Origin of the sequence: Mycobacterium gordonae (assembly GCF_002101675.1) — a bacterium.
Classification (GTDB): domain Bacteria; phylum Actinomycetota; class Actinomycetes; order Mycobacteriales; family Mycobacteriaceae; genus Mycobacterium; species Mycobacterium gordonae.
Map to the genome: position 1 here is coordinate 1 of NZ_LQOY01000055.1, position 51,006 is coordinate 51,006.

Annotated in this window: 53 protein-coding genes; 30 read left to right on the top strand and 23 right to left on the bottom strand. The window is 66.1% G+C overall.

The window, feature by feature from the left end; translation table 11 throughout:
* Positions 1 to 111 precede the first annotated feature (111 nt).
* Together AWC08_RS09395 and AWC08_RS09400 are read right to left on the bottom strand one after the other, a co-directional pair.
* Positions 112 to 1,215: a DUF1214 domain-containing protein gene (locus AWC08_RS09395; protein ID WP_069435200.1), complete on the bottom strand. Its 1,104-nt coding sequence runs from the start codon at positions 1,213 to 1,215 to the stop codon at positions 112 to 114.
* On the bottom strand, positions 1,212 to 1,787 hold the full coding sequence (locus AWC08_RS09400) for a TetR/AcrR family transcriptional regulator (RefSeq protein ID WP_069435199.1): 576 nt from the start codon (positions 1,785 to 1,787) through the stop codon (positions 1,212 to 1,214). The genes AWC08_RS09395 and AWC08_RS09400 overlap by 4 nt, the downstream gene beginning before the upstream one ends.
* A 100-nt stretch (positions 1,788 to 1,887) precedes the next feature.
* Here AWC08_RS09400 and AWC08_RS09405 point away from each other — a divergent pair, with 100 nt between their 5' ends.
* From AWC08_RS09405 to AWC08_RS09415, 3 genes are all read left to right on the top strand, one after another.
* Positions 1,888 to 3,051: a sulfotransferase family protein gene (locus tag AWC08_RS09405; protein WP_142283493.1), complete on the top strand. Its 1,164-nt coding sequence runs from the start codon at positions 1,888 to 1,890 to the stop codon at positions 3,049 to 3,051.
* 11 nt (positions 3,052 to 3,062) lie between these two features.
* The gene (locus AWC08_RS09410; RefSeq protein ID WP_065136737.1) at positions 3,063 to 3,950 is read left to right on the top strand and encodes an alpha/beta fold hydrolase; all 888 of its coding nucleotides are present in this window, start codon (positions 3,063 to 3,065) and stop codon (positions 3,948 to 3,950) included.
* A gap of 189 nt (positions 3,951 to 4,139) precedes the next feature.
* Complete coding sequence (locus AWC08_RS09415; RefSeq protein WP_159459977.1) at positions 4,140 to 4,613, top strand: 3-keto-alpha-glucoside-1,2-lyase-like domain-containing protein; 474 nt, start codon at positions 4,140 to 4,142, stop codon at positions 4,611 to 4,613.
* Positions 4,614 to 4,687: 74 nt separating this feature from the next.
* Here AWC08_RS09415 and AWC08_RS09420 read toward each other — a convergent pair whose 3' ends face one another.
* From AWC08_RS09420 to AWC08_RS09430, 3 genes are all read right to left on the bottom strand, one after another.
* Positions 4,688 to 5,737 (bottom strand): zinc-binding dehydrogenase, encoded by a 1,050-nt coding sequence (locus AWC08_RS09420; protein ID WP_065136735.1) that lies wholly within the window; start codon positions 5,735 to 5,737, stop codon positions 4,688 to 4,690.
* Positions 5,734 to 5,946 (bottom strand): TOBE domain-containing protein, encoded by a 213-nt coding sequence (locus tag AWC08_RS09425; protein ID WP_069435201.1) that lies wholly within the window; start codon positions 5,944 to 5,946, stop codon positions 5,734 to 5,736. Before AWC08_RS09425 ends, AWC08_RS09420 begins: the two co-directional genes overlap by 4 nt.
* Before the next feature lie 124 nt (positions 5,947 to 6,070).
* A complete protein-coding gene (locus AWC08_RS09430) occupies positions 6,071 to 6,676 on the bottom strand; it encodes a TetR/AcrR family transcriptional regulator (protein WP_069435196.1) in 606 nt (201 codons plus the stop codon).
* Between the two features lie 117 nt (positions 6,677 to 6,793).
* Between AWC08_RS09430 and AWC08_RS09435 the strand changes: the two genes are divergently transcribed.
* A complete protein-coding gene (locus AWC08_RS09435; protein WP_069435195.1) occupies positions 6,794 to 8,137 on the top strand; it encodes a cytochrome P450 in 1,344 nt (447 codons plus the stop codon).
* Here the strand turns inward: AWC08_RS09435 and msrA are convergent.
* Positions 8,127 to 8,642 carry a peptide-methionine (S)-S-oxide reductase MsrA gene (gene msrA, locus AWC08_RS09440; protein ID WP_069435194.1) on the bottom strand — a complete coding sequence of 172 codons (516 nt, stop codon included), beginning with the start codon at positions 8,640 to 8,642 and terminating at the stop codon, positions 8,127 to 8,129. The genes AWC08_RS09435 and msrA overlap by 11 nt on opposite strands.
* Before the next feature lie 72 nt (positions 8,643 to 8,714).
* Here msrA and AWC08_RS09445 point away from each other — a divergent pair, with 72 nt between their 5' ends.
* Genes AWC08_RS09445 through AWC08_RS09460 form a run of 4 tightly spaced genes read left to right on the top strand, consistent with a single transcriptional unit; the run spans position 8,715 to position 11,435 of the window.
* A complete protein-coding gene (locus tag AWC08_RS09445) occupies positions 8,715 to 9,221 on the top strand; it encodes a nuclear transport factor 2 family protein (protein WP_065136731.1) in 507 nt (168 codons plus the stop codon).
* Positions 9,218 to 10,228: an NAD-dependent epimerase/dehydratase family protein gene (locus AWC08_RS09450; RefSeq protein WP_069435193.1), complete on the top strand. Its 1,011-nt coding sequence runs from the start codon at positions 9,218 to 9,220 to the stop codon at positions 10,226 to 10,228. The genes AWC08_RS09445 and AWC08_RS09450 overlap by 4 nt, the downstream gene beginning before the upstream one ends.
* A 22-nt stretch (positions 10,229 to 10,250) precedes the next feature.
* Complete coding sequence (locus AWC08_RS09455) at positions 10,251 to 11,024, top strand: class I SAM-dependent methyltransferase (RefSeq protein WP_065136729.1); 774 nt, start codon at positions 10,251 to 10,253, stop codon at positions 11,022 to 11,024.
* 36 nt (positions 11,025 to 11,060) lie between these two features.
* Positions 11,061 to 11,435, top strand: coding sequence for a DUF427 domain-containing protein (locus tag AWC08_RS09460; RefSeq protein WP_065136728.1), 375 nt, complete (start codon positions 11,061 to 11,063; stop codon positions 11,433 to 11,435).
* A 56-nt stretch (positions 11,436 to 11,491) separates the two neighbouring features.
* On the opposite strand, the gene AWC08_RS09465 is transcribed toward AWC08_RS09460, so the two are convergent.
* Complete coding sequence (locus tag AWC08_RS09465) at positions 11,492 to 11,875, bottom strand: nuclear transport factor 2 family protein (RefSeq protein ID WP_065136727.1); 384 nt, start codon at positions 11,873 to 11,875, stop codon at positions 11,492 to 11,494.
* Between the two features lie 88 nt (positions 11,876 to 11,963).
* Here AWC08_RS09465 and AWC08_RS09470 point away from each other — a divergent pair, with 88 nt between their 5' ends.
* Both AWC08_RS09470 and dps read left to right on the top strand, forming a co-directional pair.
* Entirely contained in the window at positions 11,964 to 12,884 is a 921-nt protein-coding gene (locus AWC08_RS09470) for a DNA-3-methyladenine glycosylase family protein (protein ID WP_065136758.1), read from the top strand.
* Positions 12,885 to 12,953: 69 nt separating this feature from the next.
* Entirely contained in the window at positions 12,954 to 13,493 is a 540-nt protein-coding gene (gene dps, locus AWC08_RS09475; protein WP_065136726.1) for a DNA starvation/stationary phase protection protein Dps, read from the top strand.
* On the opposite strand, the gene AWC08_RS09480 is transcribed toward dps, so the two are convergent.
* Entirely contained in the window at positions 13,490 to 14,905 is a 1,416-nt protein-coding gene (locus tag AWC08_RS09480) for a chloride channel protein (protein ID WP_065136725.1), read from the bottom strand. The genes dps and AWC08_RS09480 overlap by 4 nt on opposite strands.
* 85 nt (positions 14,906 to 14,990) lie before the next feature.
* Between AWC08_RS09480 and AWC08_RS09485 the strand changes: the two genes are divergently transcribed.
* The 11 genes from AWC08_RS09485 to AWC08_RS09535 all read left to right on the top strand — a co-directional run bounded on the left by AWC08_RS09485 (position 14,991) and on the right by AWC08_RS09535 (position 24,150).
* A complete protein-coding gene (locus tag AWC08_RS09485) occupies positions 14,991 to 15,962 on the top strand; it encodes a pirin family protein (RefSeq protein ID WP_065136724.1) in 972 nt (323 codons plus the stop codon).
* Between the two features lie 2 nt (positions 15,963 to 15,964).
* A complete protein-coding gene (locus tag AWC08_RS09490; protein WP_082986702.1) occupies positions 15,965 to 16,609 on the top strand; it encodes a TetR/AcrR family transcriptional regulator in 645 nt (214 codons plus the stop codon).
* A gap of 54 nt (positions 16,610 to 16,663) precedes the next feature.
* Positions 16,664 to 17,584 (top strand): class I SAM-dependent methyltransferase, encoded by a 921-nt coding sequence (locus tag AWC08_RS09495; RefSeq protein WP_065136722.1) that lies wholly within the window; start codon positions 16,664 to 16,666, stop codon positions 17,582 to 17,584.
* 5 nt (positions 17,585 to 17,589) lie between these two features.
* A complete protein-coding gene (locus AWC08_RS09500; protein ID WP_142283494.1) occupies positions 17,590 to 18,522 on the top strand; it encodes a class I SAM-dependent methyltransferase in 933 nt (310 codons plus the stop codon).
* Positions 18,522 to 19,442 carry an SAM-dependent methyltransferase gene (locus AWC08_RS09505; protein WP_065136720.1) on the top strand — a complete coding sequence of 307 codons (921 nt, stop codon included), beginning with the start codon at positions 18,522 to 18,524 and terminating at the stop codon, positions 19,440 to 19,442. The genes AWC08_RS09500 and AWC08_RS09505 overlap by 1 nt, the downstream gene beginning before the upstream one ends.
* A gap of 119 nt (positions 19,443 to 19,561) precedes the next feature.
* Positions 19,562 to 21,001 carry an aldehyde dehydrogenase family protein gene (locus AWC08_RS09510; protein ID WP_085087719.1) on the top strand — a complete coding sequence of 480 codons (1,440 nt, stop codon included), beginning with the start codon at positions 19,562 to 19,564 and terminating at the stop codon, positions 20,999 to 21,001.
* Positions 21,002 to 21,075: 74 nt separating this feature from the next.
* Entirely contained in the window at positions 21,076 to 21,936 is an 861-nt protein-coding gene (locus AWC08_RS09515) for an SDR family NAD(P)-dependent oxidoreductase (RefSeq protein WP_065136718.1), read from the top strand.
* Between the two features lie 6 nt (positions 21,937 to 21,942).
* Entirely contained in the window at positions 21,943 to 22,911 is a 969-nt protein-coding gene (locus tag AWC08_RS09520) for an NADPH:quinone oxidoreductase family protein (RefSeq protein WP_065136717.1), read from the top strand.
* A gap of 52 nt (positions 22,912 to 22,963) precedes the next feature.
* Positions 22,964 to 23,380, top strand: a complete 417-nt coding sequence (locus tag AWC08_RS09525; protein WP_197522065.1) for a (R)-mandelonitrile lyase — start codon at positions 22,964 to 22,966, stop codon at positions 23,378 to 23,380.
* 79 nt (positions 23,381 to 23,459) lie between these two features.
* Entirely contained in the window at positions 23,460 to 23,840 is a 381-nt protein-coding gene (locus AWC08_RS09530; protein WP_069435252.1) for a PPOX class F420-dependent oxidoreductase, read from the top strand.
* Between the two features lie 16 nt (positions 23,841 to 23,856).
* Positions 23,857 to 24,150, top strand: a complete 294-nt coding sequence (locus AWC08_RS09535) for a DUF427 domain-containing protein (protein ID WP_065136715.1) — start codon at positions 23,857 to 23,859, stop codon at positions 24,148 to 24,150.
* Between the two features lie 17 nt (positions 24,151 to 24,167).
* On the opposite strand, the gene AWC08_RS09540 is transcribed toward AWC08_RS09535, so the two are convergent.
* The 8 genes from AWC08_RS09540 to AWC08_RS09575 form a co-directional block, all read right to left on the bottom strand.
* Positions 24,168 to 26,018 carry a PE-PPE domain-containing protein gene (locus AWC08_RS09540; RefSeq protein ID WP_069435251.1) on the bottom strand — a complete coding sequence of 617 codons (1,851 nt, stop codon included), beginning with the start codon at positions 26,016 to 26,018 and terminating at the stop codon, positions 24,168 to 24,170.
* Positions 26,019 to 26,124: 106 nt separating this feature from the next.
* A complete protein-coding gene (locus tag AWC08_RS09545; RefSeq protein ID WP_069435250.1) occupies positions 26,125 to 27,777 on the bottom strand; it encodes a PE family protein in 1,653 nt (550 codons plus the stop codon).
* 95 nt (positions 27,778 to 27,872) lie between these two features.
* Positions 27,873 to 29,474 carry a PE family protein gene (locus AWC08_RS09550; protein WP_069435249.1) on the bottom strand — a complete coding sequence of 534 codons (1,602 nt, stop codon included), beginning with the start codon at positions 29,472 to 29,474 and terminating at the stop codon, positions 27,873 to 27,875.
* A 110-nt stretch (positions 29,475 to 29,584) separates the two neighbouring features.
* Complete coding sequence (locus AWC08_RS09555) at positions 29,585 to 31,258, bottom strand: PE family protein (RefSeq protein ID WP_085087721.1); 1,674 nt, start codon at positions 31,256 to 31,258, stop codon at positions 29,585 to 29,587.
* A 136-nt stretch (positions 31,259 to 31,394) separates the two neighbouring features.
* Entirely contained in the window at positions 31,395 to 33,047 is a 1,653-nt protein-coding gene (locus AWC08_RS09560) for a PE family protein (RefSeq protein ID WP_069434653.1), read from the bottom strand.
* Positions 33,048 to 33,056: 9 nt separating this feature from the next.
* Positions 33,057 to 34,709, bottom strand: coding sequence for a PE family protein (locus tag AWC08_RS09565; RefSeq protein WP_065136709.1), 1,653 nt, complete (start codon positions 34,707 to 34,709; stop codon positions 33,057 to 33,059).
* A 70-nt stretch (positions 34,710 to 34,779) separates the two neighbouring features.
* Positions 34,780 to 35,622 (bottom strand): tyrosine-protein phosphatase, encoded by an 843-nt coding sequence (locus tag AWC08_RS09570; RefSeq protein ID WP_069434652.1) that lies wholly within the window; start codon positions 35,620 to 35,622, stop codon positions 34,780 to 34,782.
* Entirely contained in the window at positions 35,615 to 36,835 is a 1,221-nt protein-coding gene (locus tag AWC08_RS09575; RefSeq protein ID WP_142283495.1) for an acyl-CoA dehydrogenase family protein, read from the bottom strand. Before AWC08_RS09575 ends, AWC08_RS09570 begins: the two co-directional genes overlap by 8 nt.
* A gap of 36 nt (positions 36,836 to 36,871) precedes the next feature.
* On the opposite strand from AWC08_RS09575, the gene AWC08_RS09580 reads away from it, so the two are divergent.
* Positions 36,872 to 37,333, top strand: coding sequence for a nuclear transport factor 2 family protein (locus AWC08_RS09580; RefSeq protein WP_065136706.1), 462 nt, complete (start codon positions 36,872 to 36,874; stop codon positions 37,331 to 37,333).
* Between the two features lie 7 nt (positions 37,334 to 37,340).
* Here the strand turns inward: AWC08_RS09580 and AWC08_RS35075 are convergent, their stop codons facing one another.
* Positions 37,341 to 37,469, bottom strand: a complete 129-nt coding sequence (locus AWC08_RS35075) for a hypothetical protein (RefSeq protein ID WP_172835254.1) — start codon at positions 37,467 to 37,469, stop codon at positions 37,341 to 37,343.
* A gap of 173 nt (positions 37,470 to 37,642) precedes the next feature.
* Here AWC08_RS35075 and AWC08_RS09585 point away from each other — a divergent pair, with 173 nt between their 5' ends.
* Positions 37,643 to 38,266: a TetR/AcrR family transcriptional regulator gene (locus AWC08_RS09585; protein WP_065136705.1), complete on the top strand. Its 624-nt coding sequence runs from the start codon at positions 37,643 to 37,645 to the stop codon at positions 38,264 to 38,266.
* Positions 38,267 to 38,273: 7 nt separating this feature from the next.
* Here the strand turns inward: AWC08_RS09585 and AWC08_RS09590 are convergent, their stop codons facing one another.
* Together AWC08_RS09590 and AWC08_RS09595 are read right to left on the bottom strand one after the other, a co-directional pair.
* Positions 38,274 to 39,719: a PE family protein gene (locus AWC08_RS09590; protein ID WP_069434651.1), complete on the bottom strand. Its 1,446-nt coding sequence runs from the start codon at positions 39,717 to 39,719 to the stop codon at positions 38,274 to 38,276.
* 121 nt (positions 39,720 to 39,840) lie between these two features.
* Entirely contained in the window at positions 39,841 to 40,749 is a 909-nt protein-coding gene (locus AWC08_RS09595) for an alpha/beta hydrolase (RefSeq protein ID WP_065136703.1), read from the bottom strand.
* Between the two features lie 88 nt (positions 40,750 to 40,837).
* Between AWC08_RS09595 and AWC08_RS09600 the strand changes: the two genes are divergently transcribed.
* The 3 genes from AWC08_RS09600 to AWC08_RS09610 are packed head-to-tail and all read left to right on the top strand — an operon-like array spanning position 40,838 to position 44,060.
* Complete coding sequence (locus tag AWC08_RS09600) at positions 40,838 to 41,938, top strand: NAD(P)H-dependent amine dehydrogenase family protein (RefSeq protein ID WP_069434650.1); 1,101 nt, start codon at positions 40,838 to 40,840, stop codon at positions 41,936 to 41,938.
* 20 nt (positions 41,939 to 41,958) lie between these two features.
* Positions 41,959 to 42,708, top strand: a complete 750-nt coding sequence (locus tag AWC08_RS09605; protein ID WP_065136701.1) for a glucose 1-dehydrogenase — start codon at positions 41,959 to 41,961, stop codon at positions 42,706 to 42,708.
* Positions 42,709 to 42,710: 2 nt separating this feature from the next.
* Positions 42,711 to 44,060, top strand: coding sequence for an FAD-binding oxidoreductase (locus AWC08_RS09610; protein ID WP_069434649.1), 1,350 nt, complete (start codon positions 42,711 to 42,713; stop codon positions 44,058 to 44,060).
* Here AWC08_RS09610 and AWC08_RS09615 read toward each other — a convergent pair.
* From AWC08_RS09615 to AWC08_RS09625, 3 genes are read right to left on the bottom strand one after another with little or no spacing between them, the layout of a single operon-like run.
* On the bottom strand, positions 44,050 to 44,601 hold the full coding sequence (locus tag AWC08_RS09615) for a TetR/AcrR family transcriptional regulator (protein ID WP_065136699.1): 552 nt from the start codon (positions 44,599 to 44,601) through the stop codon (positions 44,050 to 44,052). The two genes, AWC08_RS09610 and AWC08_RS09615, sit on opposite strands and share 11 nt — an antisense overlap.
* Positions 44,598 to 45,449, bottom strand: a complete 852-nt coding sequence (locus AWC08_RS09620; protein ID WP_065136756.1) for a thioesterase family protein — start codon at positions 45,447 to 45,449, stop codon at positions 44,598 to 44,600. The genes AWC08_RS09615 and AWC08_RS09620 overlap by 4 nt, the downstream gene beginning before the upstream one ends.
* 13 nt (positions 45,450 to 45,462) lie before the next feature.
* Positions 45,463 to 46,326: an SMP-30/gluconolactonase/LRE family protein gene (locus tag AWC08_RS09625; protein ID WP_065136698.1), complete on the bottom strand. Its 864-nt coding sequence runs from the start codon at positions 46,324 to 46,326 to the stop codon at positions 45,463 to 45,465.
* 95 nt (positions 46,327 to 46,421) lie between these two features.
* Between AWC08_RS09625 and AWC08_RS09630 the strand changes: the two genes are divergently transcribed.
* From AWC08_RS09630 to AWC08_RS09645, 4 genes are read left to right on the top strand one after another with little or no spacing between them, the layout of a single operon-like run.
* Complete coding sequence (locus AWC08_RS09630; RefSeq protein ID WP_069434655.1) at positions 46,422 to 47,303, top strand: acyl-CoA thioesterase; 882 nt, start codon at positions 46,422 to 46,424, stop codon at positions 47,301 to 47,303.
* 4 nt (positions 47,304 to 47,307) lie between these two features.
* Positions 47,308 to 48,228 carry an LLM class F420-dependent oxidoreductase gene (locus AWC08_RS09635; RefSeq protein ID WP_065136697.1) on the top strand — a complete coding sequence of 307 codons (921 nt, stop codon included), beginning with the start codon at positions 47,308 to 47,310 and terminating at the stop codon, positions 48,226 to 48,228.
* Entirely contained in the window at positions 48,229 to 49,374 is a 1,146-nt protein-coding gene (locus AWC08_RS09640; RefSeq protein ID WP_069434648.1) for an acyl-CoA dehydrogenase family protein, read from the top strand.
* Positions 49,375 to 49,402: 28 nt separating this feature from the next.
* Positions 49,403 to 50,221, top strand: coding sequence for a formate/nitrite transporter family protein (locus AWC08_RS09645; protein ID WP_069434647.1), 819 nt, complete (start codon positions 49,403 to 49,405; stop codon positions 50,219 to 50,221).
* On the opposite strand, the gene AWC08_RS09650 is transcribed toward AWC08_RS09645, so the two are convergent.
* Positions 50,208 to 50,891 (bottom strand): DUF427 domain-containing protein, encoded by a 684-nt coding sequence (locus AWC08_RS09650; protein WP_069434654.1) that lies wholly within the window; start codon positions 50,889 to 50,891, stop codon positions 50,208 to 50,210. The two genes, AWC08_RS09645 and AWC08_RS09650, sit on opposite strands and share 14 nt — an antisense overlap.
* Positions 50,892 to 51,006: the final 115 nt, after the last annotated feature.

The following is a 51,006-nucleotide window of genomic DNA, read 5'->3' on the forward strand; positions in this document are numbered from 1 at the left end:
CGGCGGATGCGGGTAACCACTTGGCATTGCAACTCCTAAGATCCATGTTGTTGCAATGACCGTATGAATTTGCCGCGACTTTACCGCCCTGGTTACACGTTCGCCGAGGGGCTAAGCAGGCGAAGTGGGCGCCTCGGACACCTTGACCAACCGCACCTCCGGCCGTGTCGGCACCCGGTCGGCGAGGAACCATCGGAAGGCCAGGTTGCCACGCGGATAACCCAGTGTGGTCAGCGAATTCGGGTGAGCGGTGCCGCCGGCGGACAACACGATCGTCACCGACCCGTCGCCGTTGGGGACCGCGCTGCGTCCGTTGACCGAACAGCGCGCGTCGGCGGGCCCGTAGGTGGCCATGAACTGATTCCACACCACCATGTTCCAGAACCGGCACGACGGCGGACGGTGCGTGATGACCAGCGCCTCGTTCTCGTCGAGCACGAAGCTGCCGTAGGCGTAGCAGGCGTCGCGCGCCGACCAGCCGAAGTTGGCGTCCGGCACCTGGTAGGGGTCGGCGAATTCATTTGCGGCATGGGCGACTTCGTGTCCGAGCGCATGAGCGTCGTCGGCCCGGGTGCCGACCGGCAGTGGCACAATGGCGAACATCGTGCGCAACCACGTGGTGGCCGCGCGCAATCTGGCCGCGGTTTCGGCGTCGCCGTGCCGGATCGGCTCCGGCTCGTCGAGCGCCTCGATCTGCCAGACGACAGGACGGCCGGTCAGCGGGTCGGCCTGGTAGTCGCGGGTCATCAGTGCGGCCGCGTCGGGCGTCGGCGGGAATTCGAAGGAGAAGTTGCCGTCGGCGTCGATCTCGAGGTCGGTGTCGCGGACTATCGCGACCACGCGGTCCGACCAGGCGCCGGGTGACGGCTCGTTGTAGGCCGTCACCGAAAAGTACACGCTGTCACCTCTATTGCCGCTGATGCGGTAGCGGCGATCCGCCTCGACCGGACACATGTAGTAGTAGGCGTCGGTGTTGTCGCCGCCCCACCGCCGGTCCCGCCGGAACGGCGTGTTCACCGCGACGAACTGGGGGCGACCGGGTTCGGGGAACAGATAGCTGTCCAGTGCTACCCCGAGCGTGGAGCCGAGCATGCGGTAGCCGTCGGCGAGGTGCCGGTCGTCGGATACCGCGCGATCGCCTTCGAGGAAGCAGTGGTCGAGTTCGGCGAGGGCGCTGAGCAATTCACGCCAGGCTGCCGTCGATTCGTGCGTCATGTGCTGATTCCTCTCAGGAGCAGGGTCGTCGTGCGGTCGATCCAGGCATCGTCGAGGGCGCCGGGACGGGTGATCAGGCCCAGCAGCGTGACCCCTGCGACCGCTTCGGCGAGTTCGGGTGCGCTCACCTCGGGCCGGACCTCACCGCGTGCCGCGGCCTTCTCGAGTAGGTCGGCCAGGCCGCCGCCGATGAGGCCGGCGAAGCGTTCCGACAGCGCCGAATGCAGCGTGGGGTCGGCGGCCATTTCGCCGATCAGCCCGGGCAGCGCCGCCTTGGCGGCCGGAGTGCTGAGGACCGCCGTTGTGCGACAGACCATTTCGCGCAAGTCTTGAGCCAGCGAGCCGGTGTCGGGGATCTCGGTCGCGGCGCTGATGGGAAACACCGCCTCGTGCACGAGGTGTGCCTTGCTCGGCCAACGCCGATAGATCGCCGGCTTGCTGGTGCCCGCGCGCCGGGCGATCGCCGAGACCAGCAGCCCGGGGTAACCGGTCTCGGCCAGCAATTCCACGGTCGCGCTGAGCACCGCCGCGTCGATGCGCGGATCGCGGGGCCGGCCAGGCTCTTCTACCATTACGAAACTCAGAGTAACATAACTTGCCGTGACCGAACCCGTGGTGCTCGACGACCTGGCCCAGCCCCGTTTCAGCGCCGAAGCACAGCCGATTTTGGACATGATGGCCGCGCTGGCACCGGAATGTCCGCTGGACGCTGACGCGTTGTGCGCCAGAGCAAGTGCCGATACCGGCCTGAGCGATTTCGGTCCCGGTGACTACCGGGAACGCCTCGACGTCTACCTGGCGGCGCTGCGTGACATCGAGGGTCTGCACCCGGCCGGGGTGGTCAATTTCTACGGGCAGTTGTTGCAACTGCTCAAGAACCGCCTGTTGCTGGCCGACCTGCTACACCGGCACCCCGAGATCAACGACATCGAACTGCGCTCGCCGGTGGTGATCGCCGGACTGCCCCGCACCGGCACCACCCACCTGCACAACCTGCTGGCGTCCGCCCCCACCTTCCGCACCATGCCGTACTGGGAGAGCAATGAGCCGTTTCCGCTGCCGGCCGAAGCTGGAGTCCAGCCGGACCCGCGGCGTGCCCGGATGGACGTCGCGGTCAGCGTGATCAACCTGGTGATGCCGCATTTCGCGCTGATGCACGAAATGACCACCGACCACGTCCACGAAGAAATCCAACTGCTGGCCAACGACTTCTCAACGATGCTGTTCGAGACGCTGGCGCACGTGCCGGGCTGGCGCGACTACTACCAGGCCCACGATCAGACGCCGCACTACCGGTACCTCGCCACCCAACTCCGGGCGATGCAGTTCCTGCGCGGCGGACGGCGCTGGCTGCTCAAGTCGCCTCAGCATCTCGAGCAGGTGCCGGTGCTGGATCGGGTATTTCCGGACAGCATCGTCGTTTTCACCCACCGCGACCCGGTGCCGGTCGCGCTGTCAATGGTCGCGATGATCACCTATTCCGCGCGCATGCATCGCTCAGCGGTACCGGTGGAGGAGATCGCCGGATACTGGATCGACCGCCTCGAGCGGATGCTCAACGCTCTGGTCCGCGATCGCGACGTGATCGGCCCCGACCGTTCGGTCGACATTCGCTTCGACGACTTCATGGCCGGCGAACTCGGCGTAGCCGAGCGCGTCTACGCCCTGGCCGGAGAACCGTTCAGTGACGCGGCACGCGCGGCTATCACCGGCTACCTGGCCGGTCATCAGCGCGGCCGGCTGGGCACGGTCGCCACGTCGGCTGAGATGTTCGGACTGGCCGAAGACGATCTGCGCGACCGCTTCGCGCCCTACGTCGAACGCTTCCTCAAGTAGGTTCTGAAGACATGACCATCTCAATGCCTGCACTGGACGGCGTCGAACACCGCTATATCGATGTGGGCGGGGGAGTCACCATCCACGTCGCCGATGCCGGACCGGCGGACGGCCCGGCCATCATGCTCGTGCACGGTTTTCCGGAGAACTGGTGGGAGTGGCACGCGCTGATCGGCCCGCTGGCCGCCGACGGCTACCGGGTGCTGTGCCCCGACCTACGTGGGGCGGGCTGGAGCTCAGCGCCGCGCTCCAGCTACACCAAGGACGAGATGGCGGGTGACCTGTTGGTGGTGCTGGACAAGCTGAATGTGGCCTCGGTCAAACTCGCCGCGCACGACTGGGGTGGACCGGTGGCCTTCATTCTGATGCTGCGCCACCCCGAGCGGGTGACCGGCTTCTTCGGCATGAACACCGTCGCGCCCTGGGTGAAGCGTGATCTGTCGTCGGTCCGCAACATCTGGCGGCTCTGGTATCAAATTCCGATCTCACTGCCCGTGATCGGGCCGCGCTTGCTCAGCGACCCGAAGGCCCGGTTCGCGCGTGCGCTGGGTGGGTGGGTCGGCGGCGGTTTCAACATCCCCGACGAGGACATCCGCCTCTACATCGACTGCATGCGGCAACCCGGTCACGCCGAGGCCGGCTCCCGCTGGTACCGGTCTTTTCAGACTGGAGAGATGTACCGCTGGATGCGTGGCGAGTTCGCGGACGCGCGGGTCGAGGTTCCCGTTCGCTGGATCTCCGGCGTCGAAGACCCCGTGATCACCCCGGACCTGATCGACGGGTACGCCGAGCACATCACCGATTTCGAGGTGGAACTGGTCGAGGGAGTGGGACATTGGATCGTCAGCCAGCGCCCCGATCTGGTGCTCGACAGATTGCGCGCGTTTCTGCGCCTCTGATGCCGGTGAGGCCGGCCGGCAAGGTGCGGTAAGGTCGTGGTGCTCGGGGGCCCCTACCCGAGGAGTGCGTACCTAGTGCGAAATCGAATTCTGGTCATCGCGTGTGTGACGTTGTCGGCCATCTTTTCCAGCAGCTGCGGCAATGACTCCCATGGGTCCATGCGGCCACAGACTTTGAACTTCGCCGGCATGACTTGGCAAGTGCACGACGGGAAATGGCAAGTAGAAGGAGATACTCTCAGCGGCAGCGGCGGCCACCTCGCAACCATCCAGGAGTTCGCCGACGGCTTCATCGACATGGATGTCGATACTCCGGCCATGGGAGACCGTACGGTCGGAATCGGCTTCCACATCACGGGTCCCGACCTCGGAAACGGCTATGCGTTCAATTTCACAGCCAGCCAGACCTTCAATGTTTTTGAGGGAACTGATAATAACTGGCAGCCGGTCAATCCTGCGATGACGACCTTTCAGCAAACCGGCAGTCTCCAACCTAACCACAATCAGTTTCACATCGAAATGGCCGGCGATCGGTATCGAGTCTGGGCGAATGGACAGCAACTCGCCGACTTCACCGACACCAGCCGAAAAAAGGGGTCATTGATGCTGTGGGTGGAATCTTCAGGCTGGACGGTCACGTTCTCACACGTGCGCGTCAAGTAGTTCCCAGCTCGGCGCCGTGCTGCGATGCGCACCGCTGCGGCCGTCGGCAACCTTGCCGAGTGCGCGTGGCCTAGTTATCGGCCGGGCTGGACCAGGATCCGGATCGGGTTGCCTTCCTGGCGCTCCAGCATCTCGATACCGGCCTCAATGTCTTGTAACGGGACGACCTGGCTGATGGACCGCGAAAGATCAAGGCGCCCATACGAAACCAGCTTGGCCAGGGTTTCGATGTCGACGTTCTGGTAGCCAAGATGGCCGAGCGCCTGCTTGCGGCTCAATCCGAACATGGCGGTGGGGCCCACCGTCGGTGACTCCGCGCTCATGCCCACGCCCACCAGCCGGCCACCGGCGGTCAAGGAGTCCAGCGCCTGTTCGAAGGTCACCTTGAGTCCGACGGCGTCGAATGCGACGTCCAGCTTCCGGCCGCCGGTAACCTCGGCGATCTTGTCCTGCAATTGCTCGTCGCGGGTGTCGAACGCGAAGTCGGCGCCGATCTCGAGCGCGCGTTCCAGCACCGCCGGATTGATGTCGAGGGCGATCACCGGAACCGCACCGACCAGCCTGGCGAGCTGGACGATATGGGTGCCGACCCCGCCGACGCCCCACACCCCGACCGATTCCCCGATCGCGACCTTGCCCGTACGCACGACGGCGCCGAACGGCGTGGAGACCGCGTCGGCCAGGATCGCCGCCTGTTCGAGGGGGACATTGTCGGGAACCCGGGTCAGACCTACTGCCTGCGCCACTGTGTATTCGGCCCACGCGCCGTCATAAGCGAACGCCATCAGCTGGATTCGCAGGCAGTTCGACAGGTCGCCACGCCGGCAGTTCGGGCAGGTCTGGCAGGGGCGGCCGGCGGCGACCACCACCCGGTCGCCCTCTGCCCAGCCGGTCACGTCGGGACCGAGTTTCGCGATGGTGCCCGAAGCTTCGTGGCCCTGCGTCACCACCGGCGCCTGGGCCGGGAACGTGCCGTTGATCAGGCTCAGGTCCGAGTGACAGATCCCGCAGAAAGCCACCTTGACCAGAACTTCGCCCGGTCCCGGCTCGGGAATCGGAACCTCTTCCAGCACCACCCTTTTCGGGTCCGCATAAAAGCGCTCGGCGAGCATGGTGGCCATCAGTCGACGCCGATCGTGACTTCGGTGGACTTGATGAACACCGTCGCGGGCCGGCCGACTTCCAGCCCGAGATCGAGCGCGGCGTCCTTGGTGATGGATGAGGTGACGATCTGGTCGCCGCCGTCGAGTCGAATCTTGACGATCGCCATCACGGTGCCGATGTTGACCTCGGTGATGGTGCCCTGAAGCTGGTTGCGGGTTGATAGTCGCATCATTGGAGCCTATCCCCGCCCGGCGATCGAGTGTGCGGGCACGGCTTCAGGTGTGCGTCCATGGCGAGATCTCGGTGGTTCTAGCGCCGTAGGGCACACTCAAATGCATTGGCATCGCGGCAATTCAGTGCCGCGGCCCGAGCAGGGCCACCGACGCGTCCACGGCCGGTTCGACGATGCTGCGCACCGGCCTGCCGTCTTCCACGGCGAGTGCCACCAGTTCCCGCAAGCCGCCCACCAGGATCACCGCCAGCGGGACGGTCAGCGGCGGCAGGTTGGCGCGCCGAAAACCCGGACTGCCACTCAAATCGACCAGCAGGCCGGTGAGCAACTCCAATCCCTGGCGCTGCACCGGGCGAGCGAAATCGCCCAGCGAGGGAAGCTCGCGGATCCAGCTCAGCGTGATGGCCGGCCGGGACTCGATGTTACCGACGTACCCTTCGACGGCCTGACGGATCTGCTGATGCCAGTCCGCATCGGGTTCGACGGCCGCCCGGATGTCTTCGGCCATGATCTCGATCTCGGACCGCAGCAGCTCCAGAAAACACTGTTCCTTGCTGGCGAACTGGTCGTAGAAGGTGCGCTTGGAGGTGCGGGCGTGGCGGACGATGTCGGCGACCGTCGTAGCCCGGTACCCACGCTCGCCGATCGACGCGGCCAGGCCGTCGAGCAGTCGCAGCCGAAACGGATCCGGTTGCGCCGCAACCGTGCCGTCAGCCACTGCCGTCACAACGGAGCCCTTCGCTTGTCAGGTTTGGTACCACAGAGTACCGTACTGGGAAAGCCTTTGGTACACCGCAGTACCAACCCCTGACCAAGGGGGCAGAACGTAGGGAGTCGTACCTCCGTGAGCCAAGCAATCGACGCGCCCGCCTCCTCGGTAGTCAAGCTGCCGCCGGCGACCCGCATTCCAAAACTGCTGCAGGGCATGATCTTCGCGTTCTCGCGCAAGGGGATGCTGCGCCGCCTGACCGATCGCTACGGCGCCGCCGTCACCATGCACATCCCCATGTACGGCCACCTCGTGATGGTGTCGGACCCGCAACTGGCCAAACAGGTCTTCACCACCAGCCCTGATGAGCTCGGCAACATTCAGCCCAACCTGAGCCGGATGTTCGGATCGGGGTCGGTCTTCGGTCTCGAGGGCAACGACCATCGCCGTCGGCGCCGGTTGCTGGCGCCGCCATTTCACGGCAAGAGCATGAAGAACTACGAGACGATCATCGAAGAAGAGACCCTGCGCGAGAGTGCCAACTGGCCCGAGGGGCAGCCGTTCGCGACCTTGCCGTCGATGATGCACATCACCCTCAACGCCATCCTGCGCGCGGTCTTCGGCGCCGAAGGGGACGAGCTCGACGAGTTGCGCCGGATCATTCCGCCCTGGGTGACGCTGGGGTCACGGTTGGCGGCCGTGCCCAAACCCAAGCGCGACTATGGACGCTTCAGCCCCTGGGGACGCTTGTCGGAATTCCGGCGGCAGTACGACCAGGTGATCGACAAGCTGATCGACCGGGAACGGTCAGACCCCAACTTCGCCGAGCGCAACGACGTGCTGGCGTTGATGCTGCGCAGCACTTACGACGATGGTTCGGTTATGTCCCGCAAGGACATCGGCGACGAACTGCTCGCTCTGCTGGCCGCCGGGCACGAAACCACCGCCTCCACGCTGGCGTGGGCCTTCGAGCGCATCACCCGCCACCCGGCGCTGCTGGCGGACCTCGTCGAAGAGGCCCGCAACGGCGGCGGCGAGTTGCGCCAGGCCACGATTCTGGAAGTGCAGCGGGCCCGCACCGTGATCGACCTCGCCGGACGTCACGTCTATCCGCAGACCTACCGACTCGGCGAGTGGGTGATCCCCCGCGGGTATTCGATCATCGTCAACATCGGCCGGATACACGCGAATCCAGAGGTGTTCCCGCATCCCGAGCGCTTCGACCCGCAGCGCTACATCGGAGGAAAGCCGTCCGCTTTCGCGTGGATACCGTTCGGCGGCGGCACCCGGCGCTGCGTAGGAGCCGCGTTCGCCAACATGGAGATGGACGTGGTGTTGCGAACGGTGCTGCGGCAGTTCGTCATTGAGCCCACCACCGCCCCGGACGAGGCGTGGCACGGCCGGGGCGTGGCGTTCGTCCCCAAAGACGGCGGTCGAATTGTGGTAGCGCGCCGGCCTACCGAAGCTTCTACTGGGTAGCGTCGGCCCGTCGCGGCAGTTTCCATCCCGGCCGCACGAAGTGGCAGGTGTACCCGTTGGGGTAGCGCAGCAGGTAGTCCTGATGCTCGGGCTCGGCCTCCCAGAAGTCGCCCGCCGGGCTGACCTCGGTCACCACTTTGCCCGGCCACAGGCCGGACGCCTCGACGTCGGCGATGGTGTCCAGCGCCACCCGCTTCTGCTCGTCGTCGAGGTAGAAGATCGCTGACCGGTAGCTCATGCCGCGATCGTTGCCCTGGCGGTTCTTGGTGGTTGGGTCGTGAATCTGGAAGAAGAACTCCAGCAGGGTGCGGTAGTCGGTGGCCGACGGGTCGAAGACGATCTCGACCGCCTCGGCATGAGTGCCGTGATTGCGGTAGGTGGCATTGGGCACGTCGCCGCCGCTGTAGCCGACCCGACTGCTGATCACTCCGGGCTGCCTGCGGATCAGATCCTGCATGCCCCAGAAGCAGCCACCGGCGAGGATGGCTCTTTGCGTGCTCGTCATTGCTGTCCTCCTAACCGGCCCGGGGCCGGTAACGCCCCCAGGCTACACTCCGCCAGTGAGGTGTAACGGCTCGTGAGCGGCCCGGAATTCCCCAAAAGTGAACTGGCCGCGGCCTTCGAGCAGTTCGAACGAACGGTCGCCGCAGCGGCCGAAACGCACGACTGGGACGCCTGGGTGCAGCACTACACACCTGACGTCGAGTACATCGAGCACGCGGCGGGCACGATGCACGGGCGCGACGAGGTGCGCACCTGGATCAAGCGCACGATGACCAGCTTCCCGGGCAGCCACATGGTGGAGTTCCCGTCGCTGTGGTCGGTCATCGACGAGCCCACCGGGCGCATCATCATGGAACTCGACAATCCGATGCGCGATCCGGGCGACGGCAGCGTGATCACCGCGACCAACATCTCGATCATCACCTATGCCGGCGACGGCCTGTGGCGCCGCCAGGAGGACATCTATAACCCGCTGCGCTTCGTGCAGGCCGCGTTGAAGTGGTGCCGCAAGGCACAGGAATTCGGCAACCTGGACTCCGAGGCCGCCGCCTTCCTGAAGCAGTACGGCGGCGCGCAGTGAGCGGCAAGCCCAAGTTGGTCGTCGGCGCCAACGGTTTCCTCGGCTCGCACGTGACCCGGTTGCTGGTCGAAGACGGCCACGACGTGCGCGTGATGGTGCGCCCCACCGCCAACACCCGCTCGATCGACGACCTGCCGGTGACGCGTTTTCACGGTGACATCTTCGACACCGCGACCGTGCGCGAGGCCATGGACGGTTGCGACGACGTCTACTACTGCGTCGTCGACACCCGCGCCTGGCTGCGCGACCCGGCGCCGCTGTTCCGCACCAACGTCGAGGGCCTGCGCAACGTGCTCGATGTGGCGAAAGACCTTGAGCTGCACCGCTTTGTCTTCACCAGCACGTATGCGTCGGTGGACCGCCGGCACGGGCACGTCGCCACCGAGGCCGACCGGATCGGCACTCGCAAGGTCACCCCCTACGTGCAATCCCGGGTTCAGGCCGAGGATCTGGTGATGCGTTACGTCGCCGACTACGGTCTGCCGGCGGTCGCGATGTGCGTCTCGACGACCTACGGCAGCGGCGACTGGGGCCGTACCCCGCACGGCGCGTTCATCGCTGGCGCGGTGTTCAAAAAGCTGCCGTTCCTGATGAGCGGTATCTCGCTGGAGGTGGTCGGCGTCGACGACGCCGCCCGGGCCATGATCCTGGCCGCCGAGCGCGGCCGCAACGGTGAGAAGTACCTGATCTCCGAGCGCATGATCCCACTGACCGATGTGGTGCGTATCGCGGCCGACGAGGCCGGGGTCGCCCCGCCGCAGCGGTCGATTCCGGTGCCCGTGCTCTACGCCCTGGGCGCCCTGGGCAGTCTGCGCTCCCGGCTCACCGGCAAGGACGCCGAACTCAGCCTCGACTCGGTGCGGATGATGCGTGCCGAAGCCCCGGTCGACCACAGCAAGGCGGTCCGCGAGTTGGGTTGGCAGCCACGGCCGGTCGAGCAATCGATCCGGGCGGCGGCCCGGTTCTGGGCGGCGATGCGGAAGGCCGGCACGAGTGGTTCACGTTGACCTCCACGGGCCGCCCCAGACCATGCTCGCGACGCTGTACGCCAAGGCGCTCGACGCCGACGCGCCGAAGCCGATCCTGCGCGACGAGTACGCCAAGGCCGCGGTGCAGCACCTCGATTACGACTGGGCCGCGACGACTATCACCGCGCGGCGGGCCCCGTCGGTAGCGGTCCGCAGCGCTCATTTCGACAATTGGACCCGCCAGTTCCTGGCCGCACACGCCGAGGCGACAGTGCTGCACGTCGGCTGCGGGCTGGATGCCCGGGTATACCGGCTCGATCCGGGGCCCGGGGTGCGGTGGTTCGACGTCGACTATCCGGAAGTGATCCGGCTGCACGAACAGGTGTACCCCGCCCGCGAGGGCTACCGCAGGATCGCGGCCTCGGTGACCGACCCGCAGTGGCTGGCCGACGTGCCGGCCGACCGTCCCACCTTGCTCCTCGGTGAGGGCTTGACCATGTACCTGACCAAGGACGACGGTCTGGCCTTGCTGCGCCGCGTTGTCGACCGATTCCCTTCCGGTGAGCTGCAATTCGACGCTTTCAACACGTTCGGCATCCGCTTCCAGGTGGTCAACTCCGTGGTGCGCCGATCCGGTTCGACGCTGTACTGGGGGATCGATGGGCCGTCGGACATCCTCGACGCGGTTCCCGGCACCCGGTTGCTGGCGTGGGAATCGGTGTTCGACAGCGACACGTTCGAACTGGTGCCGCCCGTGTTTCAGTGGATGGGCCGGATGATGGCGCGCGTGCCGGCGCTGCGGTACATGGCGCAGTACCACCGTTACGCCTTCTGACGGGAATGCCGCCGTTGCGATTGCGTTGAACGTTGCATGAGCCATCCGGAAATCAAGGAACCCAGTGCGGGTCACCCGATCACGATCGAACCGACCCACGGACGGGTGCAGGTGCGCGTCAACGGCGAACTGGTCGCGGACACCACTGCGGCCCTGGGCCTGCAGGAGGCCACTTTGCCTCTGGTGCAATATGTTCCGTTTAAAGATGTGGTGCGAGAACGACTCACTCGGACCGACACCAGCAGCTACTGCCCGTTCAAGGGCGAGGCCAGCTACTACAGCGTCACGACCTCGGCCGGTGACACCGTCAAGGACGTCATCTGGACCTACGAACAGCCGTATCCGGCGGTGGCCGCGATCGCCGGGCATGTCGCGTTCTATCCGAACAAGGCCGAGATCAGCGTCGGCTGAGTCTGATGGCGGTGACCCGCTGCGCCCGGCTCCGCCGCGCTTGCGATCGCCGCGAGTTAGGGGAACACCCTGGCCAGGGCCTGGGTGTCGGTATATTCACGCAACGACACGATCATCCCGTCGCGGGTTTCGAAGATGCAGACGAACGGGCTGTCGTACTCGGTGCCGTCGGCAGTGGCGCCGTAGACCTGCCCTTCGACCACCACGGTCTCGCCTTCGTTGACGCAGCGCCGCAGATCGATGTTGATCTCGAAGACCTGCTTGCGCCGTTCGATCACGCGCCGCATGGTTTCCTTGTCCCACTCCTCGCGCGTGACAATGGTCCAGTAGGTGAAGTCATCGCTGAGCAGTTGGAAGCCTTCGTCGAGGTCTCCGCCTTCACACATGCTCTGTAAAAACATCCACGCGAGTTCGGCCTGCGGATCATCGAAAGGCGTCATCACGGCGTCATCACAAAGCCATCCTGTCCCGCGGGACAGTTGGCGGTCAATTGACGTGGCCACCGGGCAACGGGCTGCGGTAGGAAGAATCATCGAGGCGCAGACCGTAAGAGACGTCACCTTTGCCGGAGCCGGCGGCTTCGGGCATACGCTGGCGCCGTTGCGGCGCGGCCGCGGTGACCCGTGCTTCCGGGCCGGCGGTGACGGGGCGATCTGGCGGACCAGCCTGCTGCCCAGCGGGCCGGTCACCGCGCGGATCAGCCGCGTCGATCGCGACACCGCCCGCTGCCAGGCTTGGGGTGCCGGCGCGAGCGAGTTCGCCGAGCTGTTCCCGGCGCTGGTGGGCGCCGACGACGACGCGTCGGGTTTCCAGCCGCAGGAGCCCACGGTGGCCGCCGCCCAACGCAAGGTGCCCAACCTGCGCCTGGGCCGCACCGGTCAGGTGCTGGAAGCGCTCATCCCGGCGGTGATCGAACAACGGGTGCCCGGCGCCGACGCGTTCCGGTCCTGGCGGGTTCTGGTGACCAAGTACGGCACGCCGGCACCGGGGCCGGCTCCCGAAGGCATGCGGGTGTTGCCCTCGGCGGAGGCGTGGCGATACATCCCGTCCTGGGAGTTCCACCGCGCCAACGTCGATCCCGGGCGTGCGCAGACCGTGGTGGGGTGTGCGCGTCGGGCGTCGTCGCTGCAACGGCTGGTGTCGCTGCCGCCGGCCCAGGCCCGGCAGGCGCTGATGTCACTGCCCGGTGTCGGCGTCTGGACGGCCGCCGAGACGGCGCAGCGCGCCTTCGGCGATGCCGACGCGTTGTCGGTGGGCGACTACCACGTTCCGAAGATGATCGGTTGGACATTGATCGGCCGTCCCGTCGATGACGCCGGCATGCTCGAGTTGCTGGAACCGATGCGGCCGCACCGCCACCGGGTGGTCCGGGTGCTCGAAGCCAGCGGGTTGGCCTACGAACCGCGGCGCGGTCCTCGCCTGCCGGTGCAGCAGATCCACCCGCTCTAAGGGTTAGCGACCGGCTCATCGGGTACCCGCTGCAAGGACATCAAGCGAAATATTTCCAGGGGGAAACCGATGACGCAGTTCACGATTCCAGGGCTCAGCGACAAGCAGGGCGCCCGGCTGGCCGAGATTCTGCAGCGGCAGCTCAGTACCTACAACGACCTGCACCTGACGCTCAAGCACATTCACTGGAACGTGGTGGGCCCCAACTTCATTGGCGTACATGAGATGATCGACCCACAGGTTGACGCGGTGCGCGCTTTCGCCGACGATGTGGCCGAACGCATTGCGGCACTGGGCGCCTCGCCGAAGGGCACGCCGAACGCCATCATCAACGACCGGGACTGGGACGACTACTCGGTGGGACGCGACACAGTGCAGGCGCACCTGGCGGCGCTGGACCTGGTCTACACCGGTGTGATCGAGGACATTCGCAAGGCCATTGACGAGACCGACGAACTTGACCAGGTTACCCAGGATTTGCTGATCGGGCAGGCCGGGCAGCTGGAGAAGTTCCAGTGGTTTGTCCGGGCGCACCTGGAGAGCGCCGGCGGGACGCTGGCCCACGAGGGTGCGAGCTCGGAGAAGAGCGCCGCCGACGCGGCGCGCTAGCCGGCATCCCGCGCGCGTTCGGCCTCGGCGGCCTCCCGATTGAGCCGCTGCGCCTCGTAGATGGTCACGTTGGTGCGCGACATCAGCAGTGATGCGATACCGACGGCCAGAATCGCGCCCGGCACCACCGAGAACGAGCCGGTCATCTCCGCGACCATGATCATGATCGCCAGCGGGGCGCGGGCGACGCTGCCGAAGCAGGTCATCATCGCGACGACGACGAAGATGCCCGGCTGTTCGGGCACACCCGGCAGCCCGGCCAGTTCGCCCAGGCGCCAGGTCGCGGCTCCGACGAAGGCGCCGATCACGATTCCCGGTCCGAACAGCCCGCCGGATCCCCCGGAGCCGATGGACAGACATGTCGCGACGATCTTCGCCAGCGGCAGCACGACGATGATCCACAGCGGGATAGACATCAGCGAGTTCCGGTCGGCGGCCAGCTGAGCCCAGCCGTAACCGCTGCCCAGGATCTGTGGGATCACCAGGCCGAGCAACCCGACCAGCAGGCCACCCACCGCCGGCTTGAGGATCGGACCGCCGGGCAAGCGGTGCACCAAGGCCACCGTCGAGTGGAAGAAGCGCGCATAGAGGTACCCGACACCCGCCGCGATCAGGCCGATGACCACGAACCACAGCAGCGGCCACGCCCGCTCGAAGCGGTATTCGGCGTCGATGTAGCCAAACAGCGGGTCGAAGCCGAGGAAGGCTCCCAGCACCGCGTAGGCCGTACCGGAGGTGATGAATCCGGGCAGCAGGGCGCGGTAGTCGAAGTCGTCGCGGTAGCTGATCGACGCGGCCAGCACCGCCCCGCCCAGCGGCGCGGCGAAGATGGCCCCGATGCCCGCCCCGATGCCCAGCGCCACGGCGACGCGGCCGTCCTCGTCGGACAGGCCCAGTCGCCTGGTGAGCAACGACGAGAAGCCTGCGGAGATCTGGGCCGTCGGGCCTTCCCGGCCGGCCGAGCCGCCGGAGCCGATGGTCAGCGCGCTGGCCACCAGCTTCACCAGGACGACCCGCGCACGGATGGCCCTGGGATCGGTGTGCACCGCCTCGATCGCCTCGTCGGTGCCATGGCCGGTCGCCTCGGGCGCGAACTTGGCCACCACGAACGCCGAGAGCAGCGCGCCGCCGGTCGTCACCAGAGGAATGGCCCATGGCCGGACGAACCCGGCCGACCCGCGCCCGCCCCCCTCGCCCACCGGGGTGGGGACGTGATAGCCCGCGAGATAACCGAGCAGGAACTCGCCGGTGTACTTCAGGGCCAGGTAGAACACGACGGCGCCCAAGCCGGAGATGACACCGATCGTGGTGCCCAGCAGAAACCACTTCCGCAGGTAGCCGGCATTGCGGATGGTGGCGCCGAACCGGCCGCCGGCGAACTCTGCGGGCGCCTCGTTCGGCTCCTCCGGCATGCACCGGAGGTTAGCAGCTTGCGGCAGCGGAATAAACGGACCGTAGTCCGGTTATAGCCGGTAACTCGAATGGAGGAGGCTTCCAATGCCCGCTATCACCGCAGACACGCTCACCCTGGCACGGGTGAACCCGGCCGGGCCCGCAGACACCGAGCGGCCGGTCCGATCGATCACCACCGGGCCCCGGGGTTACGAGGGCCTGGGCTTCCCGGTGGTCCGGGCCTTCGCCGGGGTCAGCACCGCCGCCCTGGACCCGTTCATTCACATGGATCAGATGGGCGAGGTGGACTACGAACCGGGCGAGCCGCGCGGTACCGACTGGCATCCGCACCGCGGCTTCGAAACGGTCACCTACATGATCGACGGAAAATTCGCCCACCAGGACTCGCACGGCGGCGGTGGCCTCATCGGCGACGGTGCGACGCAATGGATGACGGCCGGATCCGGGATCCTGCACATCGAGACCCCGCCCGCGGAGATGGTCACCAGCGGTGGTCTCTTCCACGGCATCCAGTTGTGGGTCAATCTGCCGAAACGCGACAAGTTCGCCGCGCCCCGGTACCAGGCCATCGAAGGCACCGACTCGACACTGCTGTCGTCCGACGACGGCGGGGCGCTGATCCGTCTGATCGCCGGTGAAATAGACGGCCACCGCGGACCGGGAGCCACTCACACGCCGATCACGGTGGCCCACGCGACGATCGAAAGCGCCGCACGGCTCAATATCCCGTGGGACCGCGACTTCAACTCTCTGATCTACGTGCTGTCCGGACAAGGCTCCGTGGGCCCGGCCGGGCACCCAGTCCGGCAGGGTCAGCTGGCGGTCCTCGGAGCGGGTGATCGGATAACGGTGACCGCGCAGCCGGGTCCCGCGCCGGCGCTGGACGTGTTGCTACTGGGTGGGCGGCCGATCCGCGAGCCGGTCTTCCACTACGGACCGTTCGTGATGAACACGCGGGCCGAGGTGATCGAGGCGCTCGAGGACTACCAGTCTGGCAAGTTCCGTAGCATCCCGCCCAACGCTCTGATGCCGCACCGTGGTGGTGGCACACTCTAGTAATGCCTCAACTGGCAAGTCGGGGACCCGGGCGTCCCCCCGCCGCAAAAGCTGACGACACACGAAAGCGCATCGTGCGGGCGGCACGTCAAGTGTTCAGCGAACGCGGGTACGACGGGGCGACGTTCCAGGCGATCGCCGTCCGGGCCGATCTGACCCGGCCGGCGATCAACCACTACTTCGCCAGTAAGCGCATGCTGTACACCGAGGTGGCCGACCGGACCAACGAACTGGTAGTCACCGCCGGCATCGAACGGGCGCGCTGCGAGTCGACCCTGTCCGGCCGGCTCGCCGCCTTCATCACCGTCGCGCTGGAGGCGGACGCTCAAAACCCATGCACGGCAGCATTTTTGAGCACTGCCGTGCTGGAGTCGCAACGGCACCCGGAGTTGAAACGGGACGACAACGATGCGATATCGACCACCCGGCAATTCCTGCGCTCGGCGGTCAACGACGCCATCGCCAGCGGCGAGCTCGCCCCCGGCACCGACGCCGCCGTGCTGGCCGAGGCGTTGGTGATGATGTTGTGCGGCGTCGGGTTCTATGCCGGTTTCGTGGGCAGCTACTCCGAAGTGGAGAACATCCTCGAGACGCTGCAGCAGCTGATCACCGGCAGTCTGTGGCGGACTCAGGTCCAGCCGCGGTGACCTGAGGCACAAACCGTATAGGTTGCCTAACTTATTAGGTAACATGTCCGGGACATGACTGATCTGCACTCGCCCTCGCTGCGGACGGCCGGCGACAGCTGGCACATCACCGAAAGTGTCGGCGCCACCGCATTGGCGGTCGCCGCCTCGCGGGCAGTGGAGACAGCCGGACCCGACCCGCTGATCCGCGACGAATTCGCCGCCGTCTTGGTGTCCTCGGCCGGTCCGGCCTGGGCCCGGCTGGCCGACGCCGAGATGGGCTGGCTCGACGGCGACGAGCACGGCCGGCGGATACACCGAGTCGGCTGTGACTATCAGGCTGTCCGCACCCACTACTTCGACGAGTTCTTCGGCACCGCTACCGCGTCCGGTATCCGGCAGGTGGTGATTCTCGCCGCGGGCCTGGACTCGCGCGCCTACCGGTTGGAGTGGCCGTCCGGCACCGCGGTGTACGAGATCGACCAGCCCCGGGTGCTGGAGTACAAGGCCAAGATCCTGAGCTCACATGGCGCCGATCCGGCGGCGGTCCGGCACGCCGTCGCGGTCGACCTGCGCGACGACTGGCCGGCCGCGCTGACCGACGCCGGCTTCGACCCCCAACGTCCGACCGCGTGGCTGGCCGAGGGTCTGCTGGCGTACCTGCCCAGCGACGCCCAGGATCGGCTGTTCGAGATGTGCACCGCGCTGAGCGCGCCGGGCAGTCAGCTCGCCGTCGAAGCGTTCAACATGAAGGTGACGGGGAACAAGCAGCGCTGGAACCGGATGCGGGACCGGCTCGGCCTGGACGTCAACGTCGAGGCGCTCACCTATCAGGAGCCACACCGCTCCGATCCCGCGCAGTGGCTCGCCGAGCACGGCTGGCAGGTGGACAGCGTGGACAACCATGAAGAGATGGCGCGCCGCGGCCGGCCGGTGCCGCAGGACCTGATCGACGAGGCCATCACCAGCAGATTGATGCGAGGAGTACGCGAATGAGCACACTGCGCAGCCACGACGACACCTGGGACATCAGGACCAGCGTCGGCTCCACCGCGGTGATGGTGGCCGCCGCCCGTGCCGTCGAAACCGACCAGCCCGACGCGCTGATCCGTGACCCCTACGCCAAGTTGCTGGTCACCAACGCCAACGCGGGTGTGCTGTGGGAGGCGATGCTTGACCCCGCCGTCGCGGCGAAGGTGGAGAAGCTGGACGCCGAAGCCGCCGCGATGGTGCGGCACATGCGCGGCTATCAGGCGGTGCGGACCAACTTCTTCGACACCTTCTTCGCCGACGCCGTCGCTGCGGGCATTCGCCAGGTGGTGATTCTGGCCTCTGGCCTGGACTCACGTGCCTACCGGCTGGACTGGCCGGCCGGCACCACGGTCTACGAAATCGACCAACCCCAGGTGCTGGAATACAAGTCCGCCACCCTGGCCGACAACGGGGTAACACCGTCGGCCGAGCGCCGTGCGGTCGCGATCGACCTTCGCCAGGACTGGCCGGCCGCGTTACGCGAAGCGGGTTTCGACCCGAGCGCCCGCACCGCGTGGCTGGCCGAGGGCCTGCTGATGTACCTGCCTGCGGAGGCGCAGGACCGGCTGTTCACCCTGATCGGTGAGCTGAGCCCGGCGGGCAGCCGGATCGCCGCCGAAACCGCGACGTCGCACGCCGACGAACGGCGCGAGCAGATGCGGGCGCGGATCAAGAAGATCGCCGAGCAGATCGGTCTGGAACAGACCATCGATATCGGTGAATTGATGTACCGCGATGAGCACCGTGCGCCAGTCGCGGGCTGGCTCAACGACCACGGCTGGCGGGCCTCCGCGGTCAGCTCCGGTGACGAGATGCAACGACTGGGACGTTGGGTCGCCGAAGTGCCGATGGCCGACGACAAGGACGCATTCTCCGAGTTCGTGACGGCGGAGCGACTGTAATGCCGCGCACCGCGGACGACTCCTGGGACATCGCGACCAGCGTCGGAGCCACCGCGGTGATGGTTGCGCTGGCCCGGGCCGCCGAGACGGCGAGCGAGGCCCCGCTGATCCGGGACGAGTTCGCCGAGCCGCTGGTGTCCACACCGGAGCTGGCAGCCGTGCGGGAGCAAGTCGCCGCCTGGTGGACCGCCGAACCCGATGACGACGAATACTCGGTCGACTCGCAGCAGATGATCAACTACCAGGCCGTCCGCACTCATTTCTTCGATGCGTACTTCGCCGACGCCGCCGCATCCGGTATCCGCCAGGTGGTCATCCTCGCAGCAGGGCTGGACTCGCGGGCCTACCGGCTGGACTGGCCGGCGGGCACCGCCGTGTACGAGATCGACCTGCCTAAGGTGCTCGACTACAAGGCGCAGACGCTGGCCGGTCATGCCGTCGTCCCCCGCGCCGATCGGCGGGCGGTCGCCGTCGACCTGCGTCACGACTGGCCGCAAGCGCTGCGCGACGCCGGTTTCGACTCCGGCCGCCCGACGGCGTGGCTCGCCGAGGGGCTGTTGCCGTTCCTGCCCGCGTCGGCGCAGGAGTCGATGTTCGCCTCGATCGACGAGCTCAGCGGGCCGGGCAGCCGGGTGGCGGTGGAGATATTCGGGGTCGACGCACAGCGGCGCCAGGAGGCGCAGCAGCGGTGGGCGCAGTTGCGAGCCAAACGCGAAATGCGGGGTGAGGACACCTCTTTCGACCCCTTCGACCTGTGGTTCGACGACGACGGGCGCCCCGATCCGGCCGACTGGTTCACCGCGCGGGGCTGGGCAACCGAATCGGTCAGCGCCCGCGACGAGGCAACCCGCCTGGGCCGGCCGCCGCAGGCCGACGCCGGGCCATTTCAGAACGGCTTCATGGTCGCGAACAAGTCCTGACCGGATCTTTCCGGTCGCCGTCCTATTGCAGGCAACACCGGGTGACTAGGATCGCGGTTATCACCGATGAGCGACCGCGCGCGACAGGCTGCGGGCACCTCGGGGAAGGAAGGACAACGATGACCACCGATTCCCTGCCGAAGACTGCGAACACGCTCGCCAACGGGCACGCAGCCGTCCCGAGTGTCGCCGACACCGTGGCGCGGCTGCGCAAGACCTTCGCCACCGGGCGAACCCGCAGTTATGAGTGGCGCAAGCACCAACTCGAGCAGCTGACGAAGCTGGTGGAGGAGAACGAACCGGCCATCGCCGCGGCCCTGGCCGAGGATCTGGACCGCAACCACGTCGAGGCGTTCATCGCCGACATCGCCACCACCGCGGGCGAGGCCAAGTACGCGGCCAAGAAGCTCAAGAAGTGGATGCGGCGCAAGTACCTGCTGCTGGAGGCCCCGCAGCTGCCCGGGCGCGGCTGGGTCGAGTACGAGCCGTACGGCACGGTGCTGATCATCGGCGCCTGGAACTACCCCTTCTACCTGACGCTGGGTCCGGCTGTCGGCGCCTTGGCCGCGGGCAACGCCGTCATCCTCAAGCCTTCCGAACTGGCTCCCGCGTCGTCGCATCTGATGGCCGAACTGGTGCCCAAGTACCTGGACAAGGATGCGGTCGCGGTGATCGAGGGCGACGGCATGGTCAGCCAGGAGCTGATCTCGCAGGGTCTGGACCGCGTCATGTTCACCGGGGGCACCGAGATCGGCCGCAAGGTCTATGAGGGTGCGGCACCGCATCTGACCCCGGTGACCCTGGAACTGGGCGGCAAGAGCCCGGTGGTGGTGGCGGCCGACGGAGACGTGGACGTCGCAGCCAAGCGGATCGCCTGGCTGAAGATCCTCAACGCCGGTCAGACCTGCGTCGCACCCGACTACGTGCTGGCCGACGCGTCGATCCGCGACGAACTGGTCGACAAGATCGCCGCATCCATCACCAAGTTCCGCGCCAAGGACAACCAGGACGGCATGCGCATCGTCAACGAGCGCCAGTTCAACCGGTTGAGCGGCTACCTCTCCGAGGCCGAGGCCGACGGGACGTCGAAGGTCGCCGTCGGCGGCAAGTGCGATGCGTCGAGCCTGCGGATCCAGCCGACCGTGGTCGTCGACCCGGCTCAGGACGGGCCGCTGATGCAGAACGAGATCTTCGGACCGATCCTGCCGGTGCTCACCGTCAAGAACCTGGACGAGGCGATCGCTTTCATCAACGCCCGGCCCAAGCCGCTGTCGGCGTACCTGTTCACCAAGTCCAAGGCGACCCGTGAACGATTCATCAAAGAGGTGCCCGCCGGCGGCATGCTGATCAACCACCTCGCCTTCCAGGTGTCGACCGCCAAACTGCCCTTCGGCGGAGTCGGGTCCTCCGGCATGGGCGCCTACCACGGCAAGTGGGGCTTCGACGAGTTCAGCCACCGCAAGTCGGTGCTGACCAAGCCGACCCGCCCGGACTTCTCCAGCATGATCTACCCGCCCTACACCGAGCGGGCCTTCAAGCTGGCACGCAAGCTGTTCTAGCCGAACCTTCGATCGCGCCGGCACCAGGTCCTGGTGCTGGCGCTCAACCCTGATAGCCAGCAGAGAGGAAACTGATGCCCGGAGTGCAGGATCGCGTCGTCGTAGTCACCGGAGCCGGTGGGGGATTGGGCCGTCAGTACGCGCTCGCTCTCGCCCGAGAGGGCGCCAGCGTCGTCGTCAACGACCTCGGCGGTGCCCGCGACGGCACGGGCGGTGGATCGGCCATGGCTGACCAGGTGGTGGCCGAGATCCGGGACGGCGGTGGTCGCGCGGTCGCCAATTACGACAGCGTCGCCGAGGCCGACGGTGCCGCCAACATCATCAAGACCGCGCTCGACGAATTCGGCGCGGTGCACGGTGTGGTGAGCAACGCCGGCATCCTGCGGGACGGCACCTTCCACAAGATGACATCGGAAAACTGGGACGCCGTGCTCAAGGTGCACCTGTACGGCGGGTACAACGTCATCCGCGCCGCCTGGCCGCACTTCCGCGAGCAGAGCTACGGCCGGGTCGTGGTCGCCACCTCGACCAGCGGGCTGTTCGGCAACTTCGGCCAAACCAACTACGGCGCAGCCAAACTCGGCCTGGTCGGGTTGATCAACACGCTGGCGCTGGAGGGGGCCAAGTACAACATCCACTCCAACGCCGTCGCACCCATCGCGGCCACCCGGATGACCGAGGACATCATGCCCAAGGAGGTGCTGGAAAAGCTGACGCCGGAGTTCGTGGCGCCGGTGGTGGCCTACCTGTGCACCGAGGAGAACGCCGACAACGGATCGGTGTTCGTCGTCGGGGGCGGCAAGGTGCAGCGCGTCGCGTTGTTCGGTAACGAGGGCGCCAACTTCGATACGCCGCCGACTGTTCAGGACGTGGCCGACCACTGGAGCCAGATCACCGACCTGTCCGCCGCCACAAAAGCTGGATTCAAGCTCTAAATTTTAATGAAAGCCGCTGTTGTTCAAGAGCTTTCCGGGCCGGCCGGCGTAGTTTACACAGATATCGACGACGTCTCCGACGGCGGTGGCAACATTGTCATCGAGGTGCGCGCCGCGGGCGTGTGCTTCCCGGACCTGCTGTTGACCAAAGGCAAATATCAACTGAAGCTGCCGCCGCCGTTCGTTCCCGGCATGGAATGCGCCGGGGTGGTGCGCTCGGCGCCTGCCGACTCGGGTTTCCGGATGGGCGAACGGGTTTCGGCGTTCGGCGTGCTCGGCTGCTACGCCGAACAGGTGGCCGTCCCGGCTTCCCATGTGATCCGCAGTCCCACCGAACTCGACGATGCCGAAGCGGTGTCACTGCTGGTCAACTACAACACCATGTATTTCGCGTTGTCGCGCCGTGCGGTGATGCGGCCGGGCCAGACGGTGCTGGTCCTCGGAGCGGCCGGCGGGGTGGGCACCGCCGCCGTGCAGATCGCCAAGGCCATGGGGGCCAGCCAGGTGATCGGGGTGGTGCACCGCGAGACCGCGATGGACTACGTCGCCGCACTCGGCGCCGACCGGGTGCTGCACCTGGCCGAGGGGTGGGTGGAACGGGTGCACGAGTACACCAACGGTCAAGGGGTCGACATCGTCGTGGATCCCATCGGCGGCCGCACCTTCGACGACGCGATCCGCGCGCTGGCGATCGACGGCAAGTTGCTGGTGATCGGCTTCGCGGCGGGCAGTGTCCCGACGCTGAGTGTCAATCGATTGTTGCTGCGCAACATCGGAGTGCTGGGCGTGGCGTGGGGTGAATACCTGAACAAGGTTCCCGGTTCGGCGGTGCTGTTTTCCTCGGGCCTCAACCAACTGGTCTCTCTCGGACTCAAACCCCCTCCGCCGCAGCGCTATCCGCTTTCGGAGGCGCGCGCGGCGCTGCAATGCCTTAACGACGGCGGGGTGCTCGGAAAAGTCGTCCTGGAACCCTAGGCCGCGCTTCCCTATCCTCTATACCGTTATCTCTCACCGGAGGAGGACGGTCATGGACGAACACGAGCCGGAAATGCAGATCACTCATGAGGCGGATCGCCCGGCGATGGACGGGCCGGCGCAGTTCTTCACCGGCGACGTGACCATGAAGCAACTCTTCGGGCCGGCAGGTTCCTCGAAAGCCCATGGTGGACAACTCACATTCGCCGCCGGCGCCCGCAGCGTCTGGCACACCCACCCCGCGGGCCAGCGGCTGATCGTCACCGAGGGCACCGGCTGGGTACAGCAGTGGGGAGGCCCCCGGCAGCAGATCAATCCGGGCGACGTGGTCTGGACGCCGGCCGGGGTCAAGCACTGGCACGGTGCAACCCCGGGTACGGCGATGACCCACATCGCCATCCAGGACGAAGTCGACGGTCGTTTCGTCGACTGGCTGGAGCAGGTGAGCGACGACGATTATCTGAGTTGAGGATCATTGACCTGCAAGGTCATTCGCTCCTACACTGTCGCCACTCCGCTTCGTTCGTCAGCCCAAAGGAGCAAGGCCAATGGCGGCATTCACCGACACCGAACTCGAGTACCTGTCCAGCCAGCGGCTCGGCAGACTGGGGACGGTGACGCCGAAGGGTTCCCCGCAAGTTCGGCCGGTTCGTTTCACCTACAACGCCGAGCTGGGCACCATCGACATCGGTGGAAAGGCCATGGCGGGGAGCCGCAAGCTGCGCAACGTGGAGAAGAACCCCAGCGTGTCGTTGGTTCTCGACGACCTGGCCAGCGTCGACCCGTGGCGTCCCCGCGGTATCGAGATCCGCGGCGAGGGTGAGGCCCTGTCCAGCGAAAGCGGCGCGATGATCCGCATTCATCCGCGGCGAGTCCTGGTCTGGGGCCTCGACCCTGAGTCCCCGAAGCTACAGGCACGCAACGTGTGATGCGGCCGCCGCCAACGTGATTCGAGCCGTGTGGAACGGTGCGGTGCTAGCCGAGGCGCCGCGCACCGTTCGGGTGGAGGGCAATCACTACTTCCCGCCCGAATCGTTGCGGCGCGAGTTCTTCACCGAGAGCAAGACCTCGTCGCTGTGTCCGTGGAAGGGCGTGGCGCGCTACTACAACGTGACGGTCGACGGCCAGGTCAACGCCGACGCCGGCTGGTACTACCCCAAGCCCAGCCCGCTGGCACGAAAGATCAAGAACCACGTCGCATTCTGGCGTGGGGTCACGATCGAGGGCGAGCAGGAATAGAGCGTCTTCGCGTGCGCCTACGCGCCGGTGAGATCGCCGATCACCGATCCCAACGCGTCGGTGAGCACAATGAACTCGAACCCGGCGGCCAGCGTGCCGACCGCGACGTCAGCGGCGATCGGTTTGCCGATGGCGTTGAACAAGCCCACCGGATCACCGTTGACGGCCTGCTGGATTCCATCCAGGAACAGGTTCAGGTTGTAGGACGGAACCGTGGTCAGCAACGTGTTCACGATGTCTGCCGTCGGCAGCGCGACGGCGTAGGTGTCGGCTGCCGCACTGGTGATGGCGGTGGTGAAGTTGGTGTTCGCCGACCTGAGCGCGTCGAAGAAGGTGTTGACCGGGGAGGCGGTCGCACCAGGCAACGAGAACGGCAGCGACAGGCCGCCGGTGCCACCGCCGGCCGACAACAGGCTGGCCAAGCTGGCCGCCGACGGTAGATTCATGGCGCCGACGGCCTGCGTGAAGTCGTTGACGCCCTGCCCCGCAAGGGCGATCTGGTCGCCGACGAAGTTGGTCGGGATCGGCGGGAGCACTTCGAACGAGGTGGCAACATCGGCGTAACCGGTGTTGTACCCGTAGTGCGGGTCGCCGTAGCCCCAGTTGACCAGGTACGTCAGGTTCGGTTCGACGAGGGCGGCCAACGGCGCGCCGATCACCGGGATGGCCCTGATCGGCGACAGCAGCGGCAGGCCCGGGTAGGTGATCATGTAGTACTTGTCCAGGCCGTTGTTGCCGGGGGAGACCGGTAGTTCGACGAGGTTGTAACCGGGCGGCAGCGCGTTCGGGTTGAGGTCGGGATAGTCGCCGTGCACCGTCTGGATGCCGAGGAACGCATTGAGGTCGGCCAGGAAGTTGATCGGGTACTTCGGGAAGTCGGCATAGCCGTCGTACTGCAGCGTGAACGTGTTGACCGGGTAGCCGGAGCCGGTCGGTTGGGCGCCGTAGAAATCCAGGCCGATGGCCGGCAGGGACAGGCCGGGGAAGCGCGACAGCAGACCGCCGTTGGGGTTCATCGGGTTGCCCAGCAACGTGAAACTGATATCGGCGGTGTTGGGACTGCCGGCCGCGATCAGGTTGCGCAGCTCGAGCGACGAGATGACGGCGCTTTGCGAGTAACCCAGAACGGCAACGCTCTTTCCTTGCGCGATCAGGCCGGTGGGCCCGAACAGGGCGTTGTCCAGGATCTCGACGCCCCGGTCGACCGACACCTGAAGTGTCAGGTCCTTGATCGCCGTCAGGGGATACAAACCCTCAGGGGTGTTCAGTGGTATCGACAGCGGGTTGGTCACCCCGAAAGCGGCTGTGATCCAAGGACGAATATCGGTCAGGTAGGACGGCGGCGGTATCGGCGTGCCGCTGCCTGCCATGATCAACGCCTCGTCGTAGGTCAAACCCGAGGGCGGCACGAACGGGATGACCGTGCCGCCGCCCGTCGTCGCCGCGGGTGCACCGAACAACGGCGCGAACAGTGACTGGATCGGCGCCAGCAACGGCTGCAGGGGAGTAAGCAAGGGCTGCAGCAGCGCCTCGATCGGTGAGGCTGCCGCGCTGAAAGCACCCGCTCCGCCCAAGACCTGCGCCGCGTTGGCGATTTCAGCTTCGGCGTAGGTGAGGCTCGCCGTCGCCAGGGCACGATTGAACTCCTCGTGGAACACTGCCGCTTGACCGATGACCTCCTGGTATTCCTGACCGAACGCACCGAACAGTTGCGCCGCGGCCGCCGAGATTTCGTCGGCCGCCGCGGCGGCCAGGCCGGTGGTCGGGCCGGCGGCGGCGGCGCTGGCCTCGGTGAGGGCGGTCCGGATGCCGGCGAGGTTCTCGGCGGCGGCACTGAGCAGTTGCGGTTGCGTCGTCACGTACGACATCAGCTAATTTCCTTCACAGGCACAGGTTTTCCAGGTGTCAGACTAGAACGGTCCGGCCGGGCGCATGGTGCTTTTTTGGGCTAAATAACTTTTCGGACGGTCAGTCTCAGGGGATCAGAGACTGAATGTCTTTCAGGGTGTTGACCACCGCTTCGGTCAGCACCAGGAATTCCACCGCGCCCGCCACCGTGGCCAGACCGACGTCGGCGGCGATCGGAAGCCCGATCGCGTTGATCAGGTTACCCTGCGCCAATTGCTCGGTGAACAGCGCCGCGTTGTACGCGGGCAGCGAGGTCAGCACCGAGGTCGCGATGTCCGCGGTGGGCAGCAGAACGGCGTAGTTGGTCGAGGCGATCGACCCGACGGTGTTGGCGATCTCCTGCGGCGTCGGGAGCGCGGCCACCTTGGCTCCGATCTCGGTCGGCGACGGGAGCGCGAGTGTCGGGGCGGTGACCGGTTGGCTGGCCATGGCGTGCAGGTCCGCGCTGAACTGGTTGATGCCCTGCTGGGTCCCGGCGGCCAGGGCGTTGAAGACGGTGCCCGGGGCGACATCCGGGAACAGGCCGAACGGCGTCGGGACGTCGGCCGGACTAGTTGAGTAGCCGTAGTTGGGGTCGCCGTAGCCGAGATTCACCAGCACCCGCATGTCGGGCTCGATCAGGTTGGCCAGCGGGTTCCCGATCACGGGTACGGCACGCAGCGGTTGCAGCAGCGGCAGTTGCTGGGTCGGCAGGATGAAGTACTCGGTGTTGCCGGTATAGCCCGGAGACGTCTGCAGCGGAATGGCGGCATCGATCTGCGCCTGGGTCAGGTTGAGGTACTGGGGGTGGACGAAGACGATGCCCGCCACCGCGTTCAGGTCGGAGATGATATTGAGCGGGTACCTCGGGAAGTCGGCGAAGCCGTCGTATTCCAGCGTGTAATTGCGGACCGGATAGATGGTGTCCGACGGGGTGGACCCGTAGAACTCCAGACCCAGGCTGGACATGACCAGACCGGGGAACCGGGACAACAGGCCCCCGTTGGGATTCATCTCGTTACCGGTCAAGACGAAGTTGAGCATGTTCGCCGGGGGAGGGGTGGCGCCGAAGCTCGACAAACCTGCCGCGAGATTGCGCATATACAGCGACGAGATGACGGCGCTCTGCGAGACGCCGAAGACGGTGACCGATTGGTTCAGATCCTGAATCTGGTGGTAGGCCGCGGCGTCCAGGGTGGTGAGCCCGATCTGGACCGACTTGTTGAAGTACATGCTGCGGACGCCGGTGAGCGGATAGAGCTCCTCGGGGGTGTTCAATCCTTGCAGTTGCGCAATGGTTGTGCCGATGTAGTTGTTCGCCTTCTGCAGGAAGTCGGCGGTGACGATCGGAACGCCGGTGCCGCTCATGACCAGCGAAATATCGTTGGGCACCCAGGGGATCGCCGCCGCGGTCGCCGCCTGCGCGGGCGCGGCGAACGCGCCACCCAGGGCCGCGGCGGCGGCGCTCTCGGCCTGGGCGTAAGCCGAACCCGCGGCGGCCAAGGTCCGGTGGAACTCGTTGTGGAAGGCCTCGAATTGCGTTACCACATCCTGGTATTCGCTTCCGAACGCGCCGAACAGGTTCGCGATCGCCGCCGACACCTCGTCACCGGCCGCCGCCAGCAGGCTCGACGTCGGCGTGGCCGCGGCGGCACTGGCCGCGCTGAGCGTCGCGCCGATTGCCTCGATGTCGGCGGCGGCCGCCACCATGCCTTGTGGCTCCGCCAGCAAGAACGACATAGCGCAGTTCCTTCCCCATCAAGCCGCACCGGTTTGCGCAAGCGTAGAGGCGAGCTTCCGAAACTGTCTGGCGTTTACGCCATCCGGCCCGAAAGTCAGGGGATGAGGGCGCTGATGTCCTTGATGTTCTCGGAGATCGCCTTTGCGATGACCAGGAATTCGACAATGCCAGCAATGGTGATGAGCCCTACGTCGGCGGCAAGCGGGTACCCGATCGCGTTGATCAGGTTGCCCTGCGCGAGCTGGCTCAAGAAGAGCTGAGAGTCGTACAGCGGCATCGTGGTGGCGAAGGCGAGCAAGGTGTCCGCGGTGGGAAGCAGGACGGCGTAGTCGGTCGAGATGACAGTGGCGGCTGTGTTCACGATCTTTTCCGGCGACGGCAGGGCGGCCAACGTCGCCATCAGGTCTGCCGGCTGTGGCGGTGCGAAAGACGGGAGTGTGAACGGCTGCGCGGCCAGCGCCTGCAGTTCGGCGGTGAAGTCGTGGATCCCCTGCTGCGTGCCCGCGGCGAGGGCCTCGACGACCGTGGCGGGGCTGACGTCCGGGAACAGCCCGAACGGGGTACGCACGTCGGCCGGACTGGTGGAGTAGCCGTGGTACGGGTCTCCGTAGCCCAGATTGACGATCACTTTCAGGTCCGGCTCCACCAGCGCGGCCAGCGGATTACCGATGACCGGAATCGCGCGCAACGGCGCCAGCAGGGGCAGGTTCTCGGTGCGGATCATGTAGTACTCGGTGACGCCGGTGTAGCCGGGTGAGGTGGCCAGGGGAACGGCGTTATTGACATCCGCCACACTGAGATCCAGATACTTCACGTGGACGGTGGCGATGCCCATCACCGCATTGAGATCCGAGATGAAGTTGAGCGGATACCGCGGGAAGTCGGCGAACCCGTCGTACTCCTGGGTATAGATGGCCGTCGGGTACAGCGTGTCCGAGGGCGTCCCGCCGTAGAAGGACAGACCCAGGGTCGGCAGCGTCAGGCCCGGGAACCGCGCGAGCATACCGCCGTTGGGGTTCATCTCATTCCCGACGAGCACGAAATTGAGCTGACCCTGATACGGCGATCCCATTGCGGCGAGCTTCTGCATCTCCAGCGAGGCGATGATCGCGCTCTGCGAGTAGCCGAAAATCGTCAGACTGTTTCCGGGAATGGCCAACTGCGAGTGAATCGCGTTGTCCATGATCGTCAGGCCTTCAACCACCGACTGGTTCAGCGTCATGCTCTTCACACCCGTGATCGGATACAGATTCTCAGGGGTGTACAGCGGCAGCTGGACGTTCGGGGGAAATGGGTTGGCACGGACATACAGTTCATTCGCCTTTGCGACATAACCCTCCGACGGGATGGGCACGCCGGTGGGACCGAGGAACAAGGAGGTCAGATTGGCGGCGAAGGGCGGAATCGCCGCCGCGCTGGCGGCCTCGGTCTGGACGTAGGCCTGCGCGGCCGCGGCCAGGGTCTGCCGGAACGTCGTTTGAAAGGCTTCGACCTGCCCGGCGAGCGCCTGGAACTCCAGTCCGTGCGTGCCGAACAGATTCGCGATGGCCGCCGACACCTCGTCGGCGGCCGCGGCCAGCAGCCCGGTCGTCGGCGCTGCCGCGGCGGCGCTCGCCGCCGTCACCGTCGACCCGATGTTCTCGATGTCCGCCACTGTCGTCGCGACGACCTCCGGCGCGACAAGCAGATTCGTCATGGGCGTCTCTTCCCTCGCTGAACGCGGTGGTCTTGGTCAGATTGGCCGTCAGCGTATGACGGGGCCGCTGACTATGTCCGCGTTTTCGCGCCATCAGGGAGCACGGGGCGTCAGGGAATGAGTGCCCGGATATCGCTGATGTTCTGTGAGATCGCCTTCGAGATGACCAGGAATTGGACGATGCCGGCAATTGTCACCAGACCGACATCGGCCGCAATGGGATAGCCGATCGCGTTGACGATGTTGCCCTGCACCAGTTGTTCGAGGAAGAGCTGGGAGTCGTACAGGGGCAACGAAGTCGCGAAAGCCAGCGCCGTATCGGCGGCCGGAAGCAGCACGGCGTAGTCGGTCGAGATGACCGTGGCGGCGGTGTTCACCACCTTCTCCGGTGAGGGCAGGTTCGCCAGCGTCGCCATGAGATCAGCCGGCTGCGGGGGAGTGAATGTCGGGAACTCGATCGGCTGCGCGGCCAGGGCCTGCAGTTCGGTGTGGAAGTCCTGAATACCCTGGCGGGTTCCGTTGGCGAAAGCGTCGATGAGCGTGCTCGGACTGACTTCCGGGAACAAGCCGAACGGGGTCTGAACGTCGGCGTAGCTCGTCGAATAGCCGTAGTTGGGGTCGCCGTAACCCAGATTGACGATCACTTCCAGGTTGGGTTCGATCAGGGCGGCGAGCGGGTTCCCGACCACCGGTAGCGCACGTAGCGGCATGAGCAGCGGTAGTTCCTCGGTGGGAATCATGTAGTAGTACGACTTGCCGCCGTTCTCGTAATAGCCCGGCGAAGTGGGCAGTTGAACGGCGCTATTGACCTGGGCGGGAGTAAGACTCAGATATTTCGTGTGGACGGTGGCTATGCCTACCACCGCATTGAGATCAGAGATGAAGTTCAGTGGATACCGCGGGAAGTCGGCGAAGCCGTCGTACTCCTGCGTGTAGATGGCTACATCGTAGGGAGTATTCGACGGTGTCGCTCCGTAGAAGTCGAGTCCCAAGGTCGGCAGGGTCAGATTTGGAAAGCGTGCCAGCATGCCGCCGTTCGGGTTCATCTCATTACCGACCAGGACGAAGTTGAGATCCGCGGGTGAGACCGGGAAACCTTGGGCCGCCAGCTGTTGCATATACAGCGAAGAGATGATCGCGCTCTGCGAGTAGCCGAAAACGGTCACCGGACCGTTTGCTATTTGATTCTGCACGTAGTTTCCGAGGATGGTCAGGCCCTCAGAAACCGATTGGTTCAGCGTCAAGCTCTTGACGCCGGTGATCGGGTACAACTCTTCGGGCGTGTACAGGATCGGCAGGGCCTGGTTCGGGTTGTTGGCGTGCACGTACAGGAGATTCGCCAAAGTGGCGTATTCCGGCGGGGGTATCGGCACGCCGGTGGGACCGATGAACACCGCGGTGGGAAATGTGCTGAACGGCGGATTGGTAACCGGGAACGCCGGCGGTGGTGGTGTGAACGCCGCAGCGGCCGGCAGACCCAGGACCCCCTGCAACGCTGTGGCGGCCGCGGCCTCGGTGTGCACGTAGGCATTCGCCGCCGCTGCCAGGGCCTGCTGAAATTGTGATTGGTATGCCTCTACGGTGGCGACGGCGGCCTGGAATTCCTGTCCGTAAGTACCGAAGAAATTCGCGATGGCCGCAGACACCTCATCGGCGGCCGCGGCTAACAACCCGGACGTCGGTGCGGCCGCCGCTGCGCTCGCCGCGCTCACCGTCGAACCGATGCGCTCCAGGTCCGTGACCACCGACGTGATGATTTCTGGCTGCACCAGCAAAGACGTCATTGCCCACCCCATCCCCCTGTGACCGAAAAAACGGTCAGTTCCCGAAATGAGCGTATGACGCTGGTGCCGTATTGTCAGCACTCAAAATTGTTTGACAATCGCCTAATAGCGGGCGCCGCAACATATTTGAGAACTATTAGAAGTCTTTGACCAATGCGCCCATCACGACGAGTGCCTCCAGGCCCAGGCCGGCACTCAGCAACGCTGTCGTCGCGGCGATCGGGCGGCCCACCGCGTTGACCAACCCCATCGGGTCGCCTTCGACGGCCTGCTCGATGCCGTCGAGGAACAGGTTGAGGCCGTAGGACGGCAACGTGGTGGCGCCCGCGTTGAGGATGTCGGCGGTGGGAAGAAGAACCGCGTATGTCTGCGATGTCACCGTGGTGAACGTGTCGGCGATGTAGGTGTTCGCCGCCTGGATGTTGCCGATGAAACCGGGTATCGATGTCGGGACGGTGATCAACTCCGGCGACGGTGCCGGCAGTGCGCGGTATGACTGGAACAGGCCCAGGGCGGACACGTCGAGCTCGGCCGGAGCCGGCGGTGCCGTGAGATTGACTGCGGCAGTGGTCACTCCGTGTTGGGCACCCAAGACCAGGGTCCCGGAGAGGCGGACCGGATCGATCGGCGGGAACAGGCCGAACGGGGTCGGCACGTCCGCGGCAGTGGTCGAATAGCCGTAGTTCGGGTCACCGTATCCCAGGTTGACGATCGTCCTCAGGCTCGGCTCCATCAGGTCCGCAAGCGGGTTGCCCACCATCGGTATCGCCCGCAGCGGGGTCAGCAGGGGCAGCTGGTGGTTGCGGATGATGTAGTACGTCGTGTTGCCGGTGTAGCCGGGGGACGTGGGCAGCTGCACCAGGTCACCCGGTGGCAGCGAGTCGATGTTGACGTACGGCGTCTTGCTGTGCACCAGGGCGATGCCGGCGATGGCGTTCAGGTCGGAGACGATGTTGAGCGGATAGCGGGGAAAGTCGGCGAAGCCGTCGTATTCGTAGGTGTAGATGCTGGTGGGGTAGATCGTGTCGGAAGGTGTCGCGCCCAAGAAGTCCAGTCCGATGCTCGGCAGGGTCAAACCGGCGAAGCGCGACAGCAGGCCGCCGTTGGGGTTCATCGGATTGGCCAGCAGTACGAAACCGAGCTGATTGGCAGCGGGTGCCCCCGGCATCGCGGCGAGGTGGCGCATCTCGATTGACGCGATGATGGCACTCTGCGAATACCCGAGCGCGACGACACTGTTGCCTCGGCCAATTTCGCCCATGATGGCTTCGTGCAGCATTGCGACACCCTGGGTCAGCGAGGTGTTGAGCGGCAGGCTCTTGGCGCCGGTCAGCGGATACAGCTGTTCAGGGGTGTACAGCACCTGGGCGGTCGTGGCACCGAACTGGGTGCTGATGTAGTTCAGCACGCCAGCGACGAATTTCGGTGGGGGAAGCGGAGTTCCGCTGCCACCCATGATCAGGCTGACGGTCGGTCCGGCCAGCGGGGTCGCGGCGATCGTTGCCGAGTTGGTGACTTCTGCCTCGGTGTAGGCGAACCCGGCAGCGGCCAGCAGCCGGCCGAACTCGCCGCGAAACGCCTCCAGCTGCGCCACGGCGGTCTGGAATTGGGTGCCGTACCCGCCGAAGAATTGCGCGACGGCTGCGGACACCTCGTCGGCGGCGGCCGCCAACAGGTTTGACGTCGGCGCCGCCGCGGCCGCCCCGGCCGCGCTGACCGCCGAGCCGATGCCCTCGATGTCGGTCACCGCGGTCGCGATGATCTGCGGCTGCGCGATTACATAGGTCATCGCGTCCAGCTACAAACCGATGCTCTGCAGGTCCTGAACGATGTCCGCCGCTGCTTCCACCACAGCGATGAACTCGATCATGCCGCCCAGTGCCGCCAGGCCGGCGGTGGCCGCGAGTGGGAGTTCGATTGCCGCCCTGATGTTGCCCTGGGCGAGCTGGCTCAGGAAGAGCGTCAAGTCGTAGGCCGGCATGGTGGTCGCGAACGCAGTCAGTAGGTCTGCCGTCGGAAGCAGCACCGAGTAGCCGGTGGAGACCACTGAGGCAAACGTATTGGCGATATTGACCGGCGTGGGTGGCAGTACCATCGGCGGCGGTGGCAGGTAGGCCTGAATCAACGGCGGGAATGCGGGCGGCTGGATCACCGGCGCTGACGTCAGCGCATGCGGCGTCACGGCGAGGAAGTCGTTGATGCCCTGCTGAGTTCCCCTGACCAGAGCGTCCGCGATGACACCGGGCGGAACCTCCGGGAACAGACCGAACGGCGTCGGCACATCGGCGTAGCTGGTGGAGTAACCGAAATTCGGGTCGCCGTAGCCGAGGTTGACGATGACCTTCAGATTCGGCTGCACCAGTGCCGCAATGGGTTCGCCGATGACGGGGATGGCCCGCACCGGATCCAGCAGCGGCAGGTCCGGGTGGTCGATCATGAACCACCTGTTGGCGGTGGCGCCCGTGGTCGGCAACTGCGTGGCCGACTGCACCTGGGCGGGGGTGAGGTCCGCGTACGTGGTGTGGACCGTGAGGATGCCGAACACCGCGTTGATGTCCGACACGATGTTCAGCGGGTACCGGGGGAAGTCGGCGAAGCCGTCGTATTGGATGGTGTAGGTGGTCGTCGGGTATTGGGTGTTCGGCATCGCACCGTAGAACGGCAGGCCGACGGTCGAGATGTCGAGCCCGGGTATGCGGGCCAGGATGCCGCCGTTGGGGTTCATCTCGTTGCCGGTCAGCACGAAACTCAGCTGGCTGGGGAGTGGCGCATTGGGCCCGAGGGAAGCGTAGTGCCCCATCAACAATGACGAGATGACGGCGCTCTGCGAGTAGCCGAAAACGGTGACGTGGTTCCCGGCGTTGAGCTGGTCCCAAATCGCCGTGTCGAGAATCTGCAGACCCTGCTGCACCGAGCTGGCAAAGATCAACGACCGCACACCGGTGATCGGATACAGCTGTTCGGGGGTGACCAGTGACGTCAGAATGGCGCCGGGGGAGTTGGGCTGGATGAAGAGTTGGTTGACCGCATTGAGGTAGGTGGGTCCGGGGATCGGAGTTCCGGTGCCGCCCATGGCAATTGCGATAGTGTCTCCGGTGAACGGCGGGAACACCGGCGGCGCGGTCGGCTGGAACAGCCCGGCCGTCACGCTCTGCCGAAGCTGAGCCGTATTGATCGCCTCGGCGTTGACGTAGTAGTCGATCGTGGAGTTCAGGTTCTGGACCAGACCCTGGTACAGCGCGCCGAGTCGCGCGTTGACCGATTGGAATTCCTGGCCGTAGCCACCGAAGAAGTTGGCGATCGCCGTCGACACCTCGTCGGCGGCCGCGGTCATCAGGCCGGTCGTGGGAGCTGCCGCGGCGGCGGCAGCCTCACCGATCGCCGTGCCGAGCCCGGACAACTCCGTCGCTGCCGCAGCCAGTGCCGGCGGCTGCGCAAATACGTAAGACACTCACGTGAGGGTAGAGCGATTCCGCGACGGTGTCTGGCCTTTGGCCCGACTCATATGACCTCGCGGCGGGTCAGCCCAGCAGTGCGTCGCGCAACCGGGTGACATCGGTCTCGGTGATGCCCGCGTCACGCAGGTAGGCGTTCAGCGATCCGAACGACTCTTCGATCGTTTGCCATGCCGCCCAGAGGTATTCGGCACGGACCCCGAGAACTCCGTCGGACAGCCGCGCCTTGGTGAAGGTCTCCACCTCGGGGGTCAATTCGACGTCGGAGCGCTGCGCGATCATTTCGGTGATCTGCTGACGGAGCTGCGGTACGGCGTCGTTGCTGCGCAGGTAGTCGGCGACGATGACGTCTCGGTCGAGTCCGGCCGCTTCCAGCACCGTCGCGACCACGAAACCGGTGCGGTCCTTGCCGGCGAAGCAATGGGTGAGCACTGGGCGGCCGCCGGCCAGCAACGTGAACACCCGGCGCACCGCACGTTGAGCTCCTTTGCGCGTGGGGAATTCGCGATACTCCTCGGTCATGTAGCGCACAGCGTTCGCTTCGATGGCTTCGTCTGACTCGTCGGCTTCGCCTTCGGTCATCAACCGCTTGAACGCACTTTCGTGCGGGGCCTCGTCGTTCTCGGCGTCGCCGGCCCCGCTCTCATCATCGGCGAGGTCCGGGAAGGGCAGCAGATGGATGTCGACACCGTCGGGCACCCGGCCAGGGCCGCGCCGGCTGACCTCGCGAGTGGAGCGCAGGTCGGCGACGTCGGTGATGCCCAACCGGCGCAGCACCGCGCGGCCGTCGTCGTCCAGGCTGCTCAACTCGCTGGACCGGAACAGCCTGCCCGGACGAAGTGCCGTCGTCTGGTCGGCAACGTCGCGAAAGTTCCACGCGCCGGGCAGTTCCCGCGATGTCTCAGCCATGACTGGTGACCGCCGCGGCGAGCGCGGACTGTTCGCGGCCCAGCTCGGTGCGCGCGATGGTGCGCATGTGCACTTCGTCCGGGCCGTCGAAGATTCTCATCGCGCGGTGCCAGCCGTAAAGCCGCGCGAGGACGGTGTCGTCGCTGACCCCGGCCGCGCCGTGTACCTGGATGGCGCGGTCGATGACGTCGCAGGCCACCTGCGGCGCGACGGCCTTAATCTGGGAGACCAGTAGGTGCGCGGCCTTGTTGCCGTGCTTGTCGATGGTCCACGCCGCCTTCTCGCACAGCAGCCTGGCTTGGTCGATCTCGTTGCGGGACTTGGCGACCGCGTGCTGCACCAGGCCCTGCTCAGCCAGCGGGCGGCCGAACGCGATCCGGTTGTTGGCGCGGCTGACCATCAGTGCGAGGGCACGTTCGGCGCCGCCGAGGGCGCGCATGCAGTGGTGGATGCGGCCCGGCCCGAGTCGCGCCTGGGCGATGGCGAAGCCGGCACCCTCTTCGCCGAGCAGGTTGGTGGCCGGCACCCGGACGTTGTCGTAGCTGATCTCGCAGTGGCCGTGCTGGTCCTGCCAGCCGAACACCGGTGTGGAACGGACGACGGTCACTCCCGGAGTGTCCATCGGCACCAGGATCATCGACTGCTGCTGGTGACTGGCCGCGTCGGGGTTGGTGCGGCCCATGACGATCAGAATCTTGCAGCGTGGATCCGCTGCGCCAGAGGTCCACCATTTCCGGCCGTTGATCACATAGTCGGACCCGTCGCGCACGATCGAGGTCTCGATGTTGCGCGCGTCGCTGCTGGCGACCGCGGGCTCGGTCATCGAGAAGGCGCTGCGGATCTCGCCGTTCAGCAGCGGTTCGAGCCACTGCTTGCGCTGCGGTTCGGTGGCGAACAGGTGCAGGGTCTCCATGTTGCCGGTGTCCGGAGCCGCGCAGTTGAGCGCTTCCGGCGCGATCTCGAGGCTCCAGCCCGTCAGTTCGGCCAGCGGCGCGTAATCCAGGTTGGTCAGCCCCGATTCGGCCGGAAGGAAGAGGTTCCACAGGCCGCGCTCTCTGGCCTTGGTCTTCAGTTCCTCGATCACCGGCGGCACCGTGAAGTCGTCCGGCCCGGCCTCGTGGCGATACTTGTCGTAGTCGGCCTCTGCCGGAAAGACGTGTTCGGTCATGAAGTCCGACAGTCGTTTGTGGTAATCGCTGGCTTTGGCCGACATTGCGAAGTCCATGACCGCCACGATAGGACACCCGGTATGACGCAAGCCCGCCCCCCGTTTCCCCCTTTCACCCGGGAAACGGCGACGCAGAAAGTTCAAGCCGCCGAAGACGCCTGGAATACCTGCGATCCCGAGCGTGTGAGCCTGGCCTACACGGTCGACTCGCAGTGGCGCAACCGCGACGAACACATCGCCGGCCGCCCAGAGATCGTTGCCTTCCTGACCCGCAAGTGGCAGGGCGAACTCGACTACTCGCTACGCAAGGGGCTGTGGAGCTTCCACGACAACCGCATCGCGGTGCGTTTTCAGTACGAGTGCCACGACCGCAGCGGACAGTGGTTTCGCAGCTACGGCAACGAACTGTGGGAGTTTACGAACGACGGGCTGATGTCCCGCCGCGAAGCCAGCATCAACGACGTCGCCATCGAGGAAGCCGATCGCCGGCTGTTCGGGCCGCGCCCCGCATCCGAGTACGGCGCGGATTTTCCGCTGTGGTGATCGGTGCTCAGACCGGCGGGTAACCGGGCGGCGGATATCCGTTTCCGGACTCGACGCCGCGCAGACCCCAGGTGAGATAGCTGAAGAAATACTCGATCTCGTCGCTCGCGTCGTAGTCAGGACTCGGGTCCATCACTCCACCTCTCGACTGCTGATCGACTCCCCCACAGGGTCTGTTTCGCGAGTCTAGTCCTATCCGCGTCGGTGCGACAGGCGCGGTCCTGCCTAAACTATCCAACTAGTTGATTGATAATCAGTCGGGTGGGGGGTCGTCCGGGCCTCCACCGGCAGCGACGAGGGTGAGTACAGATGGCATCCGGAAGTGGCCTGACCCGCCGTGAGGAGTTGCTGGCCGTCGCCACCAAGCTGTTCGCCGCCCGCGGCTATCACGGCACCCGGATGGACGACGTCGCCGACGTGATCGGGCTGAACAAGGCGACGGTCTACCACTATTACGCGAGCAAGGCGCTGATTCTGTTCGACATCTACCGCCAGGCTGCCGAGGGAACGCTGGCCGCCGTCCACGACGACCCCTCTTGGACGGCCCGCGAGGCCCTCTACCAATACACCGTGCGGCTCCTGACGGGCATCGCGGGCAATCCTGAGCGCGCGGCCGTCTACTTCCAGGAACAGCCCTACATCACCGAGTGGTTCACGTCCGAACAGGTGGCCGAGGTCCGCGAGAAGGAAGCGCAGGTCTACGAGCACGTACACGGGCTGATCGACCGCGGCATCGCCAGCGGCGAGTTCTACGAGTGCGACTCGCACGTGGTGGCGCTGGGCTACATCGGAATGACGCTGGGCAGCTACCGCTGGCTGCGGCCGAGCGGGCGGCGCTCGGCCAAGGAGATCGCGGCCGAGTTCAGCACCGCGTTGCTGCGCGGATTGATTCGCGACGAGGCGATCCGCACCACCGCTCCGCTGGGGCCGTAATCGCCTTTTAGTTGAAGATGGGCGGGATGATGTGCAGCACATCCCCCAGGACGCCGCTGAGCATGGACAGCGCGGTCACCGACGGCTGGCTGAATTGCGGGCCGAAGTAGAAATTCAGGCCGGGATTGGTCGACGGAACCCACGGATATTCGGTGGGGAAATATTCGGGTCCCCAGAGCCCGGCTTGCACACCGATCTCCACCGCAGCGCCATACGGCGCCAGCAACGTGCCCTTGGCGAGGTAGTAGGCGACATTGACCGGGTTGGGGATGTTGATCAGCCCGGCGGGGGTGGGCAGATCGGCATAGCCGTAGTTGTAACCGAGGTCGACCATCACCCGCAGCTGCGGCTGCACGAGATCGGCGAGCACCGGGCCGGCGTAGGGGATGTCCCGGATCGGCTGCAAGAGCGGCAAATCCTGAGTCAGAAACATGTAGTACTTGGTGTTGCCGGTGTAGCCCGGTGACGTCGGCAACTGAACCGCTTGGGAGAAGTCGGCCGCTGATATCAACGGGTAGTTGCCGTGCACATAGAAGTAGCCCATCAGGGCGTTGATGTCGGCGAGCACGTTCAGTGGGTATTGCGGCACATGCGCGATGCCGTCGTACTGCGCGGTGTAGACGTAGGTCTCGTAGGGGTTGCCGGCCGGCAGCGCGCCGTTGAACGGCACGTCCAGGATGGGCAAGTAGAAACCGGGGAAGCGGGACAGCAGGCCCCCGTTGGGGTTGTTACCCGGCGCCGCCAGGATGAAGGACAGGTCGCCGACGTGCGGCGAGCCGTTCGCCATGAGTTGGACGATGTAATTGTTGATGATCGAGGCGCTCTGCGAGTAGCCGAAGGTGATGACATCGTTGCCCATGGCCAGCTGAGCGTTGACCGCGTTGTTGAGGATCGACACGCCCTTGGCGACCGACTGGGTGTAAGTCATGGTGCCGAGATCAGGGGTGACCGGCCAGAACTGCTCCGGGGTGGGCAGCACGCCAAAAGTGGCGCCCGGGTAGAGCGGCTTGATGTACCGGTTGAAGACGTTGGTGAGGTACTTGGCGTTGGGGATCGGGTCGTTGGTGCCGCCCATGATCAGCGCGGTGATCGGGTCGGTCAGCGTCGCGGCGGCGGTCGCGGCGGTCGGGGGCTGGGCCAGCATCGACTGAACTCCGTTGAGCAGCGCCCCGTTCAGCGCTTCCGCCTGGGCGTAGGTGCTCGCGGCGCTCGACAGCGCCCTGGTGAAGTCGTTCTGGAACAGCGAAGCCTGCTTGACGACGGCCTGGTACTCCACGCCGAAGGTGTTGAACAAGTCGGCGATCGCGGCCGAGACCTCGTCACCGGCGGCGGCCAGCAGTCCGGATGTCCGGCCCGCCGCCGCTGCGGTGGCGTCGTGGATCGCCGCGGCGATCCCGTCCACGTCGGTGGCCGCCGCAGCGAGCGTCTCGGGGGCAGTGAGCAGGTACGACATCTCCCCGTCCTTCCCGTCGACCGGTCCCCATCCCGGCCCGGCACGAACTACCCGCAACCGCGGGTATTAGGTATGACCAGAGAGTAGAACTGTGCGGCCGGGAATTCCGGCGTTTCGGCGGTTAATTGCGGGCGGTCTGCAAATGCCGGTCGAGAAACGCGATCTGGTCAGTGACGACGCGCTCGAATGCGTCGTCGACGTAGATGGCGAAATGGCCTTCGGGGTACGTCTTGATTTCGCCGCGCGGCGCCTTCGCGGCATAACGCAGCGTGGGTCCGGCCGGCGCCACCGAGTCGGTTTCGCAGACACAGAACAGGATGGGGCACGGGATTCTGGCGGCGCTGCGACCGGGCCGGTACAGCAGCACCTTCAACCCGATCCGGGCGGCGATCTCGTTGCGCAGCTCAACCCCGTCCGGCACCAGTCTCAGGTAGCCGGGGTAGGCATCGGGGGCCGTCATCACGGCGACCTCGCCCGGCATGCCCGCGGTCGGGATCATCACCGGCGGCTTGCCCCGGCGGGCGGCTAACAGGTCGCGCAGAGCCAGCGCGGTGACGCGGGCGGCCGTCACCGGATTGATCGCCGCGATCGACGCCAGGCCGTCGGTGAACGGGCACTGTGCCACCGCGGCGGCGATGCCCGGCAGCCGGGCCGCCGACTCGATCACGTGCCCGCCCCCGAAAGACGTGCCCCACAGGGCGATTCGGTCTGGGTCAAGGCCGGGCACGGTGCGCGCGTAGTCGACGGCCGCCGCCCAGTCGGCCAGTTGCATGTCGATGTCGAGGAGCTGACGCGGCTGACCCTCGCTGTCGCCGAAGTTGCGGTAATCGAACACCAGGCAGGCGTAACCGGCCGCTCGGAACCGCTCGGCGTAGGCGTCGAGCCGCATCGTCCGGACGGCGCCCAGTCCGTGTCCCATCACCAGCACCGGGGCCGGGCCGTCCGTGTCGGGGCGGTAAAGCCAGGCGCTGATCCGGTCTTCCCGGGAATTCAAGCCGGAGATGAACGAGACGTCTTCCCGCTGCGGCATAGCGCAACAATAGTGCCGCCGAGACCCCCGAAAAATTATGGACTACTGTCTAGAAAAGCTACAGCGTTGTGGGGACGGAAGGACACTCATGGCGATTCGCGTCGCCCATGTGGGCACCGGAAATGTCGGCGGGCTGGCGCTTGCCCAACTCATCACCAACCCGGCGTTCGAACTCACCGGAGTCTGCGTGTCCAGCCCCGAGAAGGTGGGACGTGACGCCGGGGAACTGTGTGGGGTCGGTCTGGATTCGAGTGTGACGACCGGGATCGCCGCCGTGAACGACCTCGACGCGCTGCTGGCCACCCAACCCGAGTGCGTCGTTTACTGCGCGATGGGCGACACCCGGTTGCCGGATGCGATGGCCGACGTGATGCGCATCCTCGCCGCCGGTGTCAACGTCGTCGGCTCCTCGCCCGGTCTGCTGCAGTATCCCTGGGGCGTGATGCCGGAGAAGTACATTGCCCGGGTAGAAAACGTTGCACAGCAGGGTAATTCGAGCATCTTTATCACCGGCGTCGACCCGGGGTTCATCAACGACCTGATCCCCTTCGCCCTCGCCGGGACCTGCCAGCGCATCGAGGCGGTGCGGTGCATGGAGATCCACGACTACGCCAGTTACAACGGCGCCGAGGTCATGCACTACATGGGGTTCGCCCGTCCCCTGGACGAGATTCCGATGCTGCTGCAACCGGGTGTGCTCAGCATCGCCTGGGGCACCGCGATCCGGCAGCTGGCCGCCGGACTCGGCATCGAAATCGACGAGATCACAGAGTCCTACCAGCGCGAGCCCGCGCCGGAGGACTTCGACATCGCGGTCGGCCGGGTGGCCAAGGGCACCCTGGCGGTGCTGCAGTTCGAGATCCGCGGCATGGTCAACGGCCGCCCGGCGATCGTCATCGAGCACATCACCCGGCTGCGTCCTGACCTGCGCCCGGACCTGCGTCAGCCGGCGGCAGGCACCGGCTCCTACCGGGTCGAGATCACCGGGGAACCTTCCTACGCGGTGGACATCGTGCCCAGCAGCCGCAAGGGCGACCACAACCACGCGGCGATCGCCGGTGCCGCCGGCCGGATCGTCAACTCCATCTCCGACGTGATCGCGGCGCCGCCCGGCATCAGGAGCACGCTGGACCTGCCGTTGGTCACCGGCAAAGGGCTGTACACGCCAAACGATCTCGTGGTCACCTGACCGGAAAGGAACAGGCTGCGATGGAACGACCGGGACGGGTCGAGGGCAAGGTCGCGCTGATCAGTGGCGGCGCCCGGGGAATGGGCGCCGAGGACGCGCGGCTGCTGGTCGAAGAGGGCGCCAAGGTGGTGATCGGCGACATCCGCGACGAGGAGGGCAAAGCACTGGCCGCCGAGCTCGGTGACGCGGTGCGCTACGTCCACCTCGACGTCACGCAACTCGACCAGTGGGAAGCCGCCGTCGCCACGGCCCTCGGCGAATTCGGCAAGCTCAACGTGCTGGTCAACAACGCCGGCATCGTCGCGGCCGGGCCGCTGCGCGAATTCCGAATGGACAAGTGGCAGCAGGTGATTGATGTCAACCTGACCGGCACGTTCCTGGGCATGCGCAGCGTGGTCGACCCGATGACACAGGCCGGCGGCGGCTCGATCATCAACGTGTCCTCCATCGAGGGCATCCGGGGCGCGCCGATGGTGCATCCCTACGTCGCGTCCAAGTGGGCGGTCCGCGGCATCACCAAATCCGCGGCCCTGGAGCTTGCGCCGGTGAACATCCGGGTGAACTCGGTGCACCCCGGTTTCATCCGCACCCCGATGACCGCGCACCTGCCCGAGGACATGGTCACCATCCCGCTGGGCCGGCCGGCCGAGGCACGCGAAGTGGCCACCTTCGTCGTCTTCCTTGCCAGCGACGAAGCCTCTTACGCCACTGGCAGCGAATTCATCATGGACGGTGGGCTGGTGACCGACGTGCCGCACAAGCAGTTCTGAGCATGCCGTCGAGCCTGGCCGCCGCCCTGACCGAGGTGGTGGGCTCGAACCACGTCGTCACCGATGCCGACGTACTGGCCGGCCGCAGCATCGATCACACCGGCCGGTACCGCGGCAAGGCCAGCGCGCTGGTGCGGCCAGGCTCGGCCGACGAGGTGGCCGCGGTGCTGCGGGCGTGCCGCGACGCCGGCGTTCACGTGACGGTGCAGGGTGGCCGCACCTCTCTGGTGGCCGGGACCGTGCCCGAGCATGACGACGTGCTGCTGTCCACCGAAAGGCTCTCTGCCGTAGACGATGTCGACGTGGTCGAACGTCGCGTCCGGGCGGGCGGCGGGGCAACGTTGGCGGCGGTGCAGGCAGCGGCCGCGGGGGCGGGCCTGGTGTTCGGCGTCGACCTGGCCGCGCGCGACACCGCGACCGTGGGAGGCATGGCGTCCACCAACGCCGGCGGCCTGCGCACGGTCCGCTACGGCAATATGGGCGAGCAGGTCGTCGGCCTGGACGTGGCACTACCCGACGGCTCGGTGCTGCGCCGGCACAGCCGGGTGCGCAGCGACAACACCGGCTACGACCTGCCGTCGCTGTTCGTCGGGGCCGAAGGCACCCTTGGGGTGATCACCGCCCTCGACCTGCGACTGCACCCGATGCCGTCGCACCGGGTGACGGCCGTATGCGGGTTCGCCGATCTCGAGGCGTTGGTCGAGGCCGGCCGGATGTTCGCCGAGGTCGACGGCATCGCGGCGCTGGAGCTGATCGACGGCCGGGGGGCTGCCCTGACCCGTTCGCATCTGGGCGTCGGCGCGCCCGTCTGCGCTGACTGGCTGCTGCTGGTGGAGCTGGCGGCCGATCATGACCAGACCCAGCGACTGGCCGAGTTGCTCGACGGGGTGGGTTCGGAGCCGGCGGTAGGTGTGGATGCTGTTGCGCAACAACGTTTGTGGCGGGTCCGTGAAGGGCTGACCGAGGTGCTGGGCGTGTTCGGGCCGCCGTTGAAATTCGATGTGTCGCTGCCCCTTTCGGCCGTTAGCGGCTTTGAACGCGACGCGGTGGCGTTGATCGGTGACCGGGTGCCCGAGGCGCTGCCGGTATTGTTCGGTCACGTCGGGGAGGGCAATCTGCACCTGAACGTGTTGCGCTTCCCGGCCGAGCACGAGCCCGCGCTGTATGCGGAGATGATGGAATTGATCGCCGGCTGCGGCGGCAATGTCAGTTCCGAACACGGCGTCGGCACGTTGAAGCGGTCTTATCTGGGGATGTCCCGGGAGCCTGTCGACGTGGCCGCGATGCGCGCCGTCAAGGCGGCGTTGGACCCGACCGGCTACCTGAATGCGGCGGTGTTGTTCACTCGGTAGTCCCTTTGATGCCGACGGCGTGGCGCAACTGGGCCAGGAACTGATCGGCGTCGTCGCTGCGAACAACGTAGTGCGAGATCGCGATCCGGATCACCGTCGCCGCTTTCACCGCGGCGTTGGGTCCGGGCAGCAGCTTCTGCAAGCCTTCCCGCATCTCCGGGATGACGCCGGACATCATTGGGATGACGTGCTCGGGCTCGATGTCGACCATGCGCACACCGGAGTACGAGTATTGGTAGTCGACGATGAACCGCAGTGCGGCATCAAGCCTTTCGACTCCCTTGAGCCCCGCCGTCGCCTTCGCCAGCCCCTTCTCGAAATTCTCGCGCTCGTAGCGCGAGAAGGCGGACATCAACTCCTCTTTCGAGGCGAACCAGCGGTAGAGGGTGGGGCGCGACACCCCCGCCTGCGTCGAGACCTCCGAGAGACTGAGTTTGGTCTTGCCGCTACGGGCCAGTACCTCGGCGGTGGCGGCGAGAATCCGCTGGCGGGTCGAGGTGTCGTTGTCGACGTTTTCACTCACCGGCGACGGCTGGCTCATGACTTGTTCTCCCCCAACGGGTTTGGCTTGGGCTTGGGCGGGCGGGGCCGCACCAGCACCGACTGCTGGATGGCGCCGACCGCGCTGTGTTCGTCGAACAATGTGCCGATCGTGGTCCCGATGCCGTCCGGGCCGTAACTGGTCTCCGCGCGAATACCGATCCACTCGCCGTCGGGGACGCGGAACACGTGCACCGCCAGGTCGGTGTTGACAAAGGTGAACTTGGTGATGTCCAGCTTGCTGCCGATGCCGTTGGCGCAATCGGCGACCGCGAACAACCGTTCCAGCGGCGTCATGGTTTCGCCGGCGACGAGGTCCGCGATCGGCCTGATCCATGACTCACCCGGGCCGGGGGTCAGCGGCACGGTCAGCCACAGCCACTCCAGACTGTGCACGTAGTTACGGTCCCAATTGCGCGCCTTCAGATCGCGGTTGCGCGCCTCGGACACGGGGCGGGGCAGCGGCGCGGGTGCATGCGCCACGGCCGCGGTGTCGACCCGCTGCAACCGCCATCCGCTGGCCCGGGCCACTGGGCGCGGCTCGCCGTCGGGTCCCGGAGCCAGCATTTCGGCGGTCACCAACTCGATCTGCTTGCCGCCGCGTTCCAGGCGGGACCGGACCCACAGATCCCCTTCTGCCGGTACCGCGCCGATCAGGTCGATCACCACCCGGCTCAGCCGGGTGTCGTCGCGTTGTTCGCAGCGTTCCAGGGCCCGCGTCAGCAGCGCCGACACCGGCGCGCCGTGCTGAATCGAGGACGACCAGGTGCCGCGGGCGAGGTCGGTGGCCCGGAATTTCTCACCTCGCGGATCGGCGCCGTCGATCAGCTCGTAGTACGAGTCGGTCATCATCTCCCTCGAGTCAGGGCAGGCCGGCGCCCGGTACGTCCACCTGCACCGCGTCCAGCCTGGCCAACCGGGTGCCCACCAGCCGCTTGGGATAAGCATCGGTGCTCGACAGCAAAAACAGTGTGCGGCGCTCCGGGCCGCCGAGCGCGCACGCGATCGCGACCCGCTCACCCATGTCGATCCGGTCGGTCACATCGCCACCCTCGGTGATTCGCTCGAACTGGTGAGCCAAGGTCATCGCCGCCCACACCCCTCCCTGGGCGTCGAGTGCGATGCCGTCCGGAGGGCCGTCCAGGGCGCCGGCGAACGTTCGACGGTCGGCGAGCCCGCCGTCCTTCCCGATCGCGTAAGCGGTGAGGCGGCGCCCCGTCGACTCGGCCACGATCAGGGTGCGGCGGTCGGCGGTGATGACCATCCCGTTGGGAAACTCGAGATCTGTCGCTACGACGGTCGCGCTGTTATCGGGATCGAGCCGGACGATGGTGCCGCCCTCGAAGGCCTGGGATCCGATGTAGGCGCGCCCGAGGTCGTCGATCACCATGTCGCCGAGGCTGGCCGGCGCGAGGTTGGACAGGTCGGCAACAGGGGCCACAGTTTCGCCGTCATAGCGCAGGATCTGCTTGTCCTCGGCGGAGACGATGAGCAGTGTTCCGTCGGGACGGAAACCCAGCCCGGACGGCGAGTGGCCCGGCACTGCCAAGGTCGTCAGCGAGCCGCGCCGGTCGCAGGTGTGCACGGCCTCGCCGAGCATGTCGGAAAACCAGAGCAAACCCTCGAACCAGCGCGGACCTTCACCGAAGCAAAAGCCGTCGGCGAGCGGTGTCGGCGCCGGCGTGCCTTTACAAATCACTGCCAAAGTGTCATGCACCGCGGGCATCGCTGTCAACGCGGGCATGCTCGGCGGCAAGCTTTACAAATATTGCACGAAGTGTCACGCTGGGCCGTGAGCTGCCGGAACAAGGGGTGAGCGCGTTGACGACAGAGTCTGAACAGGTCCAGTGGTCGGTGCAGAGCCTGCTGGACCTCTTCGAGGTGCGGCCCGACGGACCCGACCGGTTCATCGCCGAAACCGGGCTTGCCGGCCAGGACGGCCGGCAAGTGGTGGAAGGCACCCAGGTGGTCGCTCAGGCGATTGTGGCCGCCGCCAACCGATTTGAGGGCAAGTCGGTGCGTTCGGCGCACGCCGTGTTCGCCCGCGCCGTCATCGTGGGGCCGCCCATCGAACTGGTGCTCGATGTGCTGAACGAAGGCCGCTCCACGGCGACGGCGATCATTTCGGTGCTGCAGAACGGCAAGAGGTGCGTGAGCGTCACGGTGCTGACGGACGTCCCGACGGCGGACGTCATCCGCCACCACCTGACCCGGCCCGACGTGGCGTCGCCGGCGGAAGCGAACTATGCCGAGATGCCGATGGTCGGGCGGGAGCTGCGGCTGGTCGACGTGGTCGACGTGAACAGCCCCGACGAGGTCGGCCCGCCGGAACTCTACGCCTGGCTGCACTACGACCCGATCCCCGAACGCGACGACCTGGGCAAGGCGCTGATCACGTATTTCACCGGGCACCTGGGGATTTCCACGACCATGCGCGCCCATCCGGGAATCGGCACCGCCCAGGCGCACCTCACCGTGTCGACCGCGCCGATGTCGATCTTCGTGTCCTTCCACGAACCGGTGCGCTGGGATGACTGGCTGCTCTACAGCCATGAGAGCACGCAGGTCGGCGCGGGAATGTCTTATGTGCGTGGCACCGTACACACCGAGGACGGCGATCTGCTGTGCTCCTTCGCGCAGGAAGCGTTGATCCGCCCGCTGCGCACCAGCGACACATCGATCAACGCCGCGGCACGGTTCTAATTCCGTGCGTTTCACGATTACTCACCCGATGCACAGCCATCCGTACAACCCGGAGCTGGTGAGCGGGAACGGCATCGCAACGGTGGCGGCGGCGGCCGAGAAGGCGGGTTTTCACGGATTCGGCTTTACCGATCACCCGGCGCCGTCGCAGCGCTGGCTGGAAGCGGGTGGCCACGATGCCCTGGATCCCTTTGTGGCCCTGGGGTTTGCGTCGGCGCGAACGTCTTCGCTGCGGCTGATTCCGAACATCGTGGTGCTGCCGTATAGAAATCCGTTTGTGGTGGCCAAATCCGGTGCGACGCTGGATCTGCTGTCCGGAGGCCGCTTCACCCTTGCCGTGGGAGTGGGTTACCTGCGGCGCGAGTTCGCCGCATTGGGGGTGGACTACGACAAACGCGCCGAGTTGTTCGAGGAATCCCTCCAAGTTATTCGGGCTATCTGGACGTCTGACGACATTTCCTTCGAGGGGCAGCATTTCAGCGCGCGGGGGATCACCGCGCACCCACTACCGGTCAGCCGGCCACATCCGCCGATCTGGATCGGCGGCAATACGACCACGGCCCGCCAGCGGGTCGCGCAGTACGGAGACGGCTGGTGCCCCTTCCCCGCCCCGGCGGGATTGGCGCACACCGCGGGCACCGCCGTCATCGATTCGCCTGAGGCGCTGGCTGCGGGAATCGACGACCTGCGGCGGCGGTGCGACGCGGTGGGCAAAGACTGGTCTGCGGTCGACATCACCTTCAGTAATTTCGAGGGCGGCAACCCGGCCAGTGACGACTTCAACGCCGACGCGTACCTGGGTGGGCTGGAAAAGCTTGCCGCACTGGGGGTTACCTGGGTATCCGCGCACCTGCCCGGCGACAGTCTGGCGCACGCGCTCGAGGCGATGGACCGGTTCGGATCTCTGGTGATTGATGTGATCTGAGTGGACTTCTCGGTGGTGTCCCTCTCGGACGACGATCAGGCTTTCTATGACCGGACACGCGCGCGTGTCACCGCCACCGTGACCGAAGAGGTGCGGCGCCGCAATCGCGAATTCGGCGAAAACTTCGACGAGCGTGTGCATCTCGCGTTAGGCGAAGCAGGCTATCTGGCGTCGGACTGGAAACCGGAATCCGAGGGAGGGTTCAGCGCCGTCCGTCGTCGCATCTTCAATCTGGAGATCGCCCGGGCGCATACGCCGTGGTACCACTGGGGCACCACGTCCGTCGTCGCGCATCTGGTGCAGCAGTTCGCCGCACCCGAACTCGTGGACATGGTGTTGCCGGGCGTGCTGTCGGGCCAGGTGCGGCTGTGCCTGGGCTACACCGAACCCGAAGGCGGCTCCGACGTCGCGACCTGCAAGACCCGCGCGGTGCGTGACTCCGACGGCTGGATCATTAACGGCTCCAAGATGTTCACCTCCAATGCTCAGAACGCGCGGTACGTCTTCCTGCTGACCAATACCGACCCGCAGCGACCGAAACACCGCAATCTGACCATGTTTCTGGTGCCGCTGGATTCACCGGGCATCGAGATCCGTGGTATCCGGACGCTGGACGGTGACCGAACCAACATCGTCTTCTATACCGATGTTCGCGTCGACGACCTGTACCGGATCGGCGACGTCAACGACGGCTGGACCGTGATGCGGGCCGCGTTGGACTCCGAGCACGGCTTGACCGAGCGGGACGCCGAAGGCCTACAGGATGTCGCCGCGATGGCAGGTCACGGCAACGTGATGGCCGAAGCGGTCGACCGGGTAGCCGGCCTGGTTTCGGCTGACGACGAATCCGTGTTGTACCGGCTGGGGCGCTGTGCCGCCCGTACCGAAGCGGCGCTGTCCACGCCGGGGATGTTCGGGCGCGTCGCGATCGGGCAGACCATGCGGGACATTTCGGCGGATTTGATGGACCTGCTGGGTCCTTCGGCGGCATTGCCGACGGACGTCGAGGGCGCCGCCGACGACGGCTCGGCCGAGCATCTGTTCCGGTTGGCGCTGCCGATGGGGATCTACGGCGGATCGCTGGAGGTGTTCCGCAACATGATCGCTCAGCACGAGCTGGGGTTGGGGCGGCCGAGCTACGGGTGACGGCTCGAATTGCGGGTACCTGCTGGGCATGACCGAAACCGTGCAGCGGCAACTCGGAGCGTCCGACAGCCCGATCGAGGACGCGCTGGAGGACGCCTTCACCAGGATGGTCAGTGAGGGCACGCAGCGCCTGCACCGCACCTGGCGGGAAGTATTCGTGACCGGGTTCTTCGGCGGTACGGAGGTGGCTCTAGGGGTCCTCGCCTACCTTGCGGTCCTGAGTGCCACCCAGCGTCCACTCGTCGCTGGTTTGGCGTTCTCGATCGGTTTTCTGGCGCTGCTGCTGGGGCGCAGCGAACTGTTCACCGAGGGCTTTCTGGTGCCTGTCGTGACGGTGGCGGCCAGGCGCGCCGGCCTCGGGCAGTTGTTGAAGCTGTGGGGCGGCACCATGCTCGCCAACCTCGTCGGCGGCTGGCTGATCATGTGGCTGATCATCGCGGGCTTTCCGGGGTTGCGGGCCCAGGCCGTGGAGTCCGGCGCCCACTTTGCCACCGCTCCCTTGTCGACACAGAGTCTGTCACTGGCGGTGCTGGGCGGCATGGCGATCACGTTGATGACCCGCATGCAACACGGCACCGACTCGGTACCCGGCAAGATCGCCGCGGCGGTTGCGGCGGCTTTCCTGCTCGCCGGGCTGCAGTTGTTTCACTCGATTCTGGATTCACTGCTGATCTTCGGCGCACTGATCACCGGGAAGGCGCCGTTCGGCTATCTCGACTGGTTGGGCTGGTTCGGTTACACCCTGGCGGGCAACGTTGTTGGTGGGTTGGCGCTGGTGACGTTGCTACGGTTGCTGCGGAGCAAGGACCGGGTGCGGGAGGAACGCGACGCGGCTACGGCTTCGTGAGCGGTAACTCCGCGACGACGTCGGCGCGGGTGGCGTCGAAGCTGAAAAACGTTGCGATGGGCCGGGTTTCCGGATACGGGTCGGGGTAGGCCCAGGCAACGTCTTCGATGACGTCGTCACCCACGACCGCCGCCCAGTACGTCGCGTATCCCTTGTAGTTGCAGTAACTCGTGGTTGTCGTGGGTTTGAGCAGGTCGGTTCGTACGTGTTCCGGATCCACGTAAAGCCTTGGCTCAAGCGCCGTTTCGAAGACGATGACGGTGTCGTCGGTGTCGACCAGTGTCGTGTCGTTGATCGATACCCGCAGCCGCCTGTTGGTAGGTCGGCAGTCTACGCGGTGATACGGGTTGGGCGGGTAGTGGACAAGCTTTCGGCCTTCCTCGAACCAGGCGTCGACCGCGTGCCAGGGCACATGTACGAAACCCGGTGCCTCGGGCTCGGGTTCTGTTGGTAGTCCGGTGATTACATCTTCCGGGAAGACGTAGCTGAGCGGGTGGTTGCGCCGGTGCACCAGGAGTGCCCGTTCGGTGTCGATGACGGTGCGGCCGTCGCGGGTGGCCCGGATGCGGCGCGGATGGGGCTCGATGTAGACGACGTCTTCGGGAATCGGGGGAGCGAACCGGCCGGCGGGATCGCTGCTGAGTGGGCCGCGGCCGGCTACCAGACTCATTCCCCGAGAGTACGGCGGAAGGCGCCGGATCGTGGTATTATCGAACATGTGTTCGAATTAGATCAGTTCTCGCGGGTGCCGCCCGGTGCCACCGAAGCGGAGCTGACCGCGTTCA

What these genes read in the sequence shown, in the direction of transcription:
- AWC08_RS09645 (WP_069434647.1), top strand. Translation starts at nt 49,403, where the DNA reads ATGACCGAAACCGTGCAGCGGCAACTCGGAGCGTCCGACAGCCCGATC.
- AWC08_RS09600 (WP_069434650.1), top strand. Translation starts at nt 40,838, where the DNA reads ATGGCGATTCGCGTCGCCCATGTGGGCACCGGAAATGTCGGCGGGCTG.
- AWC08_RS09520 (WP_065136717.1), top strand. Translation starts at nt 21,943, where the DNA reads ATGAAAGCCGCTGTTGTTCAAGAGCTTTCCGGGCCGGCCGGCGTAGTT.
- dps (WP_065136726.1), top strand. Translation starts at nt 12,954, where the DNA reads ATGACGCAGTTCACGATTCCAGGGCTCAGCGACAAGCAGGGCGCCCGG.
- msrA (WP_069435194.1), bottom strand. Translation starts at nt 8,642, where the DNA reads ATGACGAGCACGCAAAGAGCCATCCTCGCCGGTGGCTGCTTCTGGGGC.
- AWC08_RS09480 (WP_065136725.1), bottom strand. Translation starts at nt 14,905, where the DNA reads ATGCCGGAGGAGCCGAACGAGGCGCCCGCAGAGTTCGCCGGCGGCCGG.
- AWC08_RS09510 (WP_085087719.1), top strand. Translation starts at nt 19,562, where the DNA reads ATGACCACCGATTCCCTGCCGAAGACTGCGAACACGCTCGCCAACGGG.
- AWC08_RS09560 (WP_069434653.1), bottom strand. Translation starts at nt 33,047, where the DNA reads ATGACCTATGTAATCGCGCAGCCGCAGATCATCGCGACCGCGGTGACC.
- AWC08_RS09540 (WP_069435251.1), bottom strand. Translation starts at nt 26,018, where the DNA reads ATGTCGTACGTGACGACGCAACCGCAACTGCTCAGTGCCGCCGCCGAG.
- AWC08_RS09625 (WP_065136698.1), bottom strand. Translation starts at nt 46,326, where the DNA reads ATGCCCGCGGTGCATGACACTTTGGCAGTGATTTGTAAAGGCACGCCG.
- AWC08_RS09575 (WP_142283495.1), bottom strand. Translation starts at nt 36,835, where the DNA reads ATGTCGGCCAAAGCCAGCGATTACCACAAACGACTGTCGGACTTCATG.
- AWC08_RS09495 (WP_065136722.1), top strand. Translation starts at nt 16,664, where the DNA reads ATGACTGATCTGCACTCGCCCTCGCTGCGGACGGCCGGCGACAGCTGG.
- AWC08_RS09410 (WP_065136737.1), top strand. Translation starts at nt 3,063, where the DNA reads ATGACCATCTCAATGCCTGCACTGGACGGCGTCGAACACCGCTATATC.
- AWC08_RS09405 (WP_142283493.1), top strand. Translation starts at nt 1,888, where the DNA reads ATGATGGCCGCGCTGGCACCGGAATGTCCGCTGGACGCTGACGCGTTG.
- AWC08_RS09605 (WP_065136701.1), top strand. Translation starts at nt 41,959, where the DNA reads ATGGAACGACCGGGACGGGTCGAGGGCAAGGTCGCGCTGATCAGTGGC.
- AWC08_RS09425 (WP_069435201.1), bottom strand. Translation starts at nt 5,946, where the DNA reads ATGCGACTATCAACCCGCAACCAGCTTCAGGGCACCATCACCGAGGTC.
- AWC08_RS09580 (WP_065136706.1), top strand. Translation starts at nt 36,872, where the DNA reads ATGACGCAAGCCCGCCCCCCGTTTCCCCCTTTCACCCGGGAAACGGCG.
- AWC08_RS09615 (WP_065136699.1), bottom strand. Translation starts at nt 44,601, where the DNA reads ATGAGCCAGCCGTCGCCGGTGAGTGAAAACGTCGACAACGACACCTCG.
- AWC08_RS09570 (WP_069434652.1), bottom strand. Translation starts at nt 35,622, where the DNA reads ATGGCTGAGACATCGCGGGAACTGCCCGGCGCGTGGAACTTTCGCGAC.
- AWC08_RS09595 (WP_065136703.1), bottom strand. Translation starts at nt 40,749, where the DNA reads ATGCCGCAGCGGGAAGACGTCTCGTTCATCTCCGGCTTGAATTCCCGG.
- AWC08_RS09465 (WP_065136727.1), bottom strand. Translation starts at nt 11,875, where the DNA reads ATGACGCCTTTCGATGATCCGCAGGCCGAACTCGCGTGGATGTTTTTA.
- AWC08_RS09455 (WP_065136729.1), top strand. Translation starts at nt 10,251, where the DNA reads ATGCTCGCGACGCTGTACGCCAAGGCGCTCGACGCCGACGCGCCGAAG.
- AWC08_RS09585 (WP_065136705.1), top strand. Translation starts at nt 37,643, where the DNA reads ATGGCATCCGGAAGTGGCCTGACCCGCCGTGAGGAGTTGCTGGCCGTC.
- AWC08_RS09610 (WP_069434649.1), top strand. Translation starts at nt 42,711, where the DNA reads ATGCCGTCGAGCCTGGCCGCCGCCCTGACCGAGGTGGTGGGCTCGAAC.
- AWC08_RS09545 (WP_069435250.1), bottom strand. Translation starts at nt 27,777, where the DNA reads ATGTCGTTCTTGCTGGCGGAGCCACAAGGCATGGTGGCGGCCGCCGCC.
- AWC08_RS09415 (WP_159459977.1), top strand. Translation starts at nt 4,140, where the DNA reads ATGACTTGGCAAGTGCACGACGGGAAATGGCAAGTAGAAGGAGATACT.
- AWC08_RS09620 (WP_065136756.1), bottom strand. Translation starts at nt 45,449, where the DNA reads ATGACCGACTCGTACTACGAGCTGATCGACGGCGCCGATCCGCGAGGT.
- AWC08_RS09395 (WP_069435200.1), bottom strand. Translation starts at nt 1,215, where the DNA reads ATGACGCACGAATCGACGGCAGCCTGGCGTGAATTGCTCAGCGCCCTC.
- AWC08_RS09550 (WP_069435249.1), bottom strand. Translation starts at nt 29,474, where the DNA reads ATGACGAATCTGCTTGTCGCGCCGGAGGTCGTCGCGACGACAGTGGCG.
- AWC08_RS09590 (WP_069434651.1), bottom strand. Translation starts at nt 39,719, where the DNA reads ATGTCGTACCTGCTCACTGCCCCCGAGACGCTCGCTGCGGCGGCCACC.
- AWC08_RS09555 (WP_085087721.1), bottom strand. Translation starts at nt 31,258, where the DNA reads ATGACGTCTTTGCTGGTGCAGCCAGAAATCATCACGTCGGTGGTCACG.
- AWC08_RS09485 (WP_065136724.1), top strand. Translation starts at nt 14,991, where the DNA reads ATGCCCGCTATCACCGCAGACACGCTCACCCTGGCACGGGTGAACCCG.
- AWC08_RS09460 (WP_065136728.1), top strand. Translation starts at nt 11,061, where the DNA reads ATGAGCCATCCGGAAATCAAGGAACCCAGTGCGGGTCACCCGATCACG.
- AWC08_RS09490 (WP_082986702.1), top strand. Translation starts at nt 15,965, where the DNA reads ATGCCTCAACTGGCAAGTCGGGGACCCGGGCGTCCCCCCGCCGCAAAA.
- AWC08_RS09505 (WP_065136720.1), top strand. Translation starts at nt 18,522, where the DNA reads ATGCCGCGCACCGCGGACGACTCCTGGGACATCGCGACCAGCGTCGGA.
- AWC08_RS09650 (WP_069434654.1), bottom strand. Translation starts at nt 50,891, where the DNA reads ATGAGTCTGGTAGCCGGCCGCGGCCCACTCAGCAGCGATCCCGCCGGC.
- AWC08_RS09515 (WP_065136718.1), top strand. Translation starts at nt 21,076, where the DNA reads ATGCCCGGAGTGCAGGATCGCGTCGTCGTAGTCACCGGAGCCGGTGGG.
- AWC08_RS09400 (WP_069435199.1), bottom strand. Translation starts at nt 1,787, where the DNA reads ATGGTAGAAGAGCCTGGCCGGCCCCGCGATCCGCGCATCGACGCGGCG.
- AWC08_RS09530 (WP_069435252.1), top strand. Translation starts at nt 23,460, where the DNA reads ATGGCGGCATTCACCGACACCGAACTCGAGTACCTGTCCAGCCAGCGG.
- AWC08_RS09525 (WP_197522065.1), top strand. Translation starts at nt 22,964, where the DNA reads ATGGACGAACACGAGCCGGAAATGCAGATCACTCATGAGGCGGATCGC.